Genomic DNA, 57,671 nt, shown 5'->3' on the forward strand with positions numbered 1-57,671 from the left:
GCCGGACTGGCTCCACTTCTACAATCACCACCGGATCCACTCCGCAATCGGCGGCACGCCCATCAGCAGGAACAACAACCTGCCTGGACATCACATCTAGCGGCGGCTCACACGCTCCACAGACGAGCCCCGCCGTCAGACCACGGCGCCCGGCACGTCAGCAATCCCACAAAGACCACCCCCATCTTGTCGGAGCATGCAGAGGCGATCGGAACGGTCGGCTCCCAAACTGACGCAGCGCAGTCGCGCACCCGAGCGTTAGTAAAGGAGTTCCCCATGATTCGCCACGTCTTTTCCTGGCGGGTGGCCGAGGGCCACAGCAACGACGACGTCATCGAGCTGCTGAACACCCTTCGCGAGCCGTATCCCTACATCAAGTACTGGGAGCTCGGCGCACACGAGGGCGACCCGGGTGACAACGGCCAGCCCTTCAGCGGCGTGCTGATCAACGACTTCGAGTCCTGGGACGACCTGCAGAAGTACTCGATCGACGAGTTTCACCTCGAAGTCGTGGCCAAGCTCAAGCCCAAGCTGGCCGAGCGCGCCGTGGTCGACTTCGTACGTGAGGAGTCCTGATGGGCGAAAGGGCAGGCATCAAGGTCGCGTCCAGTCCCTGGGGACCGGATGACCAACTCGGTGCTCTCAACCACCTGAGCCCCGAGGGCTCTGCCTCAATCCTGGCGCGCGTCGACGGCTCCAAGAGCTACGACCTCAGCATCGACTACTTCGTCGGCATGCCCAGCTTCCAGGCCGCAGGCGACCCCAGCTACCAGCTCTTCATGAGTCACACCCCCAGCGGCACCGTCGTCGACAACATGAACGGGGCAGGGGAGGCCGGAAATCGGCACGTCTGCTACTCCGGCGATGTCGTCTTCATGTACACCCACACCGGCACGCACATCGATTCCCTCAGTCACTTCGGAGTCGACGGGCACATCTACAACGGCTTCTCCGTCGAGGACAATCTCGGTAGCCGTGGATGGACCAAGGGCGGGGCTGAGGTCATCCCGCCCATCATCACCCGAGGCGTCCTGCTCGACGTCGCCAAGAGCCACCAGGTCGAGTGTCTGCCCGATTCATATGCGATCACCATCGAGGACTGTCAGAAGGTCCTCGACGATGCGGGCATCACCCTGCAGGCCGGTGACGTCGCGATGGTCCGGACTGGACGCATGGGTTTCTGGCCCGATGGTTCGAAGGTCCTTGGCAATCCTCCTGGACTCAGCCTGGAAGCGGCCAAGTGGCTTACCGCTCAGGGCATCTCGGCTATCGCTGCCGACCAGGAGTGCGTCGAAGTCGGGCCCTCCCAGCACGAGGACAATTGGCTGCCCGGACACTGTCACTTTCTCGCCGAGGCCGGAGTTCCGATGATCGAACTGGTCAACCTGGAGGACCTGTCTCGCGACGACGTGAACGAGTTCTGTCTGATCGCCGCGCCGATCCGTCTGCGTGGCGCGAGCGGCGCACCGCTTCGCCCCATCGCGTTGCCGTTGCGTGCCAACTGAACGCGACGAGCCACGGACAAGGAGTAACAGGATGGGTATGCCGAAGATTGCTGTTGTCGGCGGATCGATCGCGGGCCTGACCGCCGCGAACGTGCTGCGCGACGCCGGATGCGAAGTGGACGTCTACGAACGTAGCGACACGCTGCTCTCGGGTTTCGGCACCGGGATCGTGGTTCAGCCCGAGCTTGTCCGCTACCTGCTGGAGCGCACCGCAACAACGCTGGACGACATCAGCGTCCCCAGCCACGAGATGCGGTACTTCGACGCTGCCTCTGGAGAAGGCGTGGGCAAGGTTGAGGCAGGATGGCGCTTCACGGCCTACAACGCCGTCTACCAGAAGTTGCTCGACGCCTTCGGGACAGAGCGGTATCACCTGGGCAAGGAACTCGTCCGCGTGGCCCCCGGCATCGACAGCTCCTCAGCCGTCTTCGCCGACGGCACTGAAGTCGTCGCCGACCTCATCGTGTGCGCGGACGGCGGCGGCTCTGTTGCGAGGCGCCAACTGCTCGACAGGACCCCCGACTACGCCGGCTACGTGACGTGGCGCGGGATGGTTGACGAAAGTGACGTCTCAGCCGAAACGTGGGACTTCTTCCAGGACGCCTTCACCTACGGGCTGCTACCCGATGGACACATCATCGCCTATCCCATCAGTCAGGTGTCCTCCGAAGGTGTCGTCACGGGCGACACCCGACTTAACTTCCAGTGGTACTGGAACGTTGAAGCCGGAGCGGCCCTTGACGAATTGATGACGGCGAATGACGGAAGCAGGCGTCCCGTTTCCGTTCACTTCACAGCGCTGCCGCAGCCCAGCCTCGAAGCATTCCGCGGCCGCGCAACCACCCAACTGGCGTCCGTGTTCCGAGACCTCATTATCGGGGCGCCGCAGCCATTTGTAACCATCGTCGCTGACGCCGATGTGCCGCAGATGGCCTTCGACCGAGTCGTTCTCATCGGGGATGCCGCGTTCACACCGCGGCCACACGCTGCGGCCGGAGCTGCCAAGGCGGCTGCTGATGCATGGACGCTCGCCGATCGGCTCGTCGAAGCGAACGGTGACGTCACTGACGCTTTGAAGGCGTGGGAACCTGAGCGGTTGGCCGTAGGAGAGGCATACCTGTCCAAGGTGCGGGCCATGGCCGCTGTTCTGCAACACGGGGGAGAGTTTCCCCCTGGGGCGTCCGAGTACCGATTCGGACTCCCGCAACCCGCGTAAATACGGGGCACGTCCCCGCTTGCCCGCGCCTGACGCACTATTGGAACGGCGCCCAGCCGAAGAGGAGAAACCAGTGCAGTTGCTCAATGAGTTCGAAGTAGCGCTCCCGCCCGAAAAGACGTGGACCCTGCTCACAGACCTGGAGAAGGTTGCGCCGTGTCTTCCGGGCGCCTCGATCACTTCGGTTGATGGCGACGACTACCACGGTCGCGCCAAGATCAAGGTTGGTCCGATCACCGCCGAGTACAAGGGTGTTGCCCAGTTCAAGGAGCTCGACGAGAGCGCGCACACTGCCGTCCTTCTCGCACGCGGCAAGGACGCCCGCGGGCAGGGAGATGCCACCGCTAACGTTCGGGCGACGCTCCACCCGAAGGGCGGGGGTACGCGCGTCGTCGTTGAGACGGACCTCGCGCTCACCGGCAAGGTCGCTCAGTTCGGACGAGGGGTGCTTGCCGATGTGAGCGGGGCACTGATGACCATGTTCGCGCAGCGGCTGCAGGAGATGGTGGCGGCCGAGGGTGCGTCGGAGTCGACCGCGTCCTCTGACACAGCTGCAACGGCCGCACCCGAGGCACGCTCCGGAACCGCGGCAACGCCTACCCGGGCGGCGTCCACCCAGACGTCCACCCAAGCGCCCGCCCAGACGTCCAATCTGGCGGGCTCGCGCGGGAGTGACCGTGATGATGAGGTGCTCGACGTCCTGGCGTTGGCGGGCGGCATGTCTTGGGCCAAGGCCCTTCCAACCGGTGGGGCGCTTGTCAGCGTCGTAGCCGCACTGATCAGTGTCTTCGCCGCCGGATACGCGTCGGCGCGGGCCCGGTCGGTCAATCGTTGATGTCACAACTCACCGCTGATTGAAGGAGCACGCCGTGAAGCCACCCAAGTTTCGTTATGTCGCACCAAAGACGCTAGACGAGGCTGTCGAGCATCTGGCGTCTGACCCGGACGCCAAGGTGCTGTCGGGTGGTCAAAGCTTGATGCCGCTGCTTGCGATGCGGCTTGCCGCGCCCTCGATCCTGGTCGACCTGCAGCATGTGCCGGGCCTCGATGGCATCGACGACCAGGGCTCATCCGTTCTGATCGGAGCGGGCGTGACGCACCGAGAAATCGAGCGCTCAGATGTGATCGCACAGCGTCTACCGATCTTGTCGTCGGCAGTGGTCCACATTGCCCACCCCCAGATCCGATCCCGCGGCACCTTCGGCGGAAGCACTGCCCATGCCGACCCATCCGGAGAGTGGCCGACAGTCCTGCTCGCGCTCGGCGCAACCATGCACGCGGTGGGTCCTCGTGGACGTAGGACGATCGAGGCGGACAACTTCTTCGTCGGCCCCTTCACCTCGACCCTCGACGAGGACGAGATCCTGACTCACGTCTCGGTACCCACCACGCGCACTGCATGGTCGTTCCAAGAAGCGGCAGTCAAACGGGGCGACTACGGACTTGCCCTTGTCGCTGCCACCGGTATCCCTCGCGATGGACAGCTTTCCGAAGCGAGGGTCGCGGTCGGCGCTGCGGTCGGCTCGGTCCGAAGGCTCACGGACGTCGAACGTCTCCTGTCTCAAGGCCCCGTGACCGACGCTCTCGCCGAGGAGGCAGCGGTGACCGCAGCCGCGTCGATTGACCCGATCTCGGACATTCACGGGAATAGCGAGTACCGCCGGAAGCTGGTCGCCACACTCGTAAGGCGTGCCGTGCTCGAACTCAAGAACGGAGCGTGACGTGTCCACAACTCCCGAGGAGCGCCTGGACGTCTCCATGACGATCAATGGCCGCCGCTACCGCTCAACGGTAGAAGCACGCCGAACGCTGGCGGACTTCATCCGCGAGGATGCCCAACTGCCTGGCACCAAGCTCGGATGCGAGCACGGCGTGTGCGGCGCATGTACGGTGCTGCTCGACGACTTGCCCGCGCGATCGTGCCTCACCCTCGCCGTGCAGGCCGAGGGACGCCAGATCCGCACCGTCGAAGGCCTAGCCGACGGCCAGGAGTTGAACACCCTTCAGCGCGCATTCCGAGAGCAGCACGGACTCCAGTGCGGTTTCTGCACGGCCGGCTTCCTCATGACGGCAACGGCGTTGCTGGAAGAAAACGCCACCCCTACACGAGAAGACATCGTCGAGACGGTCTCCGGTTCTCTGTGTCGGTGTACCGGCTACCAGACCATCGTCTCTGCGATCGAGCAGGCTGCGGCCGAGGGTCAGAACGTCACGAACGGGGATGACCAGTGAAGAAGCTCGACAAGCACCAGCACATGAACACGCCGGTTGTGGCGGCTCGATCCGTCGGAACCCGGGTGCTGCGATCCGAAGACCCTCGCCTTCTCACCGGGCGCGGTCAGTTCATCGCCGACATCGACCTGCCACGCCAGCTGCACGTGGCATTCGTACGCAGTCCTGTGGCGCACGCGCGTATCACCAACATCGACTTGTCCGCGATCCGTGACGCGGACGGTGTCGCACTGGCCTGGTCCGGGAAGGACGTGGCCGCATTCTGCGAGGGCCTGGTCGGTGAGATGGCAGTCGAAGGCTGCGTCCCAACCACGATGCCGCTGCTTGCGGGAGACGAAGTTCTGTACGTCGGTGAGCCTGTCGCCGTGGTTGTGGCTGAATCGCGCTACGCGGCCGAGGACGCCTGCGAGCTGATCGACTGGGACTTCGAGGAGCTGCCTGCCGTCATCAACATGGACGCGGCGGCCGCCGGCGGGCCTGTTGCGAACCCACAACTGCCCGACAACATCGGACTCAACGGCGGCGCCAGCTTTGGCGATGTCTCAGCGGCATTCGACCAGGCCGCTCAGATCGTGGAGGGGCGGTTCTACACCTGTCGGGTGTCGGCGGCGCCGATGGAGACGCGCGGCGTAATCGCCGACTACGAGTGGGCGTCTAAGACGCTTCGTTTGTGGTCGAACACTCAGATGCCGCACTACCTCAAGTACATGCTGACTGCCTACCTCGGTTTCCCAGAGCAGAGCGTCGAAGTCATCACCCCCGACACCGGCGGCGGATTCGGCATGAAGGCACACGTCTATCCCGAAGAGATGTTGCTGCCGCTCCTTGCCAGAGAAGTCGGCCGGCCCGTCAAGTGGATTGAGGACCGGCGAGAGAACCTCGTCGCCGGCGCCCACGCCCACGAGCAGTACGTCGACATCGCCTATGCGCTCGACGCTGACGGCAAGATCGCCGGAGTCCGCACGCACGCCCTTGGTGACGGAGGGGCCTACCACATGCCCCCGTGGTCGATGGCCGTAGAGCCCTGGTGCGCCGTCGTTATGACACCCACCGGGATCTATGACGTGCCGGCTGCCGAGTACACCTACAAGGCCGCAGCCACCAACAAGACGCCTGTCGGCGCTTACCGCGGCGTCGGCTACATGGCGGGGACATTCGCACGCGAGTGCCTCGCCGACGATGCCGCCCGCGCGCTGGGAATGTCGCCCTTTGAGTTCCGCCGACACAATGTCGTGCGTGAGTTCCCGTGGACCAATCCGCAGGGCATCGTGTACCAGGAGGGAAGCTGGCGGCAGACGATCGACGCCCTCGAGGAGATGGTCGACTACACGGCCTTCTTGCGTCGCCAAGCCGAATTGCGCGAGCAGGGCCGATACATCGGACTTGGCCTCAGCTGCTTCGTGGAGAGCAGCGGCGAGAGTTCGGCGACCAGCCTTGAGCATGGACTCGCCGACGTCTACCACGACACAGCAACGGTCCGTCTGAATCCCAACGGGACGGCCAACGTGACCATCGGTCTGTCCGCGCAGGGCCAGGGGCTCGCAACGACGATGGCACAGATGGCTGCCGACACCCTGGGGATCAAGGTGGAGGACGTCAGCGTCCAGACAGCGCGGTCGACGGACCACGCGTACGGCTCGGGCACCATCGGGAGCCGTGGCGCAGTTGTCGCAGGTGGGGCGGTCGCACGAGCCGCAGATGTGGTCAGGGAGAAGGTGCGGCAGGTCGCCGCCCACATGTTGGAGGCGTCGACTGACGACATCGAACTGGTCGACGGTCTCGCGTCGGTCAGGGGCGTCTCAGACGCGTCCGTGTCCATCGCCGATGTGGCCACCGCGATCTACTTCGACCTGGACTCTTGGCCAGAGGACTTCGAACCCAGCCTCGAGGCCACTCAGGCCTATGACCCCTCTCAAGCGATGTTCAGCAACGGCGGACACGCGATTTTGGTCGAACTCGATGCCGAGACCGGGTTTGTGCGTTTCGAGAAGATCTACTCTGTCGAGGACTGCGGCACGGTCATCAACCCCAACATCGTCGAAGGACAGATCCGAGGCGGGGTTCTGCAGGGCATCGGCGCATCGGTCTTCGAGGAACTCGCGTACGACGAGTCGGGCCAGATCCTAACGACCACTTTCCTCGACTACGGGTTGCCCACCATGGACGTCGCGCCGCCGTTCGAGATCCACCACCTTGAGACGCCTTCCTCGCACTCGGCTTCGGGGGTGAAGGGAATGGGAGAGTCGGGTCTGATCGCGGCGCCCGCGGCCGTCTTGAACGCCGTCAACGACGCCCTTTCTCCGTTCGGCGTGGTGCTGCGTGAACTGCCTTTGACGCCCGAGAAGGTGCTCGATGCAATGTCGTTTGCCAAGACTGCCTCCCGTCCGGACGAAGGTCAGTGACCGGAGTGGTTGAGACGGACCCAAACAGCATGCGCGTCGCCCTCCTCCAGGTCGCGTACGGCGACGACGAGCCCTTGGCTGATCGGGTCGAGCGCGTCATCCGGTGGATTCGTGAGCTCGAAGCCGCAGACTTGGTGGTGCTTCCAGAACTGTGGGCTCATGGCGGATTTGCCTCTACAACGTGGGACGCGACGGCTGAGCCGATTAACGGTCCCATCGTCGAGCAGATGGCGGCAGTCGCCCGCGATGCTGGCGTCTGGCTCCACGCCGGATCGATCATCGAACGAGCGGCAGACGACGCCGATCAAGGCGCCGAGGGACGCGGACTCTGGAACACCTCTGTGCTGCTCTCGCCACACGGCAGCGTGCACAAGACCTATCGCAAGATCCACCGTTTCGGGTTTGGTGACGGAGAACCGCGCCTGCTGGAGGCTGGAACGGAAATCGCCATCGCCGAACTCGCGCACGCCGGCAGAGCCAACCGCATCGGCCTGGCTACCTGTTACGACCTCCGGTTTCCGGAACTCTTTCGTGAGCTGGGCGACCTCGGTGTCGACGTCATTGTCCTCCCGGCAGCCTGGCCGATGCCCAGAGTGGAGCACTGGCGGCTGCTCGGTCGAGCACGAGCCCTTGAGAATCAGACGTGGGTGCTGCAGTGCAATACCGCAGGAACTCACAGCGGTATCGAGATGGGAGGCCACTCCCAGGTCGTCGCGCCGACAGGCGAGGTCGTAGCCGAACTGGGCGCCGACGAGGACGTCCTATTCGCCGACATCGATCTGAACCTCGTCGCGTCAGTCAGGGCGAACTTCCCGGTCTTGGCCGACCGCCGGATGTGAGCGGTCGGCGCATCTCGTCGGGTCGGTAACGGGGAGCCGGCAGCACGATGTGGGCGCGTGCGTGCCACGAGCCGCCGCGAAACTCACTGTTGGCTGGGCGGTTTGTCCATGTTGTGACTTCACAAGGTCACGCGCCGCCACGCGAGGGAAGACATCAGTCACCGACCGACCATCCTTCACTTTGCGCGAGAAAGACGTTATAGCGGTCGCAGGCGAACCGGAATCGGGAGGGCGCCGGCATTGGCGTGCCGCCCCGCGGCGTGCGCTCTTGTGGCGGCGTGGCGATGCCGATGCGACGCCGGCTGGCGCAGGACGATCCAGGCGCATCCCCGGTTGACCCCTCGCCTGTGATCGTCCCCAGGGCCGATGGGTCGGTCGCCCGACGGCAGCCGCCCCGGCCATCTGTGATGACCGGGGCGGGGAGAATGCGCGATGAGTGCCGTTCAGTCCGCGAGTACCCAAACCTCACGGAACTTCGTGTGGAAGGTCCAGGTGGAGATGTGACCGGCAGGAAGGAAGGCCTGCATGCCTGCCTTCAAATCGACGCGTGAGCCGTTCTCGAGCTCGATGGTGACTTCGCCCTCAAGAACGTAGATGATCTCGTTGTACTCCAGCTCGTAGGTCGTCTTCGACGGCTCACACTCGAAGACGCCGGTCGCCCGAGCGCCGCCTTCGTAGTTCTCGAAAAGGGTGAACCCGCGACCCTTGGGATCTCCTTCATGGATCGTGACCCCTTCGGGCTGCCACGTCTCAAGCTCGACGGTCCCTGACTCGACGGCCTTGATCTGGTCCATTTGTTCCTACCGTTCTGTAGCTTCGGGCTGCTGCGATGGGTGTGGTGTGGCCCGCGCGGCGCTGCGGTCGCGAACGCCGCGCGGAGCCGGTTCAGGGGTGGAGCTGGTTAGCGAGCCAGTCCGCCATGCGCAGACGCGGGGCGGGTCCGAGGTTGTGACAGCAGTGATCGCCCTCAGGTTCGAGATCGATGATGATCTCGGCGTTCACGGCGTACTCTTGGAGAAGGTCCAGTTCCGTAATGGGCGTCTCGTCCTTGGCCCCGTGCATGACGTAGGTGGGGACCTTCAACCTTGCCAGTACGGGACGCACGTCAATGTTCTCCCGGACGCGGGCCTGAGCGGTGTCAAGATCAGGTGACTTGGTCACGTACTGCCAGCTGAGCTTCGTCATGGGGTACTCGAAGTCCCAGTCGTCCATCTGGACGAAACCCCCCCAGGTGACACACGCACGGAACCGATCGTCCATCGAGGCAGCGCGCAGCGCGTAATGTCCACCGAGGCTACGACCCAGAACGCCAATCCGGTCCCGGTCGATCGTTGCGTCCAGCGTTTCGAGGTGGTCGACCACGCGTGAGGTGTATCGGTGATAGTCCCCAGCAAGCGCTACGTCTTCGAACATCTCACCCTGGCCCGGACCGTCGAAGGTGAAGGTGGCGACGCCACGCTCAAGAAGGAGATTCTCGAACATGTAGCTCTCCTCCTTCGTGCTCTCCAGGCCGCCGAGCAGCACGGCGCAAGGGACTGGGCCGTCTGCCCCCTTGGGCAGGCGCAGGTAGCCGATGATGACGGTGTCGTCGATCGGGAGGTCGACGCGCTCGGCCGGCGGGTCGAGCAGGGGAGCGGCTCGGTGGTAGAGGCCTGCCTTTCGAAGTTGGCCCTTCGGGCGTCGCTCGTCGAACCACAGGAACTGTGCGTACTGAGCGGCCATGGATCCAACCCAGAACCAGTAGCCAGCGGTGAGGTCATTCCCCTCGGCGAGGGCCGTCTCACCCATGGTCTCGTACTCGTCTGCCTTAGCCATCCAGAAGTCGAACCACGACATGGCGGCGTCCCGACGCTGCGCGGCCAGGAGGTCAGCGAACGGCAGACCGTCCATCAGTAGGCGGCCCCAGTTCAGCATCTCTTCTTCTGCCGTCGGGACGGGTGGGGTCTCGGTCGTCATCTCTTCTCCATAGGTCGGGAGCCAGCATCTTCCCGACTGCACGAACGTGAGCCGTCTACATGTTCCGCGAAACCTGAGCGATTCTTTGCCGACCACCTAGCAACTGGACCGCACATGTACATGTTCTGCCCATAGTGCGGTTGCGCTTCTTCCGCCTGCGAGCAGCGCCAGCGTTTCGTGCGTGGCGACACTGCGTGTCTCGATACATCGCACAAAAGTGAGGACGAGCAGTGAGTAAACCTGGCGCTTCCGGCGGCCTCGGCCCTTCAGCCAAGCGATACGTGGGACAGCCCGTGCGTCGTCGTGAGGACCGCCGACTCCTGCGGGGTGATGCACGCTTCGTAGACGACGTCGACCTTCATGGGCAGCTGTACATGAGCGTGGTGCGTTCATCTGAGGCTCATGCGGTTGTGGTCTCGGTGGACGCCTCTGCTGCTCGACGCGCACCAGGCGTGCGGCTTGTCATCACGGCCGACGACATCGACGCTGAGGTCCCCCTCGAACAAATCGGCTATCACGAGGTTTACCCGCAGATCGATGATTATCTTCACCCGGTCTTCGCCGCCGACCGCGTCCGATACGTCGGGCAGCCGGTTGCCGCAGTCATTGCTGACACGCCTTATCTAGCGGAGGACGCCGCCGGTTTGGTAGAGGTCACCTACGACCTCCTTCCCCCCGTACTCGATCCGCAGTACGCGCTCACTGATGAGGCCGAACCGCTCTTCGAAGGGCAGTCGAACGAGGCCGTGCGGATTGTGAAGCAGTACGGCGACGTTTCCGGCGCCTTCAAGAAGGCTGCGCACATCGTCGAGGGTCGATATGTGGTTGGACGTCATTCTGGCGTCCCGATGGAGACCAGAGGTTGCATCGCAGAGCCCGACCGTGGGCGTAAGCAACTGTTCATGTGGGGCCCCGTCCACACTCACGACTGTCAGCGCCTGATCGCTCAGGTCCTTGAGCTGCCGCTCATTGACCTCCGAATGAAGCATGTGGACATCGGAGGGAACTTTGGTGTTAAGGGTGGGGTCTTCCCTGAATACATCATGGTCGGTTGGGCAGCGCTGCGATTGGGACGCCCAGTCAAGTGGACCGAAGACCGACTTGAACACATGGTGGCGAACGCGCACGCTCGCGAACAGGTCCACGAGATGTCCGCAGCTTTCGACGCCGACGGTGTCCTTCTCGCGTTGAAGGACGAGATCTGGCACAATCACGGCGCGTTTATCCGACAGGCTGAGCCCCTCGTCAGCGATATCACTGTCGGGATGGTCCCCGGCCCCTACCGAGTGCCCGCTTATGACGGTCTCCTGCACGTCGTGGTATCCAACAAGACACCTTTGTCTGCGTACCGTGCCCCGGGCCGGTTTGAAGGGACCTTCGCGCGAGAGCGCCTGTTCGACCTCGCGGCCGAACAGATCGGCATCTCGCAAATCGAGATCCGGCGACTCAACCTGCTGACCGAGGCAGACCTCCCGTTCAAGCCGGGCATGGACATCTGTTTTGAGCCGTACCACTTCGACTCAGGTGATGTCGTCGACCACCTGGACAAGGCGCTCGAATCAGCACGCTTCGAGGAGTGGGAACAGGAGGCCGCGGAGCTACGAGCGCAGGGCCGTCTGGTCGGCAACGGAATCGGCATGTTGATGGACAAGGCCGGCCTCGGCCTGTACGAGACGAGCGCCATCGACGTGGACGCGTCGGGACGGATCCGCGTTCGGACAGGCGCCTCATCCGTCGGTCAAGGCATCGAGACCGTCTTGGCGCAGATCGTTGCGGAGGAGCTTCAGGTTGACCCGGAACTGATCGACGTCATCCATGGCGACACCGAACTCGTCCCAGAGGGCGTCGGTTCGTGGTCGAGTCGGTCCACGGTCTTGGCGGGGGGAGCTGCGCGCCAAGCTGCTCTCGACACGCTGGCCAAGGCCAAGCGTCTCGCCAGCGAAATGCTTGAAGCGAATGTGGACGACCTGATCCTCATCGACGGCCGCATCGTGGTATCAGGGCTGGAGCAAGAGGGCTTGAGTCTGGCCCAGATCGCCGAACGGTGGGATGGGTGGTCTGCCAGGCTGGCCAACGACGAGCCGGGTCTTGGCGCACAGGCGGTCTACCTGGATGAACACATGAACTACCCATACGGCGTCACACTCGTTCAGATCGAGATCGACCCAGCTACCGGTGGTCACACTCTGAGGCGCTTCCTCACCAGCACCGAAGCCGGGCGAGCGATCAATCCGATGACCACCCGTGGTCAAGTGATCGGTGCTGCAGCGCAAGGCATCGGCGGTGCTCTTTATGAAGAGTTCCTCTACGACGAAGCCGGCCAGCCGTTGGCGACGTCCTTCATGGACTACCTTCTGCCGACCTCCCTCGACGTGCCTGATGTCGAGTTCTTCATGACCGAGGACGCTCCGACGCCCAACAATCCGTTCGGAGCGAAGGGGTTGGGCGAGGTCGGCCTCATCGCTGTTGGCGCAGCCGTGGCAGGTGCCATCGACGACGCCTTCGGCGAGGGGGTACGCACGACCAAGGTGCCCGTCCCGCCCGAGACGCTGTGGCAGCGGTCGCACCCCGCGCCGCCTACTGACGGAGCCGTCCCGATGTGAGGCACAACACCCGGAACACGTCAAAGGGTCCTCTCGCATTGTCTGGAATCGACTAGTCCGACTCGCTGCAGAAGATCCACTGTTGCCTGGCGTCGCGGCGCGGCAGGCCGCGTCGGTGTTAACCGCCGAACCAAAGCAGCGGATCTATGTGTGCAGCTGCCACCCCCAGGAGTAACCGATGAACGATCAGACCGCGACGAACCTCACCGAGGTCGAGCAAGCGAGGAAAGTTGCGCTCGCTGTGCAGGACGTCAGCAAGACCTACGGGGCCACCCGTGCTCTCGACCGGGTCTCCCTCGAGGTGACGACTGGCGCGATCCATGGCCTGATGGGTGGCAACGGATCTGGAAAGTCGACGCTGATCAAAATGCTGGCCGGCGTCGTCACTCCCGACGAGGGCAAACTGTCGCTGAAGGGTGAGTGGATCGATGCGCGCTCGCACACGCCTGCGCGCGCCAAGGCTTCCGGGCTCCACTTCGTCCACCAGCAGAACTCGACCTTTCCGGACCTCACTGTCGCGGAAAACCTCGCGCTTGGTCGCGGCTTCGAGTCGACCGCCGTCAAGTCCATAAACTGGAAGGCGCAGAAGGCGCGGGCAAGGAAAGTTCTCGACCGCTTCGAGATCGACGTTGCCGCAGACACCCACCTGGTCCGCCTATCACCCGCAGCCCAGATGATGGTCGCCATCGCTCGGGCCCTTCAGGATCAAGATCACACCGACGAGCGCGGCGTGCTGGTTCTGGACGAGCCGACCGCCAGTCTGCCGAAGCACGAAGTCGACGTTCTTCTTACAGCCCTGCGACGGTATGCCGCCGACGGACAAACGATCATCTACGTTTCGCACCGTCTCGAAGAAGTCACAGCCATCACGAACGAGGTGACGGTACTTCGCAACGGCTGCGTCGCCTCGCGCCTGACGGGAGCCGAGATCAGCCACGACACTCTTGTGGCGGGAATCACCGGATCATCTTCGTCATCCCAAAATTTCGGGTCGCGACGCAGCGCCGACGCCATTGCGAGCCGAGTGCACCTCTCGCAAGGCGCCGGCTTCCGAGAGACGGCGCTTACTCTCAGTCGCCGCACTTCGGATGGTCTGAGCGACGAAATGTTGCTCGTCCGCGCCGGCGAGATCGTCGGGATCGCAGGACTCCTCGGATCGGGTCGTTCGCGCATGCTCAAGCAAATCTTCGGCGCGACTCCACGAGATGAGTTCGACGTGACGGTCCGATCCGGCACGGTGCCGTCCTCCGACATGCGTACGGCGATGAAGCGCGGTTTGGCCTTCGTGCCGGAGAACCGCTTGCGCGAAGCTGCACTACCCGAGCTCAGCATCGCTGAGAACCTGTCGATCACCTCCCTCAGTGAACACTCACGAGCGGGATGGATCCGGCCCGCTCGGGAGCGCATGGCCGCCCAGCACCTGATCAACGAGTTCGGTGTTCGTGCTCCGAGCACGAGCGCACCATTGACGGCTCTTTCAGGCGGAAACCAGCAAAAGGTGATCCTCGCACGGTGGCTGCAACGTCGTCCCGACGTCCTCCTACTCGACGAGCCAACCCAGGGCGTCGACATCGGCGCTCGCAACGAGATCCACGACCTGGTGCGCGCCGCCGCGTCCGCCGGAACGGCCGTGCTGGTGGTCTCATCCGATTTCGGGGAGCTGGCAGCGCTGGCTCAGCGAGCCGTAGTCATCAGCGGCGGCGAGGTCGTCGACAGCGTCGACGGGCCCCTGACCGAGGACATCCTCAACGACACCGTGTACGCACAGGAGAAGGCACTATGACTCACACCCAAGACACCACCAACGGGCCCGCTGGGTCTCCGGACCCGGCGACGCTGCCCGCTCCTGTCGGCTCCGCCGAGGCGGAGCAGAAGCGCAAGGCCGCACGCGCACGTACGGGCAAGGCACGTTTCGTCGACTTCCTCGAGTCCTACGCCCTACTGGTCATTCTTGTTGTGATCGCGTTGTTCTTCTGCTTCTGGTCAGAGACGTCGTCTACATTCCCGACGCTGGCCAACATGCGAATCCTGCTCGCGAGCCAAGCCGTCATCGGAGTCATCTCGCTCGGAACGCTGCTCCCGCTTCTCTGCCAGGAGTTCGACCTCTCGGTCGGCAACATCGCCGGGCTGTCCGCGATCATGGTCGCTGCGTCAGTGTCCTCCAACGGAAGCGTGCTGGGCGCGGTGGCGATTGTTCTCGCCATCGGAGTGGTGATCGGCGGAGCCAACGCACTGATCGTCACTCGCCTTCACGTCAACGGCGTCATTACCACGCTGGGCATGTCGACAATTCTCGGCGGGATCATCTTGCAGCGCACTGGTGGCCTGGCCCCAGCGAGCAACATCCCGCAGTCCCTGACCAACTTCGGTACCGGTCTTGTTGCCGGCGTCCCGGTCATCTTCATCACCCTTCTCGTGATTGCGGCGATCACCTACTTCGTCCTGAACCACACCTCCCTTGGCCGTCAGATTTACGCCGTCGGGTCAAACATGGACGCTGCGAAGCTGGTGGGTCTGCGGACCGACGGGCTGCGCGCAGCAACATTTGTGGTCGGGGCGCTCCTGTGCGCACTGGGCGGACTCCTGTACGTCTCGCGCGCTGGCGGTGCGTCGCCCAACGTTGGGGCTACGTTCCTCCTGCCCGCTTTCGCGGCTGCCTTCCTCAGCGCCGCATCGGTGCGACCGGGCCGTTTCAACGTGTGGGGCACGATCATCGCCGTCTATTTCCTAGCAGTGCTCAATAACGGGCTCAGCCTGGCCGGCGTCGACCCGTACGTGAACGACTACGTGAACGGCGGTGCGCTGATCGCTGGAGTCGCGCTGGCTACCGTGCTGTACCGCCGCCGGACTACCTGACCGTGACTGCCGAGACCGACCGCGCCGAGGGTCCTGGAGACCCCTTCCAGGACCCGGCGCTGGTCAACGCAACCGATGGCGTCATCACCGTTTGGTCTGATATTGGCTGTCCGTGGGCAAGTCTTGCCCTGCACACGCTGCGCTCCCGAGTGCTGCAGCGAGACGTCGACGTTGCCATCGACCACCGCGCCTTCCCGTTGGAGCTCTTCAACAAGCGCGGCACGCCGAAGGGCATCATCGACGTCGAAGTGACCGCCATCGCCGGACTAGTGCCAGCCCTCGGTTGGCAGCCCTGGACAGCGCCCGACTGGCAGTATGTGGTGACGACGCTGCCCGCCATGGCAGCCGTCCAGGCGGCGAAGACCCTCAGTGTCGGCGGACTACGCGCCAGCGACGAGCTAGACCATGCCTTACGGCAGGCGTTCTACATCCACGGGCGGTCGATAAGCGTTCACTCCGAGATCCTGGCGGCCGCTGCAGGATGTCCATCCCTGTACCTGCCTGCATTTGAGTCGGCACTCGAACAGGGCAGAGGGTACGCAGATGTATTCACTCACTGGCAGACAGCGGCAGCGCTTCCAGTGCAGGGCAGTCCCCACATTTTCGTTAAGGACCGTTACGCCGAACACAATCCCGGTGTGCGCTACCACTGGACCGCGCGCCCCGGTGAGGGTTTCCCCCGTTTTGAGGCGTACGACGAGAAGTGGGCGGACACGGCCATCGACGCTGTCCTAGCGCCTTGAGCGGCTGTAGGCGTCTCGATGGATCACTCGGCTCCGGTACGTCCATCGAGTCGACGCCTAGGATTCATGCATGACGATCGAGACCGACCTGCAGGTCGTGGCGAACGCGGTCCGTGCGCGTATCCCCGAGCTCGTTTCGGCGATCGAAAGGACATCCGCGCAAGAGGTCCCCGAGATTTACGAGAAGGACGACCCGGTCTACAACGAAGCCGAGCGGTCCAGCGTCGTCTCAGCCCTGACCAGTATCGTCGACGGCCTCGCCGGCGGGCGACGGCCACCTGACCGTCCATCAGATGCAGCACTCCAAGAGGCTCGGATAGCCGCACAAGCCGGAATCGACCTCCACTCCTTGCTGCGCACATACAGGATCGGTCAGTCGATCCTGTGGGACGTCATCCTGGAAGAGACCCTGCGTGTAGTCGACGTCGACGAAAGGCGCATGGCTGTCCTCAGGCAGGCGTCGGACTACCAGTACGGTTGGAACAATAAGGTGACCGAAGCGGTCATCGCTGCCTATCAGGCTGAACACAACGCCTACTTCTTCCGAAGCCAGGACAGGAAGCGGCGCGCAGTGGTCAGCGACATCCTGCGCGGGATGCCGGCTGACGTTCAGCAGCTCGGCTACAGCTTGCGTGCAGAACATCTGGCCGTGGTCGCGTGGGGGCGTTCGCCCGAAGCGAACATCCGCGCGCTGGCAGTCAGTTTGGACGCACGGCACCTGACCGTGAGCGGAACATCTGGGACCTACCTTGGTTGGTTGGGCTCGTCATCGTTGAAGCGAGTCATTGACGAGCGACCCGAGGCCGCCCGCGCGATGCGCGAAACTCACCTCGCTTTGGGCGAGGTGGCTCACGGCGTGGACGGCTTTCGGCTGAGTCACCGACAGGCGTGGCAGGCCTACCGGGTAGGCAAGCTGCGGTCCGCAGATGTCGTCGCGTACGCTGACGTGGCACTCGAAGCGTTGATGCTCAAAGACCGGCAGGCCGTTCAGGACTTCGTGTCGCGCGAGCTAGGTCCGCTCCACGACGATGACGACCCGCGGGGGGAGTTGCTCAAGTCTACCTTGCGTGCCTACTTCCGGTCCGGACAGAACGCAGCATCGACGGCGCAGGCCATTCATGTCCATGAGCGGACGGTTGCTTATCGGCTTCGCTCAATCGAGTCCCGACTGGGAGTGACCATTGGCGCTCGCAGGGACGAGTTGGCCGTGGCGCTGCGTCTAGCTGACCTTCTGAGCCAAGTGTCGAGTGCGGACCTGCGTGACCTCGAGGTCCACGCGGACGCCGGCCTAGGACCCGACCCCGAGGCTGCTGCCCCGTAGTTCGACAACAACCCGTCCCTTGTCGTTGTTGACCAAGCGGGCGCCCTCCTTTGCCTGACTACGTGATGCGCAAGCAGTGCCGCAGTGATCAGACTGCTCGGACAGTCGGAATAGGCGTCTTGCCGGACCCGCCCCAGCAGTGGGGGTCGGTTGACGCTCTACGAGAGGGATGCCAGTGAAGCCACCGCCGTTCGAGTACGTGGTCGCCACATCGGTGGACCACGCCATCAATCTCGTCAGCCAGGACGAGGACGCAAAGTTTCTCGCGGGCGGTCAGAGTCTCATCCCGCTGCTCAGTCTGCGTTTCGCGAGCCCGACCCTGTTGGTCGACATCTCTCGCCTCGCTGAGCTTCGAGCCGTTTCCCGGGCGGGCGGCGTGCTTCACATCGGTGCACTCACCCGTCACTCAGACATCCACAAGCTTCCGCTCGTCAAGCAGGACGCTCCACTCCTCTCCGAGGCGGCGGGATGGGTCGCCCATTCGCAGGTCCGCAATCGAGGGACGTTTGGAGGTGCGATTGCGCACAGCGACAGCGCCGCCGAATTCCCGGCAGTTCTCCTTGCTGTTGGAGCAACCATCGTCACCCGGTCCGCAGACGGCGAGCGCCGCATTCCATGCCGAGACTTCTTCGGCTCTCACTTCCAGACCGCTCTGGAACACGGCGAACTCCTGACAGGTGTAGAGGTGCCCGCGCACGATAGCTCCACCAGGTGGGGGTTCTCGGAATTCGCGCGCCGTAAGGGCGACTACGCAATTGGCGGCGCAGCAGTCAACGCCCGCGTCGACGAGAACGGTCGCTGCACGCAAGTGCGCGCGGGCCTGATCGCAGCGGGCCCCGGCCCCACATCAGCGGAGGGCCTGGATGAAGCACTTCGCGATCGTGTCGTTGACGAAACAGCTGTGTCGGAAGCGGTCACCCATGTCGTAGGACACCTCAACCCAGAGAGCAACGTTCACGGGACGAAGGAGTACCGGCGCGCAGTCGTCGCCGAGTCCTTGCGGCGCGCCCTACGCCAAGCGTTCGACCTCGACCCCGCCGGAACCGATAGGAGAACCGCATGAAAACTCGTGTGACCGTCAATGGTGAGGGCTATGAGCGTGACGTCGAGCCCCGAATGCTTCTCTCGGACTTCCTACGCCACGGGCTGGGTCTGACCGGCACCAACGTGGGATGTGAGCACGGCGTGTGCGGTAGTTGCACCGTCCTCCTCGATGGCGAGCCTGTGCGATCGTGCACCATGCTGGCCGTCCAGAGCGACGGTCGGCGACTGACCACGGTCGAAGGGCTTGCCTGCGACCAGAAGTTGCACGGACTACAGGAAGCATTCACCGCTTGCCACGGCCTCCAGTGCGGGTTCTGCACCCCCGGAATGCTGATGACACTCCTGCCGGTCTACAACGAAGCCCGTCGACTCAGCGACGACGAAATCCGCGAAGTCATCTCGGGGAACCTGTGTCGCTGCACCGGCTATCAGCAGATCGTCGAAGCAGCCCGCCAGGCCCTCGACGAGGCCGCAGACATGGCCGACTCCGTCGAAACCGAGGCATAGCAGAACGCCCGAGACTTGGCCGCGGCAGAGGCGTCGCTAGGTGTGATGCCCAGCCAGGTTGTCCAACCTGGTGATGGGTGGCTGCTTACCGATTGCTGAGTGGGGCCGGTGATGGTTGTACTCGTGTACCCATGCTGGCAGAGCCGCGAGCCGGGCTGACTCGGAGTTGTAGAACTTCTTGAACGCCCAGCCCTCGGCCAAGGTTCGGTGGAAACGCTCGATCTTCCCGTTGGTCTGTGGGCGGTAGGGCCGCGTTTTCCTCGGCGTGATGCCGAGGTCGGCGCAGGTCTGTTTCCAGTGGTTCGACTTGTAGCAGCTGCCGTTGTCGCTGAGCACGCGCTGGACGGTGACACCGCGTTCGGCGAACCAGGCGACCGCGTTCTTCAGCACCTCGGCCGCGGTCTCCTTGGTCTCGTCGTCGCGTGCCTCGACGTAGGCGACACGTGAGTGGTCGTCGATGACGGTGTGCAGGTAGCAGGTCCCGATCACGGGGTTGCGCCACTTGGTTCGTGGTGTGCCGGTACGCGCGACGGTGGCCGACCTGTTCTTCTCGCCCTGTTGGCGTCCGACGTAGCGCCAGCCGCCGCCATCAGGCACGCGGCCGAGCTTCTTCACATCGACGTGGATCAGGTCGCCGGGATGCTCGTGCTCGTAGCGTCGGATCGGTTCGCCGGTGGCGCGGTCGATGTGGGTGAGCCGGTTGAGCCGGCACCGGCGAAGAACGGCGTACACGGTCGAGGACTGCATCCCGAGCCGGTCGGCTATCTCGACCGGCCCGAGGCGCTGTTTCCAGCGCAGGTGCACGATCTTGCGCACCATCGGCGCCGGTGTCCGGTTCGGCTGATGGTGCGGTGCCGAGGACCGGTCGACCATCCCGGCCGGCCCTTCGAGGCGGTAGCGATCGGCCCACTTCTTCGCCGTGCGCCACGAGACGTCGTAGCGCTCAGCAGCGCGGGCCGGCGGCCAGCCGTGGTCGACGATCAGGCGCGCGAGTCGTAAGCGTGCTCGTGGGGTCAGGGCTGCGTTGGCGTGGGTAGCGTGTGACACGAAGGCCTCCTGCGGTGGGGAGCGGTTCCTAGACAGCTCCACTCCACACCCGGGAGGCCTTCGTCCATCTACACCTCAGATCGTGTCGTCACACGATCTCGACCAACGTGCCTGGTCATCACAGCTAGGAAGCCGCCGCGATCTTCACCGGGCGTGTTCCAACTTTCAAGCGGTATACGCGTACCGCTGACCTCGCACGGTGACGTCTGAGCCCGACTCGCCTCGAGCGCTCCCGCACGGACCGAGCGGTCGGCAGCAACGGCCGCCGCCTGCGGACCGTTCGAGTTGCCCGCTCCTTGCCAGGCGTCGTGGTCGCCGAGAGCGGACTGGACGAGTCAAGGAGGCGGCCCGCCGCGTCGTATGGACCTGGGCCACCATCCGCTCGTCCACCAGCCGTACCTGTCTAGCCCGCCTCGCCCGAGGTGTCCGCACGTGACCCCGGCAAGGACCGACTCCGTCGGCGGCACCGCTACCGCCCGCTTTGTCATGAGACACACACGGACAACGTTAGTTCGTCCAATTCAGGCAACAGGCGCATTTGAGGGACTCCCACGATAGCCCCCGAGTCACACGGTTCGGCCGTGTCGCTGGGCTCACGAGGCCCCGCCGACACACGACATAGGCCATGCGGATCCTGCTCGGCCTCGCTCAAAGAAGTAGGGAGGAAAAGCACGTCGCTCCCCGAGGGCCTCAGCCCACCCGGCGCCCCTCGACACGCAACTGGCTTTCACGACAACGGCCCGCTCTCGGCTCGAGGGCCGCGCAACGTCAGACGGGTTCACGCCCGTGACTTGTACGCACCCGAAAGAGGAACAATGCGTTCGACATTCGACAAACCCGTCCGCCGCCGGCTAGCCAGCGTCTCAGTGGCGCTCCTCGTGATGGCCGCTAGCGCGGCATGCAGCACTGAGTCCGATACGCCTGCCGCCAGCAGCGGTGGCGGCGACGAGATCGCCCAAGATGCCGCGAAGGCTCTTGAATCCGAGTTCTACGGGCAGGGGAGCTATGCCGAACCACCTGCCGAGGGACCCGAGGCTCAGCGAGGGGCCCGGATCGCGGTGGTCAACTCCGGTGTCCAGTCGCCGACAGGCACCAAGCAGGTAGAGGCCGCGCGAGAGGTTGCCGAACTGCTCGGATGGGACCTCACTGTCTTCGACGGCAAATACGAGCCGGCCGAATACCAGGAGGGCATCCGTCAGGCCATCTCACAGAACGCAGACGTCATCTGGCTCTACTCCATCGACTGCCCACTCGCCGAGACCGCGCTGGCCGAAGCGAAAAAGGCGGGCATCCCCGTGGTCTCCCAAGAGGCCGCAGACTGCATCGACGTCGACCCGCAGGCCGAGTCCTACTTCGCCGAAACGCTCGCCTTTAGCCAAGGCACCTTCATCGACTGGGCCAAGGCCATGGGCGAGTCGCAGGCGACCTGGCTCCTGGCGCAGCTCGGCGAGGATGCGGATGTGATCGAGGTCAGCGTGCCGGAGCTGGTCGTGACCAACGCCATCCACGAGGGATTCGCGGCCGCGATGAAGGAACAGTGCCCGGCGTGCAAGGTCACCGAGGTCAAGGCGCAGATTGCTGACTTCGGGCCCGCGCTCCAGGAGAAGATCGAGACGGCACTGCTGCGCAACCCGAACGCCAACGGCATGGCACTTTCCTACGACGACCTGATGACTACGGGTGGATCCGCAGCGGTCATGGCCTCTGGTCGCAATGACTCGCTGGCCGTCATCGCAGGTAGTGGCTTCCCAGCCAACGTGGAGCTCATCCGCAAGGGTCAAGGTCAGGATGCAGGCTTTGCCTACGACATGGGGTACGAGACCTGGGCTGCCGCGGACATGATCAATCGACTGCTGGCGGGCGAGCAGCAGGGTCAGTCTGGCGTCGGTATTGCCGTCTTCGATGCTGAGAACGGATTGCCGGCCGATGACCAGGCGTGGTCGGTAGACATCGACTACAAGCCGGTCTACAAGGCAATGTGGGGCGTCTCCTGACATGCCTCGCGTCGGGGGACGTCACTCGTGGCGTCCCCCGACGTCCGACCATGGCGCAATGAGGACCTGTGTCGCAAACGTCTCAATGACACCGCATCGAACGTAGTTCACGAGCGACGCGCTAATGGTTGCCGGAAAGCGCTAAGGGCGCCGTCGGTTTCCCACACGTCGCCAGCAGACGGCCGGTAGGGAAGCGCCCTAGTTTCGGGGTTGTTCGGACATTCTATGAACTGACTTGGCCAAGGCGGAGACACGATGGTGACCTACTTGCTGCTTGGGCTGGCAATTGCCGTCGAGGTGATGGCCACCTTGTCGCTGCGAGCGTCCGAAGGCTTCACCAGGCTTCTGCCGAGCCTCGTCGTGCTCGGCGGTTACGGGCTGTCGTTCTTCCTGCTCTCCGTGGTGCTCCAGCGCGGGTTGGACGTCGCTGTCGTGTACGCGCTGTGGTCTGCGACGGGCATCGTTGCCATCGCCGCGATCGGCGCGACGTTTTTGGGCGAACGCCTCACCGGCGCCCAAATCGTGGGCATCGCGCTCATAATCGCAGGGGTGCTAGCCCTCGAACTCGGTGCGCGCCACGGTTCGTCGGCGACGCACGCCAGTCAGATCGTGGAACCACAAAGCGACAGCGGGTCCACACCTCGTTGGATCGAGAAGCACTAATGTTGCCGAAACCCGAAGCGGTCGGCACGGTCGCACAGCTGTACAGCACCGCGACCAAAGGGTTCGCGCTACGCGAGGTTCAGCACGTCCAAGTGACACCGTCGGGGATCGCAGGAAACCGCGAGTTCTTCTTGGTCGACGTCGACGAACGCCTCTACTCAGTGCCCAAGGACCCGATCTTCCTTGACTGTTGGACCGCCTATGATCCGGTCGCCAACACGTTCCGGTCGGGGAGACGGGCCGTCGTCGACGTTGAAGCCGAAGTGCTGCCAGAGGGTCCTATCCGCCCATTCCAGTTCGACGAGCGCACGGTCGACGGGAGGTGGGTCCCAGGGCCATGGGACGCATGGTTCTCCGAGTTGGCAGGGCGCAACCTGCGACTGGTTCAGTGCGCTGAGCCCGGCGCGGGAGGTGACGTCCACCCAGTCACCATCGTCTCCTCAGCCTCGATCGGTTCGCTCGGGCACGAGGCCGACGGCAGCCCAATAGACGGGCGTCGTTTCCGATTGAACATGACGCTCGACCTTGGTTCGGCCGCGTATCGCGAAGATTCGTGGGCTGGTCAGGTCCTAAGTGTCGGAGACTCCGAGCTGCGGGTGATCGGTGGAGTGCCGCGATGCGTGGCTATCGAACATCGTCCGTACGACGGCGACCGCGCACTTCAGGTCCAGCGGCGAATTCGGGAAGTGCGCGGTGCCACGCCTAGCGAATCGGGTCCTGCCGTCCTGTTCGGCATGTACGCCAGAGTCGTTGTACCGGGCTCCGTCCGAGTCGGGGATCCGGTGGCGGTCCTGACCTGATGGGTTCCACGTAGAGACCTTCGCCGTCTCGCAGGCCCACCTCAGCCGCCCACAGTGACATTGTTTCCCTAGGTCGAGTCACAACCCCAGGATCTGCTCCATGGCGCGACTGACTCGCTCGGCGTCCTCGTGGTACTTCACGACGGCTCCAAGTGTGAGGGCGGCTGTCTCGAGGTCAAGGTCAACTGTTTGGAGATAGTGGAGCGCCTTCGCCCAGTCCAACGTCTCTGCGACACCGGGCGGCTTGAGTAGCCCATGTTCTTCGCGACGGACCTCCTGGACCACTCGAACGACCTGCGCTGCCAGTTCGCTGGAGACCTCGGGCGCGCGTGAGTGGACGATCTGCAGTTCGCGTTCCAGGTCTGGGTGCTCAACCCAGTGGTAAAGGCACCTACGCTTCAGCGCATCGTGCAGCTCGCGGGTCCGGTTTGAGGTAAGAACGACTACGGGAGGGACGGATGACCGGACCGCACCGATTTCCGGGATGCTTACCTGGTTCGTGGACAGCACCTCGAGCAGAAAAGCCTCGAATTCGTCATCCGCTCGATCGACCTCATCGATGAGCAGGACTGCCGGAGCCTGCTGAAGGGCATGCAGCACCGGGCGCGCCAGAAGGAAGCGCTCGTCGTACAAGCCCCGTTCTGCATCTGTCGCGTCGACTGAACCGGCTGCCTCTAAGGCACGCAGGTGGAGGATTTGACGAGGAAAGTCCCAGTCGTAGAGCGCCTGCGTAGAGTCGATGCCCTCGTAACATTGGAGACGAAACAGGGGCAATTGCCAAGCGGCGGCAACCGCCTCTGCGAGTGCGGTCTTTCCCGTTCCGGGTTCGCCTTCGAGCAGCAGCGGCCGGCTCATCTTGATGGCAAGAAAGACAACGGCGGCCAACTCCGGCGAACACAGGTAGCCGGTCTCACCCAGCATCCGCTCTACGTCGTCGGGTAACTGCACCCGGTCCGCGGGGGTCACAGCATGACCGAAGCGTCGGTGTGATGAATGGCGCCGTCAGTGGAGCCGAGAGGCGCACCAGTCCCGCCCCAACGGGCCGCGACAATTTCGGCTGCGATACTGATGGCAGTCTCCTCCGGGGTGCGAGCGCCGAGGTCGAGCCCGATCGGGCTCGACATGCGGTTGAGTTGGTCTTGCGTGACGCCAGCCTCTCGGAGGCGACTCACGCGGTCGTCGTGCGTGCGACGGGACCCCATCACGCCCACATATGCGGCAGGAAGAGTGAGGGCAACAGACAGCAAAGGCACATCGAACTTCGGGTCGTGGGTGAGGACTGCAATGACCGTGCGATCGTCGATTCGTGCATCGTCATATTCGCGAACCAGGTATCTATGTGGCCAGTCGACCACGACCTCATCGGCGTCGGGGAACCTCGCTGTAGTCGCGAAGATGGGTCGCGCGTCGCAGACGGTGACTTTGTAACCGAGGAATGACCCGACGGACGCAACGGCCGCGGCGAAGTCGATAGCGCCGAAGACGAGCATGCGTGGTTGTGGCGCGAACGCTTGAACGAAGACCTTCATCCCATCGCCAAGCCGCTGGCCGTCGGGACCGTAAGTCAGCATCGAGTTATGACCAGCAGCCAACAGCCCGAGTGCGTCGGCGGCAACTGCGTCGTCGGCCCTATCGCTGCCCAATGAGCCCTGAACGGTGGAGCGCCCCTCACTTGGGTGCACAACCATGCGCCGACCACGCCGCGCGGCGTCCGGGTGGTCGACGATCGTGGCGACGGCGACAGGCCGACCCGTTCGGATGTCGTCGACGACTTCCGCGAAGTGCGGGAAGGTTTCGCGGTCGAGCCGTTCGATGAAAACATCCAGCTCTCCTCCGCACGTAAGTCCAACCGCGAACGCCTCGTCGTCGGAGTAGCCGTAGTGCTCCAGCACCGGAACGCCGTCCGCGACGACCTCACGCGCAATCTCGTAGACGGCGCCCTCTACGCAGCCACCTGAAACCGAACCGTGCACCGTCCCGTCTGGTCCGACACCCATCGCGGCACCGGGTTCGCGCGGGGCAGACTTCGACGTGTCGACGACCGTGGCAAGCCCCACAGAGACTCCGTCGTCCCACCAGTCGATGAGGCGATCGATGATGTCACGCATGATTTTGTCTCCTTGAGGTTGGTCAGCCAAGGAACGAAGTGGGATCTATCCGTGCTATCAGACTGGTGGGGCGGTCAATGCGAGCTTCCTGGTCTTGCTTACGGTCTCGGCGAAGCATCGCCGTCTTGACGAGTTGCCCACCCAGATACCTGAACGGCTCGGGAGGTAGGCCTCGTCCTGACGGTGCTCTCGTCAGAAACGATGTCGTCATCCCGTCCGTCGACCTGGTGGCGAGGCCAGCCAAGATCTGTGCGCCGATTACGGACGGACCGATGCCATCCCCCGAGTAGCCCGTACCGAAGTAGACACCCGGGAAGCCTGTGATCTCGCCGAAGAACGGCAGCGAGGAGAGCGAGTACTCAACGGGAGCCCGCCACGAAGACAGCAGTTCGGCACCTCGCAGGTCGGGGACTGTCCGTGCCATCTGCGCCAACAGGCGTTCAGGGCGAGGTGCTGCTCTGAACAGGGTGCTCGTACCTCGCACGCCCCAACCGAGCCCGAGGCCTGCCTTGCCAAAGAGAAGGTCTCCGTTGCTCAACGGGCGCCAGTAGTCCAGCAGGCGTCCCGAGTCCGACACGTTGGCGAGCGGTCCATTCTTTAGGGGATGCCGCGGACGGACTACAAGATTGTCCGAGGCGGTTGTGACGAGGTGGGAGCGAAGTTCTGGGAACTGGTTGCACCATGCGTTGATCGCGAGGACAACCGAACCGGCTCGAACCGATCCGAAGGTGGTTGTCACGGTGGTGGCGGCGTGCTCGCGGCGCAGGCCCGTCATCGGTGTGTGCTCGTGTACGTGGACGCCGAGGCTTTCGGCATTTCTCATCAGACCGCGCGCTAGACGGGCGGGGTGGAGGCCCACGCAAGTCGGGTCGAGGACGCCGCCCCGTGCGGGTGCCCCGGCGAGTCGCGTCGCCTCCTCCTCGTCGAGTTCGATGAAGGGGTTGTCGCTGTAGTCGGCTGCCATCGCGAGAGTGTCGCGCCACGCTCCGTCCTGGCTGCTGTTGTTCGACGCCCACAACCAGCCGTTCGATTGGATCTGGGCGTCGATGCCGTGTTCGGCACAGAAACGGCGAATGTGCTCGATCGCCTCTACTGAGGCTCGCGCGACGTCTACGGCTTCGTCTTTTCCGCCTGCGCTCACCAGCGAGGGAAGTTTGGGCCAGAGGTTCATCAACATCCCGGCGTTCGTTCCGCTCGCTCCGCAGCCGCACAGCCCCGCCTCGATGAGCGTCACATCGATGCGGGGGTCGCGCGTTTTGAGCTCAATCGCGGTCCACAGGCCGGTGAACCCGCCGCCGACGATGCATACGTCGGCTCGGACATGCGATCTCAGCGGCTCGGGATCGGAGCGATCATGCTCCTCGATCAGTGCGTCAGCCATCCAGAATGATCGAACCCCAGCGTCGGCTACGTTCAGATCATGGACGCGTGGAACACGCCAAATGTCCCTCATCGGCCGCCTCCCCGGGCACGCGTCGTTGCCGAGGGCCGGCGCGTAGGCGGACTAGCGACGAATCCCATGCCACACATTCGTCCAACCTAGGAGCGGTGGCGATCACAGGCCTGCACGGTCGCCGTCAAAGTTGCCCAACGGCTTGTGTGGAAGCGGTAGTAGCGCCGTAAAGGTGTGTGCACGACCATTCGGAACATGTGAGGTTCCAAGTTGGGCCTGCCTGTAAGTCTTTGCGGCTTCCGTACATTCTTGCCGTCGATCTTGCAGCACCTTGCAATGCCGGAGCGGCATCCTCGGGCGAGCATGAGCGTCGAGGCCGGAGGGGGCGCCGAAGATGACCTTCGTTATCACCCAGTCGTGTTGCAAGGACGCGGCATGCGTCCCTGTGTGCCCAGTCCAGTGCATCCGACCTCGACCCGGTGACGCAGACTTCGCGACCGCTGAGCAGCTCTACATAGATCCGTCGAGTTGCATCGACTGCGGCGCCTGCGCCACTGCATGTCCCGTCGATGCCATCTCCACTAAAGACGAACTGCCTCCGAGCCTCTCCGAGTTCGGTGCCATCAACGCCGACTACTTCAAGGCACATCCGTTGACGCCAGCTGAGCCGCCGGCGGTCTCCCGCCACCATATTCCTCACAGCGTGTCCACAATGAGGGTGGCGGTCATCGGATCGGGCCCCGCAGCCCTCTACGCGGCCGCCGAACTGTCAGAGATCCCTCGTGTCGAGGTGACGATCATCGAGCGGCTCCCCACGCCTTTCGGGCTGATCCGTGCAGGCGTCGCTCCTGACCACGAGTCCACCAAACGTGTGGCCGATCGGCTCGGTCGTGTGCTGGTCAGGCCGAACGTGACCTGCTTGTTCGATGTTGAGGTGGGACGCGACCTCTCGATCGCCGAAGTGTTGGAGCATCACCACGCGGTGATCGTGGCGACAGGGGCAAGTCGTCCGCGACGGGCCGGCGTCCCGGGAGAAGATCTCGTCGGCTCCGTTTCCGCTCAAGAGTTCGTGTCTTGGTACAACGGCCATCCCGACAGAGCGTCACTGCCGTTTCCCGTGACTGGGCCCAGAGCGGTCGTCATCGGCAACGGCAACGTCGCCCTCGACATCGCTCGCCTTCTCGCCCAGCCGGCCGCCGCGTACGAGTCCACGGCCGTATCCGACGGCGCCCTGAAGTCTCTCGCCGCGAGCGGCATCGAGGAAGTAGCAGTTGTCGGACGCAGGTCACAAGCCTTCGCTGCCTACAGCACGTCCGAGCTGGCGGCGCTGGCGAGCTTGAAGACTGTTGACCTTCTCGCTGAGGCGGATGAAGTCGCTGTCAGCGAAGATGATCGGACCGTTGCCGGGGCGTCCAGCCGCGGCTGGGCCCTTCCTCGCAGATACAGGATTGTCGCCGAGGCCGCCACTCGCCCGCGCACACACAGTCGACGGATAGTTCTCCGCTACGGGCTGACGCCGACGGCGGTCCTGGGGGACCATCACGTGACCGGCGTCGAGCTGGCCGGCCCTGACGGGACCACCAAGGTCATCGAAGCCTCGCTGGTCGTATGGGCGCTGGGATTCACTGGACATCCCATCGACGGACTGCCCTTCGACGCAGACACAGGCACTGTCCCGAATCGTGCTGGTCGGGTCACAGAACTGTCCACAGGGCGTGTGGTTCCGGGTGTGTACTGCTCCGGATGGGCGAAGCGAGGCGCCTCCGGGGTCATCGGGACGAACCGTGTCGACTCGGCGGAAACAGTTGCGTCGCTGGTCGAGGACTTCACCGAAGGTCGCCTTGCCGATCCGCCCGGGGACTCGGACTCGTTCGCAGCCCTCGCACGCGTTCGGCGACCCGGCCTGCTGGACGTAGACGGCTGGCGCCGTATCGACGCTGCAGAAGTGGACGCTGGCCGCGACGAAGGACGCTCCCGCATCAAGCTCGTGACCTGGACGGATCTGCGCGATGCAGGCCGTGGCGACTGAGCAGGGCCGTGGCGCCGGGCTGGGGCTAGCCGTGGAAGAACGCAACTCACTACGCAAACGCCGGCGGCTTTTCTTCGGACAGTGAGTAGGACGGCTGGTCCGCAGGGAGGCAACATCGAGAAGTCCGCTTGCACCCCGTACCGAAAGGCTGTACATGTCGCCCGTCAAGGTCGCCGTCATTTACTACTCCGCTACAGGGACCATCCACTCGATGGCAGAGCGGTTGGCGACATTCGCGCGCGGCGCGGGAGCTGAGGTCCGGCTTCTCCGAGTCGAGGAACTGGCCCCACCGGAAGCAGTGTCGCGCAACCAGGCGTGGGCAGAGCACGCGAACGCAACTGAGCAGATCGACGTCGCCTCGGCCGAGGACGTGGTTTGGGCTGACGGTGTCCTATTCGGCACACCAACACGATTCGGGAACGTCGCAAGTCAGTTGAAGCAGTTCTTGGACACGCTCGGGCCCCAGTGGTCCCAGGGCCTGCTCGCGGACAAGGCCTATGCCGGTTTCACGGCCACGCAGACGGCGCACGGCGGTCAGGAGTCGACGCTGCTCGCCCTCTACAACAGCATTTACCACTTCGGCGGTGTCCTGGTCCCACCCGGCTACACCGACCCCTTGAAGTTCGTCGACGGCAACCCGTACGGGGTATCGCACGTTACCGGCCAGTCGAACAACGAACCTCTTGGAACGCCGCAGGTTGCCGCGCTTGAACACCTGGCCAACCGTCTAGTCCTGGTGTCGGACAAGCTGCGTGGACTGTCCCTATCAAGCCAGGACGAGAAGTAGCACGCGACGCTCCTGGCTCCGCCAACTATCCCCAAGCCCATCCACTGGTGGGCGGCAATCCTCATCCTGCGACCCCGATGGAGGTATGACGATGGCACAACCACAGGCCGTCGGCAGGCAGACGAAATGGGCGACCCCGGCCAAGACGGGGTGGTCAGCGACGCAGGCGAAGTCCCACAAGCCCTGCGAGGACTGCGGCGCAGAACTCGAGCAGTGCGCTGGATGTTCTGAGCAGCGGTGCTTGAAGTGCGAGCCGTACCTTTCTGACGACTGCCGCTGGACGTTGTAGCAGCCCGGCCCCCAGGCCCTCTGTGGCACGCGTCCACCGTCCAGGCACATGTTCACATCCGGGTGGACGTCTCCCACGATGCCCTCAAACGCCCGTGAGCATGCTGATGTCGCCGAGCAACCACGAGACGACGTGACGGATTCAATGGTCCGCGAGAGTGTTCATCACTTCGATCGTGCTGTCTCGTAAAGAGATCTCAGGAGACCGCACGGGTCTCGAGTGTCGAGTCGGTCGCCAGACCAGCGGCCCGCTCGGCTAGTTCAACCACGTTCATGAGAAGCATTGCGCGTGTCATGGGACCAACGCCCCCGGTCGCGCGGGTCCACCGCCCGGCCACACCTTCGACGTCCGGGTGAACATCGCCAAGGATCCCCTCGACGGTGCGCGTGATACCCACCGAAAGGACCGTGGCGCCAGGCTTGATCCAGTAAGGCTTCACGAGATGGGCGACGCCAGCGGCCGCGATCACCACATCAGCCACCCTCGTGTGAGCGGCGACGTCGACGGTTGCCTCATTGACCATCGTGACGGTGGCGTGCTCACTCGGGCGAGTCAACATGAGGCCCAAGGGTCGGCCCACAGTCGTCCCGCACCCGATGACACAGAACTGCGATCCAGTGATCGGGACGTCATTGCGCCGCAAGAGGTCCAAGATGCCGCGCGGAGTGCACGGCAAGGTTCCAGGCTGGTTGAGAACCAGTCGGCCAAGGTTCACCGGATGCAGACCGTCCGCGTCCTTGTCGGGGTCAACGGCGTTCAGTACCGCATGCATATCGACGTGGCGGGGGAGTGGCAGTTGCACGATGAAACCGCTGCATCGCGGGTCCGCATTAAGACTCTCCACCACGTCGAGAATGGCGGTCTGACTCGCATTCTCGGGAAGATCGATTCGAATCGACTCGATGCCAACCTCTGCACAGTCACGGTGCTTGCCGGCGACATAGGACTGGGAGCCCGCATCCTCGCCAACCAGAACCGTTCCAAGTCCCGGGCGATGTCCGATCGCCTCAAGAGCAACAATGCGGTCCCTGAGCGAGTCCTTGACCCCTTGGGCGGCGAGCTTGCCGTCGATGACGATGGCCTTACGGTCCACCTGATGGCCCTCCTGACTGCACCTGCACGGGGCAGGAATCTCGGCCGCACTTCGCAACGAGACGCACCCCGGTTCCTGTCCGCGATCTCGCGCGACACGTCGGCACTCGCAACGATGGCCCGTTCGCGATCAACCGTGACGCACCTAGAGCGAACCGGCTATTGGTCAATCGCACAACAGTAGGCCGCTCCATTGATGGACCGTCGCATGGCTCGTAGGTGTTATCCCCCGGCACCGTGATACATCGAGGGAAGGTGGCTTCATGGAAGCGAAGCAGTTGCCCGCTCGGGCACAGGTCGTGATCGTCGGCGGCGGAATCATCGGAACCAGCACCGCGTATCACCTCGCGCGGCGAGGTTGGACCGACGTCGTCCTGCTCGAGCGCAACACGCTCACGTCCGGCACCACTTGGCATGCGGCAGGACTGGTAACGCAAGCGCGTGGTACCTGGGGAACCCGCGAGGTGGTGCAGCGCAGCCTCGACGTCTTCCACAGCCTTGAGCAGGACACCGGGTTCTCCACCGGCTTCGTGAAGACCGGAACGATGAACTTGGCAACCTCTCCCGAGCGACTCGCCGAGATCAAGCATCTTGCGTCGGTCGTGCGCGGCAACAAAATCGAAGCCGAGATCCTCGACGTAGACCGCACTCTCGAACTGCACCCACTGCTTAACCCGGAGGGGCTGTTGGGAAGCCTCTACTTCCCCGAGGACGGACGCGGAAGCGCTACCGACACCACGATGTCGCTGGCCCGCGGCGCCACCAAGCGCGGGGTCCGCATCATCGAGGGCGTCGTCGTAACTGGTGTCGACACGGCCGACGGCCGCGTCACCGGCGTTCACACCACCTCCGGGACCATCGAAGCCGAGTACGTCGTCAACGCAGCGGGAATGTGGGGCCGAGAGATCGGCGCCATGGCCGGAGTCGACATTCCCCTCCAAGCACTCGCGCACTACTACGTCGTCACTGAAGCCATCAAGGACCTCCCAAGGAACCTTCCCACCATCAAGAGCGGCGACGAGTACTCGTACGTCAAGGACGAAGCGGGCGCGCTGATGGTGGGCTTCTTCGAACCCGGCAGCTACGCCTGGGCCTCCGACGGCATCCCGATCAACAACGGCTTCATCCAGCTGCCCGAGGACTGGGACCACCTCGGACCCTTCTACGAGAAGATGATCGAACGTGTGCCCGTGCTGGCCGATGCCGGCGTGCGGCTGCACTTCTGCGGCCCCGAGAGCTTCACCCCCGACGGCCAGTACCACCTCGGCGAAGCGCCCAACCTGCGCAACTTCTTCGTCGCCGCGGGTTTCAACTCCGTCGGGTTCCTCTCTGGCCCCGGCGCCGGATCCGTACTCGCTGACTGGATCGTCGACGGGAGAAGCCCAGTCGACCTCCCCGAGACGGATCTCGGTCGAGTGCAGCGCCATGAGACTAACCGTCGCTTCCTCGAAGCTCGTGTGCTGGAGTCGCTCGATCTGTCGTACGAGGTGCATTGGCCGTTCCAGCAGCGTTCCAGCGCTCGACCGTTGCGGGTCAGCCCTCTCTACGGAGCCACCTCTGATGCTGGCGCCGTCTTCGGCGAACTGGCGGGCTGGGAGCGTGCCAACTGGTACGCCCCCAACGGCGTCCAGCGCCACTACGAGTACTCATTCGAGCGCCCGAACTGGTTCGAGCACTCGGCGCGCGAACACCGCGCAATTCGTGAAGCGGTCGGCATGATCGACACGTCGTCCTTCGGCAAACTTCTTGTCCAGGGACGAGACGCGGTCAGTGTCCTCAACCGTTTGTCCGTCAATGACGTTGACACGGCGGTCGGCCGAATCACTTACACCCAATGGCTCAACGAGCAGGGCGGCATCGAAGCAGACGTCACCATCACCCGGATCGCCGACAATGAGTTCCTCGTCCTATCCGGGCCAGCCACCGTGAACCGGGACCTCGCGTATCTCAAGCGCCACATCGGCAACGATGAGTTCTGCACGGTCGCTGACGTCAGCGGAACGATGGCCATGCTGGCGGTGATGGGTCCACGAGCCCGGGACCTCCTCGCGCCGTTGACCGACGCGGATCTGTCCAACGAGAACTTCGCGTTCGGCGAGTCTCGTGAGATCGACCTCGGCTACACCAAGGTGCGCGCCACCCGAGTCACCTACGTCGGCGAACTAGGCTGGGAACTCCTCATCCCCTCCGAGAGTGCTCACCATATTTGGTACCTGCTCCGCGACGCCGGTGAACCGCTTGGCCTTCTCCCGGTCGGCTACCACGCCATGAACTCGCTGCGTCTCGAAAAGGCATACCGCAGTTGGGGACACGACATCTCAGGCGCTGACAACCCGATCCAGGCGGGCTTGTCGTTCACCGTGAAGTGGGACAAGCCGGGCGGATTCATCGGCCGCGAAGCGCTGGAGAAGATCAAGGACGAGGGTGTCAACCGTCGCCTCGTCCAATTCGTCCTCGAGGACCCAGACCAGCTGCTGTTCCACGACGAGCCCATCTACCGGAACGACCAGCTCGTCGGACGAGTGGCTTCCGCGCAGTACGGCCACACCCTGGGAGGCGCCGTCGCACTCGGCTGGGTGGAATCTGGCGAGGTCGTCGAACGTACGTGGTTTCAAGAGGGCCGCTACGAGATCGAAGTCGCGGGCCAACGAGTCTCCGCCCGCGCATCCCTTCGCCCCTTGCACGACCCCAAGTCCGAAAGGCCCAAGAACTGATGCACGACCTCATCCTCACTCTCTCGTGCCAGGACCGACAGGGGATCGTCGCCATGGTCGGCGGATTCCTCGCTGATCGCGGGTTCAGCATCCGCGACAGCCAACAGTTCGGAGACGAAGACACCGGCCTGTTCTTCATGCGAGTGCACGCCGCACCTGACCCGGACCGGACGTTCGACTTCGATGCCCTTCGCGACGAGTTCGGTGCGTCCGTCGGCGACGTACTCGACGCTGCGTGGGAGGTCCACGACCCCACACGCAAGCACCGAATGCTCATCATGGTGTCGCGTCAAGGTCACTGCCTCAACGACCTCCTTCACCGCGTACGAACCGGTTCAATGCCCGCGGAGGTAGTGGCAGTCGTCTCCAACCACGACGACTTCCGCCAACTCGTCGAGTGGCACGGCATTCCGTTCCACCACGTGCCGGTCACCGCCGACACCAAGGGGTGGGCCGAGGCGGAACTGCGCAAACTCGTCACGTCCTACGACGCCGATTCGGTCATCCTCGCCCGATACATGCAGATCCTTTCGAACGAACTGTGCGAAGACCTGGCGGGCCGAGCCATCAACATCCACCACAGCCTGCTTCCGAGCTTCAAGGGGGCCCGGCCGTACTTCCAAGCACACGCCCGAGGGGTGAAGGTCATCGGTGCGACTGCGCATTACGTAACCGGTGACCTCGATGAGGGACCGATCATCGAGCAGGACTTCACCCGGGTCGACCACATGAGCTCCGCTGCTGATCTGACCGCGATCGGACGCGACCTCGAAGCGCTCGCCCTGGCACGCGCCGTGACCGCACACGCGGAGCATCGTGTCCTGATGAACGGGACGAGGACGGTGGTTTTCCGATGAGCACGCAACAGGATGCACCCGAGCGCAACTATGGCAGCGGGGCGTTCGATGCCCGCGCGACGATGGACGTACCCACCATCGGGGAGCACATCGAACTGGGCGTCAACTAGACCCGTCAGGCAACCTGCCGGCGGTGGAGCTAACCCGTTTGGGATCAACGTCGTCCCCACCAGTCAGAAGACCAAGGGTCCGCAACGCCAGGTACAGCTCGGCTTGAACGCCGAAGTCCCTGAGGTCCACGCCCAAGATCTCCTCGATCTTCTTCAACCGGTAGACCAACGTCTGTTTGTGGATCCCAAGCCGTCGCGATCCTTCCTGCCACGAGCGATTTGCGTCGAAATACACCTGCAGCGAGCGAACGAGCTCCGATTCGTTGGACTCGTCGTAGGTGAGAAGTGGGCCCAACAGTCGTTGAACTGCCACCTCGCCCTCGGCCACCGTATTGGGCATGAAGTACGACCCGTGGGAGCCGTAGACCGCCGACTGCGCACCAGACTGGCGTGCGCTCTCAAGCGCCCATCTGGCTTCCCTGAATGCATCAGCCAGCCGCCCAATGGCAGCCAATGGTTGGCTCACCCCGACGCTCACGTCGAAATCGTCGAAGCCGAGTCCGCTTTCGTAGGCAGCATCCGACACCACTAGCAGGTGGGTGTCGTCTACCGAGGTGTAGAGGTGTGGCCACTCCACAAAACCAAGCGACTCGACCAGCCCGCCGGTGGCGACATCAGGTTCCATGGGGTCGTCGGGCGTCTCGTTCCACACCAGTACCCGCCACGGACCGTCGCGTAGTCCGTGTGCGCGCATCTGCGCCAGTGCGGCATCTGGTGAGATGGCGCCGGCGAGCATGCTCCGAGCGAGCTCGGCCGCGCGCGCAAGTACCCGCGCTGCGCGGGCAGCCCGTCGCTCCACCTCGAGTCCCGCGATCGTTGCTGCGTGCTGAGCCAGGAGGAGGTCGGGTGCATCAGTTGGAGCGTGAGGAATCACCAGAAGGGCTGCCATGTCGCGAGCACCCACCGGGATCAGGAGCGCCGACGCTTCATCGGTCTTGAACCGGTTGAAGGCGGAGAGTTGCCCTCGCTGCTCGCGCACTCGTTCAAGGATTGATGCCCGCAGGGGACCGGGGATTGGCGCGGTGCTCGGAAGCAGAGGTCGTCCGCTTCGAAGTTCGACGACGTTCAACGACGCTCGCAGTTCGGTGCCAAGCTCGTCGAGCAGACTATCCTTGGCCTCTTCACCCTGCGTGCGGCGAAGAATCTCGTACAGGCGCAGGATCCGTGACGCGCGGGAGTCGCCTCTGCCGCGCGCCGCGTCAGCGACAACGCGGGCGATGGTGACGAACGGAACGGCCCTCGCTGTAAGTAGTATGGGGAAACCGAGGTCCTCCGCAGCTGCTATCGCCTCAGGTGTTAGCGGAGGCGCTGCGAAGCCCTCACCGAGGGCGAGCCCGGCGATGTTGGCTCGGGCGAGTTCGCGCACGAAGTTCGCCTGACCGTCTGCATCCGAGGGAAAGTTGTAGCCGTCGGTCATGAGGAGATCGCCGCTACCCAACCAATGCCAAGGGTCCTCGACTTCACAGGTGTGCGCCCAAGCAACCTCGCGGTCACGTCCCGCTTCACCGGCAACCAGACGGGTCCTGATCAAAGGGTCGTCGATCAGGGACTGGACGGTGAACTTCACTGCCCCATGCTCCCACGCGCGGGGCCTGGGCGTGCGTTACGACCGGGCCTATGCCTTTGGTAAGGAGGCCCCGCGCACCGCTAGGCAAACGCACAGTGGAAGAGATGGCTGCCCGCCCGATATTCGATGATTCCGGCGCCCGGGTCGCACGTGATCGGTGCCGAACCCCACCGTCTTGCGCACCCGTTATGCCCGGAAAGTGCCGGCTGAACTTGTGAACAGCTATCACTCGCAGCTACCCGCGAGACCGGCTGGGGCCAGTCAGTTCCACGATGGACAGAGCGCCGTTAGCGTGCAACTGACGGAGCGCCTTCTTGTCGAACTTCCCGACGCTTGTCTTCGGCACCTCATCAAGGAACGCCCACCGCTCTGGAAGCTGCCACCTTGTGAAGCCGTCAGCCAGCGAGGTGCGGAGTTGCTCGGCGTCCGGAAGGACGCCGCTCTCCAAGACCACGACCACCAAGGAGCGCTCCTCCCAGATCGGATCAGGCACTCCGATGACGGCGGCCTCGACGACATCGGGATGCGACATCACGGCGTTTCTCGAGGCCTACAGAGGAGATCCACTCTCCGCCGGACTCGATGACGTCCTTCGAACGATCAACAAGCGTCAAATATCTGTCGGCCTGCCGCCATGATGGACAAGGGCTGGCGGATGGGACCGGGATGCGAGCCGATTTGGTAGGCGCGTGGGGATTCGGGTTGCGGCGTTCAAATTTGTTGCCGGCTGGATGGGCCCATGGGCTGGTTCAGGCCTGGTGAGGCCGGGGCTTGGAAGACCAGCCGGGGGGGGCGGATTGGTGATAAGCGCGCTGGTCTCGTCGAACAATTCCTCCGGTCGCAGTTCCTTACCTAGAGTCGCCCACCTCAAATAGGCTATAGGTGCGCTACGACGCAAAGCGCCGGCCGCATATGCGGCCAATTGCGAACTCCGGACGACGGGCTGCCCATCGCAGCACCACAGCACCCAGTCGACGATCTGGTCTGCGAACTGAGTCGTAGACACGCGTTGACCGTGGTCCTCGGAACCGATGGCTGCAGCGACCGTCGCTGCCAATCGTTCTCGACGGAACTGGGCGTGGTCTCGGCTGCGTCGCTCCGCGCGGTCGCGCGGCTGCCGGGCTTCACCTTCGACAATCGTTTCGTCCTGCGTGATTCGGTTCTTAACGACGACGCGCGGTTGCGTGGGCTTCCCGACGGGAGGACTCCATACTTCATGTGCGCGACGACTACCTGCCGTAGGTGCGGGCAAGCGAAGGTTGAAGTAACCGCGTAACCAGCTCGAAAAAGGCTGGAGCGTGGTGCCGACCTCGGTGAGGCGGTACATGGCGGCGGCCGATTGCAAACGCCGTCTTGCGTCAGGATCGGACTCGCTGCGCGCCTCCCTCGTGAACACGTCGAGGATCACAGGCCGAATCGCCGCAGCCTGGAGTAGAGGTGCGGTCCCGACGACGGGGGCGTACTCCTTTGGAACCTCCATTCTCTGCAACGCAGGCAACCAGCGTGGGAAGTCCGCCGACGTCCGCGACGCGATGCGATGACGTTGCTCCTCGGTCAACAACTTCTTGAGGTGCATCGCGAGATGGGTCTCCAAGATGGCGGCGTCGAACCGCGCCGGCACAGGGCTCTTCGGTGTGAGGAGGAAAGCATCGGGGTCTCCTTCGACGACCGTTTCCTCCGTCTTGTACTTGTGGCCGCAGCTCTGGCAGCGGTACTCGCGCTCGAGCGACTTGGGGTGGCGGTCACCCAACGGCTTGTAGTGGCCTACGACCTCACAAGATGGACACCGCAGTTCCGCCGTAGGTCGCGCCATTCTCCGGACTGTAGTGCGCGAACTTCGCTGGAACCACCCGTTATCAGGGCAGGTCGGGCGTGATTACCGGGAGATGTGGACCGAGACGGCCGAGTTTTGGGGGACCTCTGCGCGCAACTCTTCACGTGCGTCGGGGGTTCTGCAACAGTTAACAGACAAGGGCCGGCCCGGTTGCAGCCCAGGCCAGCCCTCGATGATCCGACTCCCCGCCCGCCCGGTTAGTGACAGACGAGAGAGGTCAGACAGATATGAGCGTACTCAATAGGCTTCCCCTCCGCGAGAATCGCCACAACAAGGCCCGCAGGCTCATCAGAAGTCGGGTGACCCTCACCATGATGGTCGGGTTCGCCGCAGCATTTGGGCTTGTCACCGCCACCCCAGCGGCCGCTTCCACGACCGTCACCGTCGATTTTACCGACATCGGCATCTATCCCCGCTCGGCGCCTTCGATGAACTCCACCAAGATTGGCGCCGCTCTCAGCGACGGAACTCCCGTCGGCGTCGTGTGTGAGGTCGAGGCCGAGGTGGTGTCAAACGGTTACGAGGACATCGCGATCTGGGATCGACTCGACGATGGGACTTGGCTGCCCAACGCGTTCTTGAATACCGGGACGGCGAGCTGGACTCCTGGCGTCCCCCACTGCAACGACTACGACCAAGGTGATGACGGTTCGGAGTCCGTGGAGTCTGGGACGTCCTACGATGACCCATGCATGGCGACGTGGCCCGGAGGCACGACGACCACCGACGGCGTGTTCGGGGGTAGTCGCACAGACTACGACGCGGAGATGAGCCGCTACTTGGTGTGTGAAGGATTCGGGTCTGACACGAGCGTCGAGTACAGCACTGGGATGAAGTGCGCGATCATCGCAGCGACCGCGACCGTGAGCGGTGTCCCGGCGGCAGGCAACACCGCTTCCGCGGCCTGCGATGTGGCCTCGTTCGCCGAGGACGGTCTGGGCGCCGTGCCGGGCTTCGCCTGTGGACTGCTCGGCGACTTCGTCGCCACGGGTAGCGGCGTCGCCGCTGCTGGTGCGAGCGCCGCAACTGGCCCGGGTGCCGTGGCCGTGGGTGTGTCGACCTACCGATACCTCGCGGCTACCGGCGAGATTGTCTGCGGCGCGCTGTTCGATGACGGTGCGTATGACTTCGGCGTCCAGCTGGAATCCGACCACGAGGCACGAGTCGCCTACGACGTCGTGAACCTCGGCATGTGTCTGCGGCAGGAGACGCGCTTCGGCGTCCTGAACTGGTCCGCCGCCGACTGCTGACCGTCAACGCCAGCCTGAGATGAAAACGAGGGGTTGGCAAAGAGCCCTGGCCGCCAGCCCTGACGGACATCCATTACATCCGGCCCGGCCCGCCTGAGGGCCGGGCCGGTTCGTTGTTTCTTCGACGGTGGCTTACGACCGAATGCGTCAGGGCCGCGGTGGCTCGTAATGGGGGGCGTACAGGGCCTTACCCTTAGCGTGCGCTGGACACGTGCCATGTGTTCACCGCAATACGGGTGCGTCTATCTGGGCGAATTGCAGGGCGACCGACGCCGCGCTTCCGAGTGTCTGGAGTGCCGCGACCTGGCGACCGCCTATTTGACGGAGGGTCCTTCAACTGATGGAGCGCATCTTCATCGCTGCAAGCGAACATGCGTGGGGCCGCCGGGTCCTACAAGCGGTTCGGTTTAGCAGTGCCCAGACGCGCCAATGGCTCGCCGCGCGACCGGCAACGGCCGGTTGTACCCGTTCCACCGGTTGGAGGGGTGTGTCCGCAGTGTGTCCGGAGTTCCCGGCGCATGGGCCAGTCCGTCAAGGACCGAAGGCACTTTGTGCGACAAAGCCGCAGGTCAGCGGACTGACCTGCGGCTTCGTGTGCTGCGCGCCTGTAGGGATTCGAACCCCAAACCTTCTGATCCGTAGTCAGATGCTCTATCCGTTGAGCTACAGGCGCTCTGTCTCCGCTGACCGACCGGCCCGCGAGGACTGCACGAGGATAGCCGACGTACTCCGGACGAGTGAAATCAGCACCCCCCGAGGGCCGGTCCCACCCACCACCCGATCCCCTAGGGTGCCTAGCACCGCACCCGCGGCGGCCGCACCCACCGCACGATCGACCGCACGATGAGAGGCAGCGCGATGGCAGATCTCGAGGCAGTCCTGGACGAAGCCGGGCTGACCAACCCCCAGGTCCGTGAGTTCGTGAAGGAGTACGCCGAGCTCACCGGCGCCGAGCACGTCGAGGTGGTCAACGCCTCCGACGACGCCCGACTCCTGGAGGAGGCCGTCGCGGCCGGCGAGCTGGAGATGGCCGGCGAGGGCCGGTACTACTCCCGCAGCTACTACAAGGACACCGCCCGCTCCGAGGAGCGCACCATCGTCGCGACCAACGACGAGAAGGACCGCGGCGTCTACAACAACTGGCGTCCGGCCTCGGAGATGAAGCCGATGCTCCGCGACCGGATGCGCGGCGCGTCCGAGGGCAAGACGATGTACGTCATCCCCTACCTGATGGCGCCCCCCGGCAACGAGCTCGCCCCGTGGGCCGCCGGCGTCGAGCTCACGGACACCCGCACGGTCGTGCTCCACATGATCCGGATGTCGCGCGTCGGCGTGCAGTTCGTCAACGACCTCGAGGACCCGGACTCCTTCGTCCGCGCGGTCCACGTCACCGGCGACCTGGAGAACCTCGGCCAGGGCACCCCCGACGACCAGCGCTACTTCGTGACCGTGGCCGACGAGCGCACGATCCTGCACTTCGGGTCGTCCTACGGCGGCAACGCGCTCCTCGGCAAGATTGCGCACGGCCTGCGGCAGGGGGCGTACGACGGCTGGGCGAGCAAGAAGTTCCTCGCCGAGCAGTACATGCTCATCGGCATCCACGACAAGGAGACGGGGAAGACCTACCACGTCTGCGGTGGGTTCCCGAGCGCCTCCGGCAAGACCAACCTGGCGATGATGGCGGCCCCCGACGCGCTGGGCGAGCGCTACCACGTGTCGTTCTACGGCGACGACATCGCGTGGCTGTGGGTCGACGAGAAGACCGGCCGGCTGATGGGCATGAACCCGGAGTACGGCGTCTTCGGCGTCGCCAAGGACACCAACGAGCGCACCAACCCCAACGCCCTCTCCTCGATCGGCGAGGGGTCGAAGGCGATCTTCACCAACGTCGCCTACAACGCGAGCACGGGCGAGGTCTGGTGGGAGGGCAAGACCCCCAAGCCGCCGACCGACGTGCACGGCTGGGTGGACTGGATGGGTGCGCCGCTCGCCGACCGCAAGTCCGACGACAGCGCCGCCTGGGCCCACCCCAACAGCCGCTTCACCACCACGCTCGCCAACGTGCCGAACATCGCCACCGACTACGACGACCCGGTAGGCGTGCCGATCGACGCGATCATCTTCGGCGGCCGCACCCGCGACCGCGAGCCGCTCATCCGCGCGATCACCGACCTGGCCGAGGGCGTCTACGACGGCCTCACCCTGGGCGCGGAGGCCACGTTCGCCGCGGAGGGGGTCGACGGCCAGCTGCGCTACGACCCGATGTCCAACCGCCCGTTCATGGCCTACGGCGAGGGCGACTACGCGCGCCACTACCTCGACGTGGTGGGCGCCGCGACCGACCAGCCGATCTTCGCCCACGTCAACTGGTTCCAGAAGGACCCGGAGGACGGCCACTTCCTGTGGCCGGGCTACCGCGACAACCTGCGGCCGCTGCTCTGGCTGCTCCAGCTCAGGAACGGGGAGGTCACCGGCCGGCGCACGGCCGTGGGCATCCTCCCGACCGAGGAGGAGCTCGACCTCGAGGGCGTCGACATCGAGCCCGAGGACCTCGAGCGGATCCTCACGATCGACAAGGAGCGCTGGCAGCAGGAGATGGGCTTCCGCGAGGAGCACCTCTCCCAGTTCGACCGGATGCCCGAGGAGATCTGGGAGGCGCACCGCCGCGTCGCAGCCGACCTGGAGAACGAGCAGTAACACCTCGGCGTCGCACCCGACTGGTCTAGTCTGGTCGGGTGCGACGACCCGCCTCGGAGACCCGCGCTGCGGGGGCGTCGTACGCCGACCTGCGGCGGGGTTCGCCCGCCCTGGCGATGCCCTTCGCGCTCGTCGCAGCGGTCGGCCTCCTGACCGTTCTCCTGCCTCCCTACGAGCGGCCCTGGTGGGTCACGGCGGTCGGTGCGCTCAGCCTGGTGCCCGTCGCGGTCGTCTTCTGGGCGAGTCAGCGCCGGGCGGAGCGCTCGTGGCTCGACCCGCTCGCCGCCTACCTGATGTTCCCGTTCGCCGCCCTGATGCACGATGCCGCGGGTGCGGGGACCGGCGGCTCGTCGTCGGGGATGACCGTCCTGCTGCTGCTGCCGATCCTGTGGCTCGCGATCACCGGAACTCGCACGCAGCTCTGGGTGGCCAGCGTCCTGGCCATCCTCACCTTCGCCGTCCCGATCCTGGTGATCGGCCCGCCGGGCTACGCCCTGGGCGACTGGCGCCGCGCCGTGGTGTGGTCGGCGGTCGCCGTCGTCATCGCCCCCGTCCTGCAGCGCATCGTCAGCGACCTGGACCGACAGTCCCGCCGCGCGCGGATCGCCAGCGAGCGGGTGGAGCGGCTCTTCGACGACGCCCCGCACGGCGTCGCGCTGCTCGACCTGAAGGGCGCGATCATCCGCGTCAACATCTCCATGGCAGTCCTCGTCGGCCTCGACCCGCCGGAGATGGTGGGGCACCAGCTCGGCGCCTTCGAGACGCCCGGCGAGGGCCGGATCGAGGACCACGTCGCACGGCTCGCGGAGCGACGCGGCGGCACCGTCGAGACCGAGTGCACCTTCCGCGACTCCGGCGGCAACGACGTCAACGTCGCGCTCAGTAGCACGGTCGTCGGCGACCGCGGCATGGGCGAGGTCATCATGGTCAACGTCGTCGACATGTCCGACCGGCGGCGCTACCTCGACCGCCTCGCCCACCTCGCCGACCACGACGTGCTCACCGGGCTGGCCAACCGGCGCCGCTTCGAGACCGAGCTGCAGCGCCACCAGGACATGTGTCGTCGCCACGGTGCGACGGGCGCCCTGCTGCTGCTCGACCTCGACAACTTCAAGCAGGTCAACGACACCCTCGGCCACAACGCGGGCGACCAGCTGCTGATCACCATCGCCGGCCTGCTGCGCCGCTCCATCCGCAGCTCCGACCTCGTCGCTCGGCTGGGTGGCGACGAGTTCGCCATCCTGCTCACCGAGGGTGACCAGGGAGCCGCGCAGCGCGTCGCCGCCCTCGTGGTCGACCGGGTCCGCGACCACGCCGCCACGCTCGACGGCGTCGGGCGCCGGGTCACCGCCAGCGTCGGCGCCGTCACCTTCCGGGCCGCCTCGGAGCACGCGGCCGACATCCTCGCGCTGGCCGACATGACGATGTACGACGCCAAGGAGGCCGGCCGCAACCAGGTCGCCGTACTCCCGGAGGGCGACGAGCGCGGTCCGCGCACGGCCGCCAGGCTCCACTGGCAGAGCCGGATCGAGGCGGCGCTGGAGCACAACCGCTTCGAGCTCCACCTCCAGCCGATCATGAACATCGCCACCGGCCGGATCAGCTCCGCCGAGGTGCTGCTGCGGCTGCGCGACGAGGACGAGCTGGTGCCGCCGTCCCGCTTCGTCTACATCGCCGAGCGAGTCGGCCTGATGCCGCAGGTCGACGCCTGGGTGGTCGAGCACAGCCTCGAGATGCTCGCCCGGATCCGCGCCGACCACGACCCGGAGTTCGAGCTCGAGGTCAACCTGTCGGGCCACTCCATCGGCAACCCGGAGATCGAGAAGGCGATCGTCGGCTCCCTCGCCGCCCACGGCGTCGACCCGTCGGCGCTCATCCTCGAGATCACCGAGACCGCCGCGGTGGCCGACGTGGCCATGGCGCGCGACTTCGCCGCCCGCATGACCGACCTCGGCTGCGCCTTCGCGCTGGACGACTTCGGCGCCGGCTTCGGCTCCTTCTACTACCTCAAGCACCTCTTCTTCGACTACGTGAAGATCGACGGCGAGTTCGTCGCGCACGTCCACGAGTCGCCGGTCGACCGCACGATCATGCGCTCGATCGTCGGCATCGCCCGCGACCTCGGCAAGCGGACCGTCGCGGAGTTCGTCTCCGAGCCCGAGATCCTCGAGGTGTGCCGCCAGGAGGGCGTGGACTTCGCCCAGGGCTACCTGATCGGCAAGCCGGTGGCCTACGACGAGTTCGTCGCGGAGTTCCTGCCATCCGTCGTCAAGACGGCGCCGAAGGACTGAGAGGCGCGGGCGGCGCCCGCAGGCACAGAAGGAGACTCGGGACAGATGCGGTGGCTGCAACGCTCGGTCGGCCTGGCGATCATCGGCTCGGCGACATTGGGGGCCATCGCCCTCTGGGTGGCCGTGGCGTCGGGGGACCCCGAGGCGGGCCGGGCGCCCTCCGAGGGCCTGCTGTTCGGCATCTGGCAGGTGTTCTACGACACCGAGATGCCTGCCCCGCGCGTGCTGCTGGCAGCGGTCGGCGTCGCGCTGCTGCTCGCGGCCGGGGTCGCCGGCATCGAGCGCCGGCTGCTCACCCGCGCCCGCCGGAGCGCGGACAGCGGTCGGATGCCGCTCGCGCCCAAGCTGGTGATGACCGAGACCCGGGGTGAGTACGCCGGCCCGGTGACGATCACGGTGCTCATCCCGGCCCACAACGAGGAGGGCTGCATCTCCGAGACCCTCGCCTCCCTGCTCGGGCAGTCGCTCCCGCCGGCCCGCATCGTCGTCGTGGCGGACAACTGCACCGACGCCACGGTGCGCCTCGCGCTCGAGGCCGGCGTCGACGTCTTCGAGACCGTGAACAACACGCACAAGAAGGCCGGTGGCCTCAACCAGGCGCTGGCCCAGGTCCTCCCCGGCCAGGGCGACAACGACTGCGTGATGATCATGGACGCCGACACGACCCTCGACGACGGCTTCCTCGAGGGCGCCGCCAACCGGCTCACGTGGGACCGCGCGCTGATGGCCGTGGGCGGGCTGTTCTACGGCGAGGACGGGTTCGGGCTCATCGGCCAGTTCCAGCGCAACGAGTACACCCGCTACCAGCGCGACCTGCGCCGCCGACGCGGCCGGGTGTTCGTGCTGACCGGTACGGCGTCGGTGTTCCGCCCGCGCGCGCTGCGCGCGGTGGCCGAGGAGCGGGGCAAGATCCTGCCGGGTGTGCCGGGCGACGTCTACGACACGGTCGCGCTGACCGAGGACAACGAGCTGACCATCGCGCTCAAGACGCTGGGCGCGCTGATGATCTCGCCCAGCGAGTGCACCGTGGTGACCGAGGTGATGCCGAACTGGCGTGGCCTCTGGGCGCAGCGCCTGCGCTGGCAGCGGGGCGCCCTGGAGAACCTCGGCGCCTACGGACTGCGGCCGCAGACCTTCCGCTACTGGATGCAGCAGCTGGGCATCGGCTACGGGGTCATCGCGCTCGGGGCCTACCTCACGCTGATCATCCTGATGGTGCTGGCCACCTCGAACTGGGTGTGGTTCCCCTTCTGGATCGGGATCGGCCTCGTCTTCACGCTCGAGCGTGTGGTGACGGTGTGGCGTGGCGGGTGGAAGGCGCGGCTGCTGGGGCTCTCGCTGTTCCCCGAGCTCTTCTAGGCGATGTTCCTGAACGTGGTCTACCTCAAGGGCATCTGGGACCTCTCGCTGGCCAAGCAGGCCGACTGGAAGCACGTCGTCCAGGGCGACTCCGGCGCCAAGGTGGGGAGCTGACGTGGAGCCCCACGTCGCACTCGTCCCGGATGTCGTCCCGATGGGCATCCTGCTCCCCGACAGCATCCTGAAGAACCAGTTCATCGCGGTGCTGGCGGCGTTCGTGGCGATCAACACGATCGTCTACGTCACGCTCGCGGTGGCCAAGATCCTGCCGAAGTTCTACCTGCGCGACTGGCTCGCCTCCCGCAACCGGCGCGCGGAGACCCGCAGCATCCACCCCGACGCCGCGGTCGGTGGACCGGCCGGCGGCTCGCTGGGCGACCGGCTCGCCCAGCCCCACCGGCGTACGCGGTAGTAGCGAGACGCGCGTCACAGGTCTGTGATCGATCCAATATGTGCGTGCATTCACAAGGGCTAGCGTCCCCGCAAGTCGCCGACAACGAGGCCGCGCGAACCAGACGCTCCGCACGCTGAAGGAAACGCTCATGACCGCAACGATCGACACCCAGACGACCCCTCCCACCACGCACCAGGGCATCCTGGCCTGGGTCACCGAGGTCGCCGAGCTCACCCAGCCGGACGCCATCCACTGGTGCACCGGCTCCGACGAGGAGTGGGCGCAGCTGACCGCCTCCCTCGAGGCCACCGGCACCTTCACGCGCCTCGACCCCGAGGTCATGCCCAACTCGTTCCACGCGGCGTCCGACCCCACGGACGTGGCCCGCGTCGAGGACCGCACCTACATCTGCTCGGTCGACGAGCGCGACGCCGGCCCCACCAACAACTGGATGGACCCGTCGAAGATGAAGGAGCTCATGCGTGGGCTCTACGCCGGCTGCATGCGCGGCCGCACGATGTACGTCATCCCCTTCGTGATGGGTCACGTCGACGCCGACAAGCCGATGTTCGGCATCGAGGTCACCGACTCCGCCTACGTCACCGTCTCCATGCGCGTGATGGCCCGCATGGGCACCGAGGTGCTGAACCGCATCGAGGAGCTCGAGGCAGCCGGCGAGGCCCCGCAGTGGGTGCCCGCGCTGCACTCCGTCGGCATGCCGCTCGAGCCCGGCCAGGCCGACGTCGCCTGGCCCTGCAATGACACCAAGTACATCGTCCAGTTCCCCGAGGAGCGGATGATCTGGAGCTTCGGCTCCGGCTACGGCGGCAACGCGCTGCTCGGCAAGAAGTGCTACGCCCTGCGCATCGCGTCGGTCATGGCGCGCGACGAGGGCTGGCTCGCCGAGCACATGCTCATCCTCAAGCTCACCTCGCCGCAGGGCGTCACCAAGTACGTCGCCGCGGCCTTCCCGAGCGCGTGCGGCAAGACCAACCTCGCCATGCTCAAGCCCACCATCCCGGGCTGGACCGTCGAGGCGATCGGTGACGACATCGCCTGGATGCGCGTCGGCGAGGACGGCCGCCTGTGGGCGGTGAACCCGGAGTACGGCTTCTTCGGCGTCGCCCCCGGCACCAACGAGCACACCAACCCGCACGCCATGGAGACCATCCGCAAGGGCAACTCGGTCTTCACCAACGTCGCCCTCACCGAGGACGGCAACGTGTGGTGGGAGGGCCTGGAGAACCCGCCGGCCCGCGCGACGAGCTGGAAGGGCGAGCCCTGGACCCCCGAGTCCGACGAGCTCTCCAGCCACGCCAACAGCCGCTACTGCACCCCGATCAAGCAGTGCTCGATCCTCGCCGACGAGTACGACGACCCGCGCGGCGTGCCGATCGACGCGATCCTCTTCGGTGGTCGCCGCAAGACGACGATCCCGCTGGTGACCGAGGCCCGCGACTGGAACCACGGCACGTTCATGGGCGCCACGCTCTCCTCGGAGACCACGGCCGCCGCCGTGGGCGCCGTGGGTGTGGTGCGCCGCGACCCGATGGCGATGCTGCCGTTCATCGGCTACAACGCCGGCGACTACTTCGGCCACTGGGTCAACGTGGGCAAGGACAACGACGCCGCCAAGCTGCCGAAGATCTTCTACGTCAACTGGTTCCGCCGCGGCGATGACGGTGACTTCCTGTGGCCCGGCTTCGGCGAGAACAGCCGCGTCCTGAAGTGGGTCATCGAGCGCATCGACGGCCAGGCCGCCGCCGTCGAGACCCCGATCGGCCACGTCCCGGCGCCGGGCTCGCTCGACGTCGAGGGCCTCGGTCTCACCGAGGAGCAGCTCGCCCAGGCCCTCGCGGTCGACGCCGAGGAGTGGAAGGCCGAGCTCCCGCAGATCCAGGAGTGGTTCGACAAGTTCGGCGACGACCTGCCGGCCGTCCTCTGGAGCGAGCTCGACACCCTCAAGGCGCGGCTCGACGCCTGAGCCAAGCCCCACGAGCACCACGCGCCGACCCGTCCCCGCCCACGCGGAGGCGGGTCGGCGCGTTTCTCGCCGGACCAGTCCGGTTTCGTCCGATGTGGCACCATCCTCCCCACGGGGACTCGGTGGGAACGAGAGGTGAGCCATGCCCTTGGGGCAGCACGAGCGTGGTGTGTTCGAGGAGCACGCCACCCCTCTCTACGAGGAGATCGTGACGTCCGGGGGCGTCAGCGCCGCTGACGAGCGCATCGTCAAGGGCGGGGAGCTGCACGAGGCCTTCGGCATCCTCGTCGAGCTCGGGCTGGTGGTGAAGTCCGAGGACGGCGCCCACTGGCGTGCCGTCGACCCGGCAGCCGTGCAGGCGCAGGTCGTCGCCCCGCTCGGTCAGCAGGGCGCTGAGCTGATCGCGGAGTCGGCGCACTGGGCCCAGGCCTTCAGCTCGCTCTCCCAGGCGTGGCGTCGCTCGCCCAGCGCCGTCGGTGGCCCCTTCGCGGAGATCCGCGGGACCGCGACCATCGGCACCTTCCTCACCTCACTGGTCGGTGACGCCCAGGAGGAGGTGCTCACCGCGCAGCCCCAGTACCGCCGCGGCATCAAGCAGCTCAACGAGTCGGTCGCCCACGAGATCGCCGCGCTGAAGCGGGGCTGCAAGATCCGCACCCTCTACCAGCACGCCGCGCGTCGGGGTGCCGACACCCGCAAGTACGTCGCCACGGTGACCGCGGCCGGTGCCGAGGTGCGCACGCTGGACGAGTTCTTCAACCGCCTGATCGTGGTCGACCGGCGTACGGCCATCATCCCCAGCCACGAGGGCCTCGACGCGGCCATGGTGATCAGCGACCCGTCCCTGGTCGGCTACCTGGTCGACATGTTCGAGCGGCACTGGGAGCGCGCCCGGCCGTTCACCAGCAGTGAGACCTCGCTCATGCGCGACATCGCCACCGAGCAGCGCGCGATGACCATCCGGATGCTCCTGGAGGGTCGCGCCGACCCTGCGGGTGCCAAGCGTCTCGGCGTCAGCCCGCGGACGTACGCCGGCTACGTCGCGGACCTGAAGAACGAGTTCGAGGTGGAGACGCGCTTCCAGCTCGGCTACGAGATGGGCAAGCGCGGCATCTCCGGGCGCGAGACCGACGAGCCGGGCGCTGCGACCTAGCCGCTCGGGAAGAACCTGCGGAAAGAGGTCGAGGGCAGCAACCGGAGGTTGCTGCCCTCGAGAGCTGAAGCTGGCCTGTGGGGGAGGCCTTCGGACCAGGACTCGTGGGGGGTTGAGAGGGTCCGTGCCTCAGCTCTTCACTGCGTGCCCATCATGGCACGCCTGGGGTCCTCAGTGAGGCGCCTTCGTCTTGCCCCACGTGATGTCGAGGGCATTGGCAGGAGCCACGCCCACTCCGGCGATACCGAGCCCGAGCACGGCCACGAGGGCAGCGGCGGCGATACGGCGTACAGGGGTCATGAACTCTTCACCTCGTTGATCGTCACAGGGGATGACACCCTTATTCTCCCCCAGCCAGTACTGACGCGTAACTCGGATCAGACTGCAGGTCTGTGCATTGCAGGATCCTGCAAAAGTCCGGACAGGGGCGCGGCGCCGGCCCCCTTCCGTGGAAGGGGGCCGGCCACTGCGGAGGCGGAGGGATTTGAACCCTCGATGGGGTTTTAGCCCCAAACCCGCTTAGCAGGCGGGCGCCATAGACCGGACTAGGCGACGCCTCCATGCCCGACCAGCGCCGGGCGCACAGAAGGTTACAAGGCCCACGCCGCTCGCGCCGAATCAGGTCACAACTTGCGGAGCCCGTGCCCCTGCTGGAGGTGCGCCTGGATGTCGCGGACGAAGGCCTCGCGGTCCACGGCGAGCATCTCGACCGGGATCGTCGTGGTGCGGCCGTCGCGCAGCCGCAGCACGACGACGGGGGAGTCGGCGAGGGTCATGGTGACGGCGTCCTCCACGTCCTTCCACCGGCCCGAGGCCGTGCCGACGCCGCGCACCCACTGCACGCGGTAGCCCTCGGCGGTCAGCCGGGCGACCCAGCCCTTCTCGCGCCACACCCACCGCGTGCCGACCAGCACCAGGACGGTCAGGGCGACGGGCACCAGCAGGAACAGGCTGTGGAGGTCGATCACGGCGATGGCGAGCGTGCACACCAGGATCAGCACGGCGACCGCCACCAGCACCACGCCCAGCAGGCGCGCCGCGACGGCGGGGGCGAGGCGGTAGACGGTGGCGTTCTCGGTCGTCACGCGCCCGATTTCATCACGCCGCGTCCGACTCCCCGACCCTTGGGTAGAGTCCCGCGGTGTGCGGCGCCCGGCGTCGTACGAGGAGGGGTGCCGGAGCGGCCGATCGGAACCGCCTTGAAAGCGGTCGTAGGGAGACCTACCGCGGGTTCGAATCCCGCCCCCTCTGCTGAGACGTCGCGAAGCGACGGCTCACCAGAGGCATCTGTGACCTGAGGAGCGTGAGCGCAGCGAGCGCTCCGCCCCGACGCGATCCGAGGCGAGAGCCCGCGGCCCGGGCCTCACGCGTCCCAGTACGCCAGGTGCGAGCGGTGCAGCCAGTCGTCGACCCACGTCCGATCGGGCTGCAGCGCCAGGTCGGTGCCGTCGCGGAGCTGCTCCAGGCGTCGTTCGGCCTCGTCGACCGCGGCGACGACCTCGTCCAGGGCGACGTCGCCGCGACGCACGGAGCGCAGGTACGACAGGTCCGGCTCGGGCACGGGCAGCGTGATGCGTCCCGTGGTCAGCAGCTCGACGCCCTGCACCCCGAGGCGGAGCGCGTGCATCGCGAACTTGGTGTCGTACCCGTGGACGGCGACGAGCTCGGGCCGGTTGGTGTGCGCGCCGACCTCACCGGTCATGGCCTGCTTCTGCGAGCGGAGGTAGCCGATGAACCGGTCCGCGGCCAGGCGGGAGACGAAGCGGTGCGCGTTGGCGACCAGCTCGGCGCCGACCTCGTTGCGGAACACCACCTCCTCGTCGGGCACGAACAGGGCCAGGAGCACCGTCGGGTTGCCCGCGAGCGCCAGGCGGCACCACTTGCGCGCGGAGTAGACGACGACGTCGAGGTCGCCGGCACCGGACCGGTTGGCCAGCCCGCCGGGCTGGTCCCACACGGTGTGGCGCTGGTACTGCTCGAAGTCGACCTCGTGGTCCCGCGCGTCGATGCCCTTCGGCACCCGCGCCAGCCCGGTCACGAAACGCGCCGGTTCGAGGCAGATGCCCATCTCGTCGCGGTCGTCCTGGCCAGTGATCGAGGTCCCGTGCACGCCCGACCCGACCTGGACCCTCAGGATCATGCCCGCCTCGGCGACCGCCCTCGCCTCCTCGGAGGCGTGCGGGTGGGCGAAACCGGCGGGAAGGGTGCGATCGCCCTCCACGAGCGAGACAGTCGACATGGGCAGAGGGTACGAAGCGGACCGCGGGTGCGCGACCGCATTGCGGCCACCACGGTGGCTAGGCTCGCCGGGTGACGACCTGGTTCGAGTCCGCCGACGACGCGGCTGCGCGGCTGCGCGCGGCCGGCTACCTCACCGACGACGCGACCGCGCTGACGGCCTACCTCGCGGGGGCGCTGGAGAAGCCGCTGCTGATCGAGGGTCCGGCGGGCGTGGGCAAGACCGAGCTGGCGAAGGCCGTCGCGCGGGCGACGGGCGCGGAGCTGGTGCGGCTCCAGTGCTACGAGGGCCTCGACGAGGCGCGGGCGCTCTACGAGTGGAACTACAAGAAGCAGCTGCTGCGGATCCAGGCGTCCCAGGCCACCTCACGGCAGAGCGACTCCAGCTGGAGCGAGACCCACGACGACATCTTCACCGAGGAGTTCCTGCTCACCCGGCCGCTGCTGAGCGCGATCCGGCGGGGCGAGCCGACCGTCCTCCTCGTCGACGAGGTCGACAAGACCGACGTCGAGGTCGAGGGCCTGCTGCTGGAGGTGCTCAGCGACTTCCAGGTGACCATCCCCGAGCTCGGCACCGTCACCGCGACGCGGCGGCCGTTCGTGGTGCTCACGTCCAACGCCAGCCGGGAGCTGTCCGAGGCGGTCAAGCGGCGCTGCCTGTTCCTGCACCTCGACTACCCCGACGCCGAGCGGGAGCGCGCGATCGTGACCAGCCAGGTGCCCGGGCTCGACCACAAGGTCGCCGCCCAGCTCGTCGACGTCGTCGTACGGCTGCGGGAGCTCGAGCTGAAGAAGGCGCCCTCGATCGCGGAGTCGGTCGACTGGGCGCGCACCCTGATCGCGCTCCAGGTCGGAGACCTCGACGAGGCCACCGTCGCGCGCACGCTCGGCGTCGTGCTCAAGCACGCGTCCGACCAGCAGCGCGCGATCAAGGAGCTGAAGCTGGCCGTCGGATGAACCACCCCACGCGAATCCTCGCTGCGCTGCGGTCCGCGCAGGGACCCCGATGAGCCTGCTCGACACCCACATCGGCTTCGTGGAGGCGCTGCGCTCCGCGGGCCTGTCGGTGTCGCTGGCCGAGGGCCTCGACGCGATCAGTGCGCTGGAGAAGGTGCGCTGGCACGACCGCGAGACGGTGCGGGCGGCCTACGCCGCGACGCTGGTCAAGCGCCAGCCGCAGCGGGTCACCTTCGACGCGGTGTTCGACATCTACTACCCGCGGCTGGTCGGCAGCGGTGTTGCCGGCGAGGATGCGGTGCCGAGCCGGGGCGTACGCGACTCCGGACCCGAGCTGGAGCGCTTCCGCGAGGCGCTGGCCGAGGCCCTCGCCTCCGGCGACCAGCAGGCGTTGCAGGACCTTGCAGTCGAGGCGGTCGCCCGGTTCGGCGCGATGCCCGGGCGCGGGCCGGGCCTCTCCAGCTGGTCGGCGTACACCTCCCTGCAACGAGTGTCGCCGTCCGAGCTGATGGACCGGATCGTGCAAGGGCTACTGGCCGGCGGCCTCGACGACGAGCAGGCGCAGCGCGCGGCCGGCCGGCGCATCGGTGACTTCACCCGGATGGTCGAGGGCGACGCGCGGCGTCGCATCGCGGAGGAGAAGGGGCCCGAGCACGTCGCTGACGTGACCGTCCGCCCCACCATCGACCGGCTCGACTTCACCGCCGCGCGCCGCAGCGACCTCGACGAGATGCGTCGCGAGATCTACCCGCTGGCCCGTCGCCTCGCCGCCCGCCTCACCAAGGAGCAGCACGCGAAGCGGCGCGGCCCCCTCGACGTACGACGCACGGTGCGCGCCTCGATCGCGACCGGCGGGGTGCCGCTGACGACCCACCACAAGCCCAAGCGGCCGCACCGCACCGACCTGGTCGTGCTCTGCGACGTGAGCGGCTCGGTGGCGAACTTCGCGCAGTTCACCCTGCTGCTGGTCTACGCGCTGCGCGAGGCCTTCAGCGGGGTGCGGGCCTTCACCTTCGTCGACGACGTCGTCGAGGTCAGCGACCAGTTCCGCCCCGGCGCCGACGTGGTCGAGGTGATGGAGGGCCTGGCGGCGAGCATCTCCCACGCCGCGCTGTGGGGGCGGACCAACTACGGCCGCGCGCTGACCCGCTTCGCCGAGGACCACGGCGACGCCATCGGGCCGAAGTCGTCGCTGCTGGTGCTGGGCGACGCGCGCTCGAACTACAGCGACCTCGCGCTGCCCGTCCTCGCCGACCTGGCCGGCCGCGCCCGCCACTCCTGGTGGCTCAACCCCGAGCACCCCCGCCACTGGGGCACCGGCGACAGCGCCGCAGACGCGTACGGCGCGGTCGTGCCGATGACGGAGTGCCGCAACCTCGCCCAGCTCGGCGAGTTCGTGCACTCGATTGTCTAGCCGGCGAGGAAGCCGAGGTCCTGGAGGCGGGTGATCTCCGCCCGGACCTCCGGGTGCTCGGCGCTGTCGGCGGCGCGGGCGCCGTCGACGTACACCCGCGTGCCCTCGCCGGTGCTGCCGTCGAAGACGACGGTCAGCCGGTTGGGGGTGGAGGCGTTGATCAGCGAGCCGAGCAGCGCGACCGGGTCGGAGCGGTCCTCCAGCGACAGGACACGCGTGTCGCCCGGGATCCGGGGGACCTGGGCCGAGGGGGCGCCGGCGGTGACGACCTGGTCGACCACGAAGCGCGTCGAGCTGGCGGTGGCGGCGATCTCGGCCGCGATCGCGCCGCCGGCCGCGGAGCCGACCAGCATCACTCGGGCGTCGTCGTCGGTCACGGCCTTCTCGATCGCGCGCACGACCTGGGTGGCCGACGTCGTGGGATCGGCGCCGACGAGGCGGAGCCGGCCGTCCTCGGGGGCGAGGTTGCCGGGGAGGTAGGCGATGTAGCGGCCAGCGCCGACGCGCTGGACGCTGATCCGGCGGTCCTCGGCGAGGAGGTTGGCCATCAGCTCCTCGAGCGAGCGGGGCGCGTGGCCCTCTGCGGCGTCGGCCTCGGCCACCGGCTGCTCGACCTCGACGAAGGAGCCGGCCGAGTCGCGGAAGGCCGCGACCGCGTCGGTCGGGAACGGCTCGATGCCGATGGCCCGCAACCCGCCGCGCGCGGCGTGGGTGCCCTGGTCGGTGGCCAGCACGCCCGCAGTGAGCAGCGAGCGCATGTGCAGGCCGTCGAGCAGCCCACCGCCACCGGAGAGGTGGTCCATCAGCTCGGGGTTGTTCTCGGCGAGCTCGTTGAGGTAGGCCGTGACCCCGTCACGGTCCATCGCGTCGGTCTCGATGAGGCCGGCGCTGACGATCGCGCCACCGAGCGCCACCTCGGGCGCGAGGTAGCCGATGGCCCGGCCCGCGATCGAGCCGAGCGTCTTGTAGGCGGCCTGCTGGAGCTCGTCGATCCAGCGGTAGGTCAGCACCGTCGCACGTACGACGAGCGCGTCGGCGTCGAGCTCGACAGACCGGGTCAGCAACCCGTTCTTGCCCGTCGTGGCCGCGCGGATGTCCTCCTCGGCCTGTCCCCAGGTCGCCTTCGACAGCTCACCGGAGTCGGCGACGTCGTCGTCGGAGAGGATCTCGGACCCGAGGCGGGCGCGGGTGCGCATCTCGTTGCCGGAGGAGTCGAACAGGTCGGCCAGCGCCAGCATCTGGTCGTACTTGTCGGCCGCGACCGACGCCGAGGAGGCGTCGCCGTCGTCGGCGCCGTGGGTGCGGGGGATGTCGAGATCGCTCATGCAGTGGTCACCTGGGCCAGGACGGGGGCGAGCTCGGTCGCCAGGTCGTCGGGGTCGACGCGGCCGACGGCCACGCGGGCGCCGTCGTCGTGGCGCGGGGTCAGGGAGTGCCAGCCGTCCTTCAGGAGAACCCAGGACACGACGCCGACCGATGTGGTCGCGCGCTCGGCGACCTCGGCGGCGAGGATCCGCAGCCGGCCCCTGCTCTCGGTGTGGACGGCGGCGATCGCGGCTGCGGCTTCGGCGTCGCCGACGGGCTCGCCGTCGGCGAGCACGTCGCCGTCCGCCTGGCCGATCAGCACCGGCACCAGGTCGGAGCGCCCCGAGCGGAGTGCCTCTCCGATCGAGTCGGCGAGGGCATAGGGGACGTCGAGCAGCCCGGGCACCTGCGACGTCGCGAGGGGCAGGTCCTCGGGGACCGCGGTGACCCGGGCGAGCTCGAGGGTCCACTGGTCTGCGGGGAACCACGCCAGCTCGAAGACGATGCCGTCGCACGTCGACAGGCTGGCCACCGCGCCCCCGCTGTGGCGGTGCCAAGCCTTGACCTGGGTCGCGCCGGCCGCGACGTCGATGTCGAGCGCGAGCCGTGGCGTGGCCAGCAGGCCGACCGCACCGACGATGCCCGGATCGGCGCCGTCGTCGGTCAGCAGCCCGCGGCGGCGCAGGGTCTCGCGGGGGTCGTGGAGCGTGCCGAGGGCGTCGGAGTAGGCGGAGTCCTCGACCGAGCCGCGGCTCTGGCCGAGGCGCCCGGACAGCGAGCCCGCGTCGGAGGCCGCGCCGTCGGAGGCGACGAGGTCGAACGGGAGCGGCGCACCGCCCGCCAGCTCGGCGACGAGCCTCAGCTCGGGCAGGGTCAGCGCGAGGCGCCGGGCCATGCCGTCGAGGAAGCTCGCCGGCGGCGTCGGCGGGGTGGTCAGGTCGATGGTCACCATGTCAGAGCCCCGGGAGGTCGACGGTCAGCCAGTCCTTGTGACCGGCCGGGGGAGGGTCGAACGCCAGCAGCGGTGCGTCGCCGGCGTCGGCCTGGCCGTCCGCCGCCTCGCTGGCCCGGGTGCGGGCGTCCTCGACGAGCGAGGTGGCCTTGTGGGACCGGACGTCGATCGCCTCCTTGAGCGTGTCGACCTCGCCCAGGTGCTTGGCGAGCGACTCGGCGGCGGTCTCGTGCTGGGCGGCGGCGGCGCGCAGGTGGGCGGCGCGCTCCTTGATGCGCTCGCGCATCGCGTCGGCGGCCTTGCCGTGCCACGGCACGGCCTCGGCCTGCGAGACCAGACGTGCGGCGAGGGCGCGGATGTCGCCACTCTGCTCACGCAGCTGGGCCACGCGCTTGCGGCCCGCGGCGGTGTCGCCGTACATCGATCACTCCCTCTCGTCGGCGGACGCCTACCCGCGCCAACGCCCTCCCAAACGTGGTCCGACGAACGATTCTGGCCCACGCGGGCGGCCGGGTCGACCCGTGGCAGCAGTACGTCGTGGAGGTGCCCGTGCGCTGGAAACCCGGACTGGACGGCCGTTCCCGACCGATAGGATCGCGCCACGACCAGCCCCGTCACCAGATCCGATGGCACGAGGTGTGCATGACTTTCGACGTCCACCAGCTCGACGCGTTCGTGCTGGTCGGCGCCGTGGTCACGCTCGCGGCGATCCTGGCGGTGCGGGTCTCGGCCGGCGCCGGCCTGCCGTCGCTGCTCATCTACCTCCTGATCGGCGTGCTGCTCGGTGAGGGTGGTCCGTTCGCGATCCCCTTCGACGACGCACAGCTCGCCCACGCCCTCGGCTTCGGCGCCTTGGCGATCATCCTCGCCGAAGGTGGCCTGACGACCGACTGGCGGCAGATGAGGCCGAGCATCCGGCTCGGCGTCTCGCTCGCCACGCTCGGCGTGGCGGTGTCGGTGGCGGTCGTGGCGGTCGGCACCCACTACGTCCTCGGCCTCCCCTGGGAGCTCGCGATCCTGCTCGGTGCGGTCTGCTCGCCGACCGACGCCGCCGCGGTGTTCTCGGTGCTGCGGGTCGTGCCGCTGCCCAAGCGGCTGACCGGTGCGCTCGAGGCGGAGTCCGGGCTCAACGACGCCCCGACGGTCGTCCTCGTCGGCATCATCTCCAC

Annotated in this window: 47 protein-coding genes and 3 tRNA genes (1 of these 50 running past the window's edge); 33 read left to right on the top strand and 17 right to left on the bottom strand. The window is 66.1% G+C overall.

All coding sequences use genetic code 11. The features are described from left to right. The first annotated feature begins 276 nt into the window (after positions 1-276). From J2X46_RS23120 to J2X46_RS23155, 8 genes are all read left to right on the top strand, one after another. On the top strand, positions 277-576 hold the full coding sequence (locus J2X46_RS23120) for a Dabb family protein (protein WP_231248478.1): 300 nt from the start codon (positions 277-279) through the stop codon (positions 574-576). Then, complete coding sequence (locus J2X46_RS23125) at positions 576-1,505, top strand: cyclase family protein (RefSeq protein WP_310254770.1); 930 nt, start codon at positions 576-578, stop codon at positions 1,503-1,505. Before J2X46_RS23120 ends, J2X46_RS23125 begins: the two co-directional genes overlap by 1 nt. Positions 1,506-1,536: 31 nt before the next feature. Further along, positions 1,537-2,721, top strand: coding sequence for an FAD binding domain-containing protein (locus tag J2X46_RS23130; protein ID WP_310254771.1), 1,185 nt, complete (start codon positions 1,537-1,539; stop codon positions 2,719-2,721). 73 nt (positions 2,722-2,794) lie between these two features. Next, complete coding sequence (locus J2X46_RS23135) at positions 2,795-3,556, top strand: SRPBCC family protein (protein ID WP_310254772.1); 762 nt, start codon at positions 2,795-2,797, stop codon at positions 3,554-3,556. Positions 3,557-3,590: 34 nt separating this feature from the next. Continuing rightward, positions 3,591-4,442 carry a xanthine dehydrogenase family protein subunit M gene (locus tag J2X46_RS23140; protein ID WP_310254773.1) on the top strand — a complete coding sequence of 284 codons (852 nt, stop codon included), beginning with the start codon at positions 3,591-3,593 and terminating at the stop codon, positions 4,440-4,442. A gap of 1 nt (position 4,443) precedes the next feature. After that, positions 4,444-4,953, top strand: coding sequence for a 2Fe-2S iron-sulfur cluster-binding protein (locus J2X46_RS23145; RefSeq protein WP_310254775.1), 510 nt, complete (start codon positions 4,444-4,446; stop codon positions 4,951-4,953). Next, entirely contained in the window at positions 4,950-7,355 is a 2,406-nt protein-coding gene (locus J2X46_RS23150; protein ID WP_310254777.1) for a xanthine dehydrogenase family protein molybdopterin-binding subunit, read from the top strand. Before J2X46_RS23145 ends, J2X46_RS23150 begins: the two co-directional genes overlap by 4 nt. Positions 7,356-7,384: 29 nt before the next feature. Next, positions 7,385-8,194: a carbon-nitrogen family hydrolase gene (locus tag J2X46_RS23155; RefSeq protein ID WP_310254778.1), complete on the top strand. Its 810-nt coding sequence runs from the start codon at positions 7,385-7,387 to the stop codon at positions 8,192-8,194. A 443-nt stretch (positions 8,195-8,637) separates the two neighbouring features. Here J2X46_RS23155 and J2X46_RS23160 read toward each other — a convergent pair whose 3' ends face one another. Continuing rightward, positions 8,638-8,988, bottom strand: coding sequence for a cupin domain-containing protein (locus J2X46_RS23160; RefSeq protein ID WP_310254781.1), 351 nt, complete (start codon positions 8,986-8,988; stop codon positions 8,638-8,640). Positions 8,989-9,079: 91 nt separating this feature from the next. Next, positions 9,080-10,150: an alpha/beta fold hydrolase gene (locus J2X46_RS23165; RefSeq protein WP_310254783.1), complete on the bottom strand. Its 1,071-nt coding sequence runs from the start codon at positions 10,148-10,150 to the stop codon at positions 9,080-9,082. Positions 10,151-10,443: 293 nt separating this feature from the next. Between J2X46_RS23165 and J2X46_RS23170 the strand changes: the two genes are divergently transcribed. The 7 genes from J2X46_RS23170 to J2X46_RS23200 all read left to right on the top strand — a co-directional run bounded on the left by J2X46_RS23170 (position 10,444) and on the right by J2X46_RS23200 (position 19,224). After that, positions 10,444-12,753 (top strand): xanthine dehydrogenase family protein molybdopterin-binding subunit, encoded by a 2,310-nt coding sequence (locus tag J2X46_RS23170; RefSeq protein ID WP_310254784.1) that lies wholly within the window; start codon positions 10,444-10,446, stop codon positions 12,751-12,753. Positions 12,754-12,931: 178 nt separating this feature from the next. Continuing rightward, positions 12,932-14,536, top strand: a complete 1,605-nt coding sequence (locus J2X46_RS23175) for a sugar ABC transporter ATP-binding protein (RefSeq protein ID WP_310254786.1) — start codon at positions 12,932-12,934, stop codon at positions 14,534-14,536. Beyond that, complete coding sequence (locus J2X46_RS23180) at positions 14,533-15,609, top strand: ABC transporter permease (protein ID WP_310254789.1); 1,077 nt, start codon at positions 14,533-14,535, stop codon at positions 15,607-15,609. Before J2X46_RS23175 ends, J2X46_RS23180 begins: the two co-directional genes overlap by 4 nt. Before the next feature lie 2 nt (positions 15,610-15,611). After that, positions 15,612-16,352 carry a DsbA family protein gene (locus J2X46_RS23185; RefSeq protein WP_310254791.1) on the top strand — a complete coding sequence of 247 codons (741 nt, stop codon included), beginning with the start codon at positions 15,612-15,614 and terminating at the stop codon, positions 16,350-16,352. Positions 16,353-16,422: 70 nt separating this feature from the next. Continuing rightward, complete coding sequence (locus J2X46_RS23190; RefSeq protein WP_310254793.1) at positions 16,423-17,673, top strand: helix-turn-helix domain-containing protein; 1,251 nt, start codon at positions 16,423-16,425, stop codon at positions 17,671-17,673. 175 nt (positions 17,674-17,848) lie between these two features. Beyond that, the gene (locus J2X46_RS23195) at positions 17,849-18,736 is read left to right on the top strand and encodes a xanthine dehydrogenase family protein subunit M (protein WP_310254795.1); all 888 of its coding nucleotides are present in this window, start codon (positions 17,849-17,851) and stop codon (positions 18,734-18,736) included. Continuing rightward, the gene (locus J2X46_RS23200; RefSeq protein ID WP_310254797.1) at positions 18,733-19,224 is read left to right on the top strand and encodes a 2Fe-2S iron-sulfur cluster-binding protein; all 492 of its coding nucleotides are present in this window, start codon (positions 18,733-18,735) and stop codon (positions 19,222-19,224) included. Before J2X46_RS23195 ends, J2X46_RS23200 begins: the two co-directional genes overlap by 4 nt. 36 nt (positions 19,225-19,260) lie before the next feature. Here the strand turns inward: J2X46_RS23200 and J2X46_RS23205 are convergent, their stop codons facing one another. Then, on the bottom strand, positions 19,261-20,271 hold the full coding sequence (locus J2X46_RS23205; RefSeq protein ID WP_310254847.1) for an IS481 family transposase: 1,011 nt from the start codon (positions 20,269-20,271) through the stop codon (positions 19,261-19,263). 866 nt (positions 20,272-21,137) lie between these two features. Here J2X46_RS23205 and J2X46_RS23210 point away from each other — a divergent pair. From J2X46_RS23210 to J2X46_RS23220, 3 genes are all read left to right on the top strand, one after another. After that, a complete protein-coding gene (locus tag J2X46_RS23210) occupies positions 21,138-22,265 on the top strand; it encodes a sugar ABC transporter substrate-binding protein (RefSeq protein ID WP_310254800.1) in 1,128 nt (375 codons plus the stop codon). 255 nt (positions 22,266-22,520) lie between these two features. Then, on the top strand, positions 22,521-22,928 hold the full coding sequence (locus J2X46_RS23215; protein WP_310254802.1) for an SMR family transporter: 408 nt from the start codon (positions 22,521-22,523) through the stop codon (positions 22,926-22,928). Then, positions 22,928-23,728 (top strand): MOSC domain-containing protein, encoded by an 801-nt coding sequence (locus J2X46_RS23220; protein ID WP_310254805.1) that lies wholly within the window; start codon positions 22,928-22,930, stop codon positions 23,726-23,728. The genes J2X46_RS23215 and J2X46_RS23220 overlap by 1 nt, the downstream gene beginning before the upstream one ends. A 78-nt stretch (positions 23,729-23,806) precedes the next feature. Here the strand turns inward: J2X46_RS23220 and J2X46_RS23225 are convergent, their stop codons facing one another. Genes J2X46_RS23225 through J2X46_RS23235 form a run of 3 tightly spaced genes read right to left on the bottom strand, consistent with a single transcriptional unit; the run spans position 23,807 to position 27,217 of the window. Next, positions 23,807-24,694, bottom strand: a complete 888-nt coding sequence (locus J2X46_RS23225; protein ID WP_310254806.1) for a MoxR family ATPase — start codon at positions 24,692-24,694, stop codon at positions 23,807-23,809. Beyond that, positions 24,691-25,836 carry an XdhC family protein gene (locus tag J2X46_RS23230; RefSeq protein ID WP_310254807.1) on the bottom strand — a complete coding sequence of 382 codons (1,146 nt, stop codon included), beginning with the start codon at positions 25,834-25,836 and terminating at the stop codon, positions 24,691-24,693. Before J2X46_RS23230 ends, J2X46_RS23225 begins: the two co-directional genes overlap by 4 nt. 22 nt (positions 25,837-25,858) lie before the next feature. Then, positions 25,859-27,217, bottom strand: a complete 1,359-nt coding sequence (locus J2X46_RS23235; protein ID WP_310254809.1) for an FAD-dependent oxidoreductase — start codon at positions 27,215-27,217, stop codon at positions 25,859-25,861. A gap of 406 nt (positions 27,218-27,623) precedes the next feature. On the opposite strand from J2X46_RS23235, the gene J2X46_RS23240 reads away from it, so the two are divergent. After that, the gene (locus tag J2X46_RS23240; protein ID WP_310254812.1) at positions 27,624-29,258 is read left to right on the top strand and encodes an FAD-dependent oxidoreductase; all 1,635 of its coding nucleotides are present in this window, start codon (positions 27,624-27,626) and stop codon (positions 29,256-29,258) included. 154 nt (positions 29,259-29,412) lie between these two features. Further along, on the top strand, positions 29,413-30,045 hold the full coding sequence (wrbA, locus tag J2X46_RS23245; RefSeq protein ID WP_310254814.1) for an NAD(P)H:quinone oxidoreductase: 633 nt from the start codon (positions 29,413-29,415) through the stop codon (positions 30,043-30,045). 485 nt (positions 30,046-30,530) lie between these two features. Here the strand turns inward: wrbA and J2X46_RS23250 are convergent, their stop codons facing one another. Next, positions 30,531-31,427, bottom strand: coding sequence for a bifunctional methylenetetrahydrofolate dehydrogenase/methenyltetrahydrofolate cyclohydrolase (locus J2X46_RS23250; RefSeq protein ID WP_310254816.1), 897 nt, complete (start codon positions 31,425-31,427; stop codon positions 30,531-30,533). A 262-nt stretch (positions 31,428-31,689) separates the two neighbouring features. On the opposite strand from J2X46_RS23250, the gene J2X46_RS23255 reads away from it, so the two are divergent. Then, a complete protein-coding gene (locus tag J2X46_RS23255; RefSeq protein WP_310254817.1) occupies positions 31,690-34,140 on the top strand; it encodes an FAD-dependent oxidoreductase in 2,451 nt (816 codons plus the stop codon). After that, positions 34,140-34,997, top strand: a complete 858-nt coding sequence (gene purU / locus J2X46_RS23260) for a formyltetrahydrofolate deformylase (protein ID WP_310254819.1) — start codon at positions 34,140-34,142, stop codon at positions 34,995-34,997. Before J2X46_RS23255 ends, purU begins: the two co-directional genes overlap by 1 nt. Before the next feature lie 102 nt (positions 34,998-35,099). On the opposite strand, the gene J2X46_RS23265 is transcribed toward purU, so the two are convergent. Together J2X46_RS23265 and J2X46_RS23270 are read right to left on the bottom strand one after the other, a co-directional pair. Then, on the bottom strand, positions 35,100-36,674 hold the full coding sequence (locus tag J2X46_RS23265; protein ID WP_310254821.1) for a PucR family transcriptional regulator ligand-binding domain-containing protein: 1,575 nt from the start codon (positions 36,672-36,674) through the stop codon (positions 35,100-35,102). Positions 36,675-36,909: 235 nt separating this feature from the next. Then, positions 36,910-37,206, bottom strand: coding sequence for an AMP-binding enzyme (locus tag J2X46_RS23270; RefSeq protein ID WP_310254822.1), 297 nt, complete (start codon positions 37,204-37,206; stop codon positions 36,910-36,912). A gap of 1,601 nt (positions 37,207-38,807) precedes the next feature. Here J2X46_RS23270 and J2X46_RS23275 point away from each other — a divergent pair. Next, positions 38,808-39,758 carry a hypothetical protein gene (locus tag J2X46_RS23275; protein ID WP_310254823.1) on the top strand — a complete coding sequence of 317 codons (951 nt, stop codon included), beginning with the start codon at positions 38,808-38,810 and terminating at the stop codon, positions 39,756-39,758. Between the two features lie 600 nt (positions 39,759-40,358). Here J2X46_RS23275 and J2X46_RS23280 read toward each other — a convergent pair. After that, positions 40,359-40,431, bottom strand: a tRNA-Arg gene (locus J2X46_RS23280). Positions 40,432-40,616: 185 nt separating this feature from the next. Here J2X46_RS23280 and J2X46_RS23285 point away from each other — a divergent pair. The 6 genes from J2X46_RS23285 to J2X46_RS23310 all read left to right on the top strand — a co-directional run bounded on the left by J2X46_RS23285 (position 40,617) and on the right by J2X46_RS23310 (position 49,636). Then, on the top strand, positions 40,617-42,455 hold the full coding sequence (locus tag J2X46_RS23285; protein WP_310254825.1) for a phosphoenolpyruvate carboxykinase (GTP): 1,839 nt from the start codon (positions 40,617-40,619) through the stop codon (positions 42,453-42,455). A 38-nt stretch (positions 42,456-42,493) separates the two neighbouring features. Then, positions 42,494-44,746, top strand: a complete 2,253-nt coding sequence (locus tag J2X46_RS23290; RefSeq protein ID WP_310254827.1) for an EAL domain-containing protein — start codon at positions 42,494-42,496, stop codon at positions 44,744-44,746. Between the two features lie 45 nt (positions 44,747-44,791). Beyond that, positions 44,792-46,105, top strand: a complete 1,314-nt coding sequence (locus tag J2X46_RS23295) for a glycosyltransferase family 2 protein (protein ID WP_310254828.1) — start codon at positions 44,792-44,794, stop codon at positions 46,103-46,105. A 115-nt stretch (positions 46,106-46,220) separates the two neighbouring features. Continuing rightward, positions 46,221-46,517 carry a hypothetical protein gene (locus J2X46_RS23300; RefSeq protein WP_310254829.1) on the top strand — a complete coding sequence of 99 codons (297 nt, stop codon included), beginning with the start codon at positions 46,221-46,223 and terminating at the stop codon, positions 46,515-46,517. A gap of 130 nt (positions 46,518-46,647) precedes the next feature. Next, a complete protein-coding gene (locus tag J2X46_RS23305; RefSeq protein ID WP_310254830.1) occupies positions 46,648-48,483 on the top strand; it encodes a phosphoenolpyruvate carboxykinase (GTP) in 1,836 nt (611 codons plus the stop codon). Between the two features lie 142 nt (positions 48,484-48,625). Beyond that, complete coding sequence (locus J2X46_RS23310; protein ID WP_310254831.1) at positions 48,626-49,636, top strand: LuxR family transcriptional regulator; 1,011 nt, start codon at positions 48,626-48,628, stop codon at positions 49,634-49,636. Between the two features lie 171 nt (positions 49,637-49,807). Here the strand turns inward: J2X46_RS23310 and J2X46_RS23315 are convergent, their stop codons facing one another. The 3 genes from J2X46_RS23315 to J2X46_RS23325 form a co-directional block, all read right to left on the bottom strand. Beyond that, positions 49,808-49,936: a hypothetical protein gene (locus J2X46_RS23315; RefSeq protein ID WP_310254832.1), complete on the bottom strand. Its 129-nt coding sequence runs from the start codon at positions 49,934-49,936 to the stop codon at positions 49,808-49,810. A 169-nt stretch (positions 49,937-50,105) separates the two neighbouring features. Then, positions 50,106-50,196, bottom strand: a tRNA-Ser gene (locus tag J2X46_RS23320). 63 nt (positions 50,197-50,259) lie between these two features. Further along, on the bottom strand, positions 50,260-50,721 hold the full coding sequence (locus J2X46_RS23325) for a hypothetical protein (RefSeq protein WP_310254834.1): 462 nt from the start codon (positions 50,719-50,721) through the stop codon (positions 50,260-50,262). Between the two features lie 81 nt (positions 50,722-50,802). Here J2X46_RS23325 and J2X46_RS23330 point away from each other — a divergent pair. Beyond that, positions 50,803-50,887 (top strand) — tRNA-Ser (locus tag J2X46_RS23330). Between the two features lie 112 nt (positions 50,888-50,999). Here J2X46_RS23330 and J2X46_RS23335 read toward each other — a convergent pair. Continuing rightward, the gene (locus J2X46_RS23335) at positions 51,000-51,875 is read right to left on the bottom strand and encodes a DNA polymerase beta superfamily protein (RefSeq protein WP_310254835.1); all 876 of its coding nucleotides are present in this window, start codon (positions 51,873-51,875) and stop codon (positions 51,000-51,002) included. Between the two features lie 71 nt (positions 51,876-51,946). Here J2X46_RS23335 and J2X46_RS23340 point away from each other — a divergent pair, with 71 nt between their 5' ends. Beyond that, entirely contained in the window at positions 51,947-52,831 is an 885-nt protein-coding gene (locus J2X46_RS23340) for a MoxR family ATPase (RefSeq protein WP_310254837.1), read from the top strand. A gap of 49 nt (positions 52,832-52,880) precedes the next feature. Further along, positions 52,881-54,245, top strand: coding sequence for a VWA domain-containing protein (locus tag J2X46_RS23345; protein WP_310254839.1), 1,365 nt, complete (start codon positions 52,881-52,883; stop codon positions 54,243-54,245). Here J2X46_RS23345 and J2X46_RS23350 read toward each other — a convergent pair. From J2X46_RS23350 to J2X46_RS23360, 3 genes are read right to left on the bottom strand one after another with little or no spacing between them, the layout of a single operon-like run. Then, positions 54,242-55,570, bottom strand: a complete 1,329-nt coding sequence (locus tag J2X46_RS23350; RefSeq protein ID WP_310254840.1) for a hypothetical protein — start codon at positions 55,568-55,570, stop codon at positions 54,242-54,244. The two genes, J2X46_RS23345 and J2X46_RS23350, sit on opposite strands and share 4 nt — an antisense overlap. Then, positions 55,567-56,502, bottom strand: coding sequence for a hypothetical protein (locus J2X46_RS23355; protein WP_310254842.1), 936 nt, complete (start codon positions 56,500-56,502; stop codon positions 55,567-55,569). The genes J2X46_RS23350 and J2X46_RS23355 overlap by 4 nt, the downstream gene beginning before the upstream one ends. Before the next feature lies 1 nt (position 56,503). Then, a complete protein-coding gene (locus tag J2X46_RS23360; protein WP_310254844.1) occupies positions 56,504-56,923 on the bottom strand; it encodes a hypothetical protein in 420 nt (139 codons plus the stop codon). 221 nt (positions 56,924-57,144) lie between these two features. On the opposite strand from J2X46_RS23360, the gene J2X46_RS23365 reads away from it, so the two are divergent. Beyond that, positions 57,145-57,671: the 5' end (the start) of a potassium/proton antiporter gene (locus tag J2X46_RS23365; RefSeq protein WP_310254846.1), read on the top strand. Its footprint extends 991 nt past the window's final position; the window shows 527 of its 1,518 coding nt (coding positions 1-527); it begins with the start codon at positions 57,145-57,147; the stop codon falls past the right edge of the window.

This window comes from Nocardioides sp. BE266, assembly GCF_031457855.1.
GTDB lineage: Bacteria > Actinomycetota > Actinomycetes > Propionibacteriales > Nocardioidaceae > Nocardioides.

Excerpts from the sequence above, each read along its gene's own strand:
- J2X46_RS23215 (WP_310254802.1), top strand. The coding sequence starts at position 22,521 with ATGGTGACCTACTTGCTGCTTGGGCTGGCAATTGCCGTCGAGGTGATG.
- J2X46_RS23230 (WP_310254807.1), bottom strand. The coding sequence starts at position 25,836 with ATGCGTGACATCATCGATCGCCTCATCGACTGGTGGGACGACGGAGTC.
- J2X46_RS23270 (WP_310254822.1), bottom strand. The coding sequence starts at position 37,206 with ATGTCGCATCCCGATGTCGTCGAGGCCGCCGTCATCGGAGTGCCTGAT.
- J2X46_RS23155 (WP_310254778.1), top strand. The coding sequence starts at position 7,385 with ATGCGCGTCGCCCTCCTCCAGGTCGCGTACGGCGACGACGAGCCCTTG.
- J2X46_RS23165 (WP_310254783.1), bottom strand. The coding sequence starts at position 10,150 with ATGACGACCGAGACCCCACCCGTCCCGACGGCAGAAGAAGAGATGCTG.
- J2X46_RS23360 (WP_310254844.1), bottom strand. The coding sequence starts at position 56,923 with ATGTACGGCGACACCGCCGCGGGCCGCAAGCGCGTGGCCCAGCTGCGT.
- J2X46_RS23350 (WP_310254840.1), bottom strand. The coding sequence starts at position 55,570 with ATGAGCGATCTCGACATCCCCCGCACCCACGGCGCCGACGACGGCGAC.
- wrbA (WP_310254814.1), top strand. The coding sequence starts at position 29,413 with ATGTCGCCCGTCAAGGTCGCCGTCATTTACTACTCCGCTACAGGGACC.
- J2X46_RS23190 (WP_310254793.1), top strand. The coding sequence starts at position 16,423 with ATGACGATCGAGACCGACCTGCAGGTCGTGGCGAACGCGGTCCGTGCG.
- J2X46_RS23235 (WP_310254809.1), bottom strand. The coding sequence starts at position 27,217 with ATGGCTGACGCACTGATCGAGGAGCATGATCGCTCCGATCCCGAGCCG.
- J2X46_RS23130 (WP_310254771.1), top strand. The coding sequence starts at position 1,537 with ATGGGTATGCCGAAGATTGCTGTTGTCGGCGGATCGATCGCGGGCCTG.
- J2X46_RS23305 (WP_310254830.1), top strand. The coding sequence starts at position 46,648 with ATGACCGCAACGATCGACACCCAGACGACCCCTCCCACCACGCACCAG.
- J2X46_RS23180 (WP_310254789.1), top strand. The coding sequence starts at position 14,533 with ATGACTCACACCCAAGACACCACCAACGGGCCCGCTGGGTCTCCGGAC.
- J2X46_RS23255 (WP_310254817.1), top strand. The coding sequence starts at position 31,690 with ATGGAAGCGAAGCAGTTGCCCGCTCGGGCACAGGTCGTGATCGTCGGC.
- J2X46_RS23335 (WP_310254835.1), bottom strand. The coding sequence starts at position 51,875 with ATGTCGACTGTCTCGCTCGTGGAGGGCGATCGCACCCTTCCCGCCGGT.
- J2X46_RS23200 (WP_310254797.1), top strand. The coding sequence starts at position 18,733 with ATGAAAACTCGTGTGACCGTCAATGGTGAGGGCTATGAGCGTGACGTC.
- J2X46_RS23160 (WP_310254781.1), bottom strand. The coding sequence starts at position 8,988 with ATGGACCAGATCAAGGCCGTCGAGTCAGGGACCGTCGAGCTTGAGACG.
- J2X46_RS23175 (WP_310254786.1), top strand. The coding sequence starts at position 12,932 with ATGAACGATCAGACCGCGACGAACCTCACCGAGGTCGAGCAAGCGAGG.
- J2X46_RS23285 (WP_310254825.1), top strand. The coding sequence starts at position 40,617 with ATGGCAGATCTCGAGGCAGTCCTGGACGAAGCCGGGCTGACCAACCCC.
- J2X46_RS23240 (WP_310254812.1), top strand. The coding sequence starts at position 27,624 with ATGACCTTCGTTATCACCCAGTCGTGTTGCAAGGACGCGGCATGCGTC.
- J2X46_RS23295 (WP_310254828.1), top strand. The coding sequence starts at position 44,792 with ATGCGGTGGCTGCAACGCTCGGTCGGCCTGGCGATCATCGGCTCGGCG.
- J2X46_RS23125 (WP_310254770.1), top strand. The coding sequence starts at position 576 with ATGGGCGAAAGGGCAGGCATCAAGGTCGCGTCCAGTCCCTGGGGACCG.
- J2X46_RS23355 (WP_310254842.1), bottom strand. The coding sequence starts at position 56,502 with ATGGTGACCATCGACCTGACCACCCCGCCGACGCCGCCGGCGAGCTTC.
- J2X46_RS23310 (WP_310254831.1), top strand. The coding sequence starts at position 48,626 with ATGCCCTTGGGGCAGCACGAGCGTGGTGTGTTCGAGGAGCACGCCACC.
- J2X46_RS23315 (WP_310254832.1), bottom strand. The coding sequence starts at position 49,936 with ATGACCCCTGTACGCCGTATCGCCGCCGCTGCCCTCGTGGCCGTGCTC.
- J2X46_RS23120 (WP_231248478.1), top strand. The coding sequence starts at position 277 with ATGATTCGCCACGTCTTTTCCTGGCGGGTGGCCGAGGGCCACAGCAAC.
- J2X46_RS23345 (WP_310254839.1), top strand. The coding sequence starts at position 52,881 with ATGAGCCTGCTCGACACCCACATCGGCTTCGTGGAGGCGCTGCGCTCC.
- purU (WP_310254819.1), top strand. The coding sequence starts at position 34,140 with ATGCACGACCTCATCCTCACTCTCTCGTGCCAGGACCGACAGGGGATC.
- J2X46_RS23220 (WP_310254805.1), top strand. The coding sequence starts at position 22,928 with ATGTTGCCGAAACCCGAAGCGGTCGGCACGGTCGCACAGCTGTACAGC.